Origin of the sequence: Plantactinospora sp. B6F1, from assembly GCF_040120695.1 — a bacterium.
In the GTDB taxonomy this organism is placed as follows: domain Bacteria; phylum Actinomycetota; class Actinomycetes; order Mycobacteriales; family Micromonosporaceae; genus Plantactinospora.
Genome location: NZ_JBEEAC010000004.1, coordinates 1 through 57129 on the forward strand (window position 1 = coordinate 1; position 57129 = coordinate 57129).

The window sequence follows — 57129 nt, forward strand, 5'->3', positions numbered from 1 at the left end:
ACGCCGGACCCGGGCTGCCGCGTTCATGCCACCACCAGCCGGATACCTCATCACCCCGACCTACCCAAACCATCGACGCGGATCACGCGGACACGTCGAGGGACGTCAGCCTTTCAACCTCTGTAGCGGACAGCCACCTCACGAGTCCTATCGCTATACAAAGCTCGGACCACCTCCCTTCCCGTGTACGGCCACGCTATCCAGCCGAGTCAGCACCGGCAAGGCTTTTTGACCACACCGCCGGGCCGGCTCGCCCGAGCGTTCTCGTGCCCGGCGGCAACTTCCAAGTGCGCTCAGTTCCGGTCGCCATTTTCTGGCGCCACGCAAACCGGACCATGACGGTCCGGGACGGTTGCCGGGTGATGGGCGGTCTAGTAGCGGCGCCGAGGTAGCCAGGTGAGAACCTGTCGGCTGACCATGGAGGGGTGCAGGTCGGGCAGGGCATCCATCGCGCGCACGAGGTGAGCACCGAGGTACACCACGAGGCCCATCCGGTCCCGGCCGAATCCGGCCACGAGCAACAAGCGGGCTGCAGAGCACGGCCACGGCAGCCGGCACGCCATGCACTGATACCTGGCATCGGGCTGGTGCTCACCGGGCGCGCGTGCCGCCACCGCACGTCGTCGGGCGACGTGCCGGTGCCAACGTTCCTGTGGCCCGATCACGGCTCAGACCCGGGTAGGGTGCCGCGACCGGTGCGCCTGTGCGGGTGGGAGGTTCCCGGCGCGGCCGTTGGCGAGACGGGGCACGGTGCCGGTAAACCGATCGTTGCGCGGAGAGTGGCGGGCCATTGGCGGAGGCCAACCGTCCGGATCGCGCGGCGCGGCCTTCGACTCGCGCTCGATCTTTGCTGAATCCTTGCCAGCACGAACGGCCGCCAGAAACTCTGCGCGGGTGACCGGCAGCACGGGCACCGGTTGATACGGGCGCGGCACCAGTTCGAACGACTCCGGGCAACGCCAGCGGAACCCGCACCGACAGTAGCGCCACAACCGGCGCCAGTCCCGGCGGTGCACCGGGCGTGGTCTGCGAAACAGTCTCACAGCATTTGCCTCCCGTCGGCGGAATAGGACGGGGACGCGCCATGGTTGCTCGTCCCGACGCCGTCCTCGTAAGCATCTGCGGCCGCGCCGAGCCCTTCGTAGATTAGTGCCAATAGTGTCAGTAAGGCAAGTAGTGCCATGGGTGCGGGTGGGGTCCGAATGGGTAGCCAGGACCATGGCGCCCGTGCCCATCCCGCACACGGCCCGAGAGATCGAGGGCGACCTAACCCGACGCATCGCCGCCGGGGAGTTCCCGCCGGGCTCGCGCCTGCCCACGTATGACGCCCTGGCAGAGGAGTACGGCTCAGCCCGCCGGACCGTCGCCCGCGCCGTGGACGCGCTCAAGGCGCGCGGCACCGTGGTGGGCGTACCCGGCTCTGGCGTCTACGTGGCCGAGTAGCCCCCGACCCGCCGCCTCCCTGGCCCCGGCACCGGGGATCGTTGGTCGCCGCTCAGTCGCCAGCCCGCGGCGGACGGGCGCGGCTGGCCGATGGCGTCTCGGCAGTAGAGTGCGGCAATGTCACGGACAGACACAGCAACCCGAGTGATCGCCGCTCCGCCTGATCGTGTCTACGACGCCCTTGTCGATCCGGACGTACTTGCTGTGTGGCTGCCGCCTGACGGAATGAGCGGCAGGTTCGAGCGATTCGAGCCTCGACCCGGCGGGTCGTATCGAATGATCCTGACCTACGCGGACGCTTCGGCGGCACCGGGCAAGGCGACGGCGGACTCCGACATCGTTGAAGCCACGTTCGTCGAACTCGTCCCCGGCGTGCGGGTCGTGCAGGAGGTGAACTTCGTCTCCGACGATCCGTCCTACGCCGGCACCATGACCATGACGTGGGAGGTTGCCGCAGCCGATCACGGAACGGAGGTTACGTTCCGGGCCGACGGCGTTCCTCCCGGCATCTCCGCCCAGGATCACGCGGCGGGCCTCGCTTCCTCGCTGGCCAATCTCGCCGCCTACCTGGAGTCTTGACGTCCCGGTCGTGGGTGGCGCCGCTGGAGGTCGGGCTTGGTTGATCAGCGCGACCGGTACGCGTCAGCTCGGTGCTCGATGGCGGTCACCGTCACGACCTGGTTGTCCTCGTCGATCTCGTACAGCACCCGGTAGGTGCCGCGTCGAGCGGACCATGTTCCGGCGTACGGTGGCAAGAGCGGTTGCTTGCCCACCCGATGCGGCTTCTCGCAGAGGCTGGTGGTGACGAACTCGTAGATGGCGGTGGCGATCTTCTCGGGTATGCGTCCGGCCAGGGCACGTGCCGCCGGACCGGTGACTCGCAGTTCGTAGCGGGTGGACGCGGGTGGGCTCACCGGGGTCGTCGCGACCGCTTGGCCAGCAGCGCCGCAAGCTCATCGGCATCAAGCACATCGCCCGCTTCAATGGCGGACCGGGAATCCGCGAGTTGTCGCATGGCCTCCGGACTGGAGAGCACATCGAGGCTCTCCTCCAGGGCTGCCAGATCATCTGCGGAGATGAGCACGGCGGCGGCGTGGCCGTGCCGAGTGATCTCAATCCGCTCGTGTGTCCTGGTCACCTCATCGATGAGTTCGGAGAGGCGATTCCGGGCCTCAGTGAACGGAAGCACAGTCATGCTCGAAGTATAGCCACATACTGGCGCGAAGTCTGTACAGAACGAGATCGGTTCTTCGGTCCTGGCGGACGGTGTTCTACTGGCCGCCTGGTCCGCCGCGCTGTTGGCGCTGGCACGGATCTGCCGACCCGTGCCAGCGCTGTGCCGGGGTCAGGCAGTCTTGGCCACGCCTACCGGGCAGGTCAGCCCGTTCGGGCCGTGGTTGCAGTAGCCGTTCGGGTTCTTGGTCGGCGCCAGGTACTGCTGGTGGTAGTCCTCGGCGTAGTAGTAGTCGCCCAACTCGGCGATCTCCGTGGTGATCTCGCCGCGCCCGGCCTCCGCCACGATGGGCGCGAACGCGTCCCGGGAGGAGCGGGCGGCAGCCGACTGCTCGTCGGTGGTGGTGTAGATCGTCGACCGGTACTGCGTGCCGACGTCGTTGCCCTGCCGCATCCCCTGGGTCGGGTCGTGGTTCTCCCAGAAGACCTTGAGCAGGTCCTCGTAGCCGATCTTCGAGGGGTCGTAGACCACCTGGACCACCTCGGCGTGCCCGGTCCGGCCCGAGCAGACCTCCTCGTACGTCGGATTCTGGGTGTAACCGCCCGCGTAGCCCGCCGAGGTGGAAATCACCCCGGGCAGCGTCCAGAACAGCCGCTCGGCTCCCCAGAAACAGCCCATCCCGAAGACGGCGACCTGGGCACCTGCTGGCCACGGCCCCCGCAGTGGGGTACCGAGCACCTCGTGCCGGTCGGAAACCGGCATCGCGATCGGCCGGCCGGGCAGGGCCTGGTCGGGGGTGGGCAGCTCGGCATTGATACGCCGTAGGAACACGATGGGACTCCTTTCGTACCTCTGCCGGGTGTAACAAGGCACCCACCCGGATCCTTACCCGCTCCGCTCCGCCCCACCCCGCTCAGCTTCCCCGATCCGTGCCGGGGTCCCCGGCAGTCGGTGGGAGGGCGGCGGTGATGCGGGTGGCGTACCAGGCGGCCTCCTCGTCCGAGGCGTACTTCGTGCGGGGCCAGAAGAAGCCACGCAGCCCGTCGCCCTTGGTCCGGGGTACGACGTGGGTGTGCAGGTGCGGCACGGACTGGGACACCCGGTTGTTCATCGCCACGAACGTCCCACCCGCGCCGAGCCCGGTCTCGACGGCCAGCGCCAGCCGCTGCACCAGCCGGAAGTAGCCCGGCAGCGCGGGTTCCGGCAACTCGCCCAGCGTCTCCACGTGTTCCCGGGGGACCACCAGGAGATGCCCCTTGAACACCGGCCGCACGTCGAGGAAGGCCACCCCGTCGGGGCGGTCGGCGACCCGGAACGCCGCCGCGCCCGCCACGATCCCGCAGAACACGCACCCTGCCACCAGGGCAGGCTAGCCTTCTGCAGATGAGTCACGGCTTCGAGACACTCGCCATCCACGCCGGCCAGGAGCCGGAGCCCCGCACCGGTGCCGTGGTGCCGCCGATATACCAGACCAGCACCTACGCCCAGGACGCCGTCGGCGCGCCCCGACTCGGCTACGAGTACAGCAGGTCGGGAAACCCGACCCGGGACGCATTGCAGGAGTGCCTGGCCGCGCTGGAGGGCGGTCCGGTCGGGCTGGCCTTCGCCAGCGGGCTGGCCGCCGAGGACGCCCTGCTGCGCACCGTCTGTCGCCCCGGTGACCACGTGGTGATCCCGGACGACGCGTACGGCGGCACGTTCCGGCTCTTCGCCCGGGTCGCCGAACGCTGGGGGCTGACCTGGACGGCGGCCCGGATCTCCGACGTCGACGCCGTACGGGCGGCGGTCCGCCCCGGCCAGACGAAGGTGATCTGGGTGGAGACCCCCACCAACCCGCTGCTCGGGATCGCCGACATCGCCGGGCTGGCCGGGCTGGCCGGCGACGTCGACGCGCTGCTCGTGGTCGACAACACGTTCGCCTCGCCCTACCTGCAACAGCCGATCGCGCTCGGCGCCGACGTGGTGGTGCACTCGACGACCAAGTACGTCGGCGGGCACTCCGACGTGGTCGGTGGCGCCCTCGTCGCGGCCAGCGCCGCGCTCGGCGAGGAACTGCGCTACCACCAGAACGCGATGGGCGCGGTGAACGGGCCCTTCGACGCCTGGCTGACCCTGCGCGGGGTCAAGACCCTCGGGGTACGGATGGACCGGCACTGCGACAACGCCGAGCGGATCGCCGACTACCTGAGCGGGCACCGGGCGGTGGCCCAGGTGCTCTACCCGGGCCTGCCGGAACACCCCGGGCACGAGATCGCGGCGAAGCAGATGCGCCGGTTCGGCGGCATGATCTCCTTCCGGGCGGCCGGCGGCGAGGAGCATGCCGTACGGATCTGTGACCGGGCGAAACTCTTCGTGCTCGCCGAGTCACTGGGCGGGGTCGAGTCGCTGATCGAACATCCGGGTCGGATGACACACGCAAGTGCCGCCGGCTCGCCGCTTGAAGTTCCCGCCGATCTCGTGCGACTGTCTGTCGGCATCGAGACCGCCGACGACCTACTCGCAGACCTGGAGCAGGCGCTCGGCTGACCGCCGTCCGGCCGCCCGGACAGCGGTGCGGACAAGCCGATGGGGAGTTGGCCGTGCAGGACATCACGCCGAACTGGGTGGGCGCGACCGCGAAACAGATCGCCCGGGCCGTCCGCCGAGGTGACGCCTCCGCCACCCAGGTGGTGGCGGATCACCTCGACCACATCGACCGGGCGGACCGGGACCTGTCCGCGTTCCGGGTGATCCGGGCCGGCGAGGCGATCGTCGAGGCGGAGAAGGTCGACGAGCAGGACGACCTGGCGAACCTGCCGCTGGCCGGGGTACCGGTGGCGGTCAAGGAGAACACCGCCGTCGCGGGGCTGCCGACCTGGAACGGGTCGGCGGCCGCCCGTACCCCGGTTGCCGAGTCCGACCACGAGGTGGTCCGGCGGCTGCGCGGCGCCGGTGCGGTGATCGTCGGGGTGACCCGGATGCCCGAGCTGGGACTCTTCGGCACCACCGACGACGAGACGGCGGTGACCCGCAACCCGTGGGCGCCCGACCGTACCCCGGGCGGCTCCTCCGGCGGCGCGGCGGCGGCGGTCGCCTCCGGGATGGTGCCGATCGCGCACGGCAACGACGGCCTCGGCTCGATCCGCATCCCGGCCGCCTGCTGCGGGCTGGTCGGGCTCAAGCCGGGCCGGGGCGTGGTGCCGTGCCAGCTCGGTGCCACCGACTGGTTCGGCCTCGCCGAGCACGGCATCCTGGCCACCACCGTGGCGGACGCCGCGGTGGGCTTCTCGGTGCTCGCCGGGCGGCGCCCGGACAAGCTGGTACCGCCGGAGCGGCTGCGGGTCGCCGTGTCGCTCCGCTCACCGGTGGCCGGGGTACGCCCGGACCAGCCCAACCGGGACGCGGTGGGCGCCGCCGCCAAGCTGCTGGCGGTGGCCGGACACGACACGGTCTCGGTCGACCCGGTCTACCCCACCTCGCTCGGGCTGCGCGGCATCGCCACCTGGCTGGCGGCGGCGGCCGGCGAGGTCGAGGCGGCCGGCCTGGACCCGGGCACCCTGCAACGACGCAGCCGCCGGCACGCCGCGCTCGGCGGCTGGGCCCAGCGGCGCGGCCTGGTACGCGAGCAGGACCGCACCCGGTGGCGGGAGCGCAGCGTCGCCTTCTTCGGCGATCACTCCGTCGACCTGCTGCTCACCCCGGCCCTGGCCAGCGTGCCGCCGCCGGCCGTCGGCTGGGCCACCCGCTCGTGGCGGTCCAACCTGCTGACCTGCATCCGCTACGCCCCGTACGCCGCGCCCTGGAACATCGCCGGGCTGCCATCGCTGGTCGTACCGGTCGGGCTGCGCCCGGACGGGCTGCCGGTCGGGGTGCAACTGGTCGGCCCGCCCGGCTCGGAGCTGCTGCTGCTCGGTGTGGCCGGGCAGTTCGAGATGTCCGGCCCGTGGCGGCGGCACGCGCCCGACTGGCCCCGGGTGCCGACCCCGGCCGGCTGAGCATCTACTCAGGAGGCCGGTCATCGGGCCCGGGCGCCACATCGACCACGGCTGCACAGTCGGCGGGGTAGTCTCCCGGTCGCGGTCGCCCTGCTGCGTCGATGACCGCCGCACCCACGTCCGACCACCCGCGACCCGGGTGCGGGGATCGCGATCCGGGCGGCGCCGGAGGAGGGCGACAGGGTGAGTTCCGGCACGACCGGGCTGCCGATGCTGGGGCCGCGTCGACCGGATGCGACGATCTGGGGCATGACGGAGCTGGTCGGACTCGCCGAGGTCACCGCCGCCCGCGAACTGCTTGCCGGGGTCACCCGGGTCACCCCGCTGGAGCCGTCCCGACCGCTTTCCGAAGCACTGGGCGGACCGGTCTGGCTCAAGGGCGAGCACGTGCAGCGGGCCGGGTCGTACAAGGTCCGGGGCGCGTACGTGCGGATCGCCCGGCTCTCGGCGGCGGACCGCGACCGGGGAGTGGTGGCGGCCAGCGCCGGCAACCACGCCCAGGGGGTGGCGCTCGCCGCCGGGCTGCTCGGCGCCGCCGCGACGGTTTTCATGCCGGTGGGCGCGCCGCTGCCGAAGGTGGCGGCCACCAAGAGGTACGGCGCCCGGGTGGAGTTCGTCGGCAACACCGTCGACGAGTCGCTCGTCGCGGCGGAGGACTTCGCGAACCGCACCGGAGCGGTCTTCATCCACCCGTTCGACCACCGGGACGTGATCGCCGGGCAGGGCACGGTGGCGCTGGAGATCCTGGAGCAGTGCCCGGAGGTGCGGACCCTCGTCGCCGGGGTCGGCGGCGGGGGACTGGTCTCCGGGGTCGCGGTGGCGGCCAAGGCGCTCCGTCCGGATATCCGGGTGATCGGGGTGCAGGCCGCCGGTGCCGCCGCCTTTCCTGCCTCGCTGAAGGCCGGCGAGCCGGTACGCCTGCCCGCCTTCGCCACCATCGCCGACGGCATCGCGGTGGGCCGGCCCGGTGAGGTCACCTTCGCCCACGTCAGCAAGCTGGTGGACGAAATCGTGACGGTCTCGGACGAGGACATCTCCCGGGCCCTGCTGATGCTGCTGGAGCGGGGCAAGCAGGTGGTGGAGCCGGCCGGGGCGGCCGGGGTGGCGGCGCTGATGTCCGGTGCGATCGCCGCCGTGGAGCCGCCGGTGGTGGCGGTGCTCTCCGGCGGCAACATCGACCCGCTGCTGATGCTGCGGGTGATCGAGCACGGGCTCGCCTCGGCGGGTCGGTTCCTGCGGATCACCGTGCGCTGCGCGGACCGGCCCGGCCAACTGGCCTCGCTGCTGGGCCTGATCGCCGAGCACCGGGGCAACGTGGTCGACGTGGTGCACCAGCGGCAGAACCCGCACCTGCGGCTCGGCGAGGTCGAGGTGGCGCTCTCGGTGGAGACCCGGGGCGCCGAGCATTCCGACCGGCTGATCAGCGCGCTGCGCGGCTGTGGCTACCAGGTCGACGTCGCCCAGCCGGGCTGAGCCGGCTGGGTCGGACGTCGATTTGCCGGTCGCTCCCTGCGAGAGGGTGGCCGGTCGCTCCCACCGGCGGTTGGCCGGTCGCTCCGCCGGTCAGCCGCCGTACGCCTCGAACCGGACCACGGTCACCTTGATCTCCGCGCCGCTGGGCGCCGTGTAGGTGACGGTCTGGCCGGGCCGGGCGCCGAGGATGGACTGGCCGAGCGCCGACTCCGGGCTGTACACGGTCAGGTCGGTGGTCGCGGCGATCTCCCGGGAACCGAGCAGGAAGGTCTCGGTGTCGTCGGCGTCGTCGTCGAAGTGGATCGTGACGACGCAGCCCGGTGCCACCACGTCCGTGGCCGGCGCCTCGCCCACCTGGGCGGTACGGAGCAGTTCCTGCAGTTGTCGGATCCGGGCCTCCTGCTTGCCCTGTTCTTCTCGGGCGGCGTGATAACCGCCGTTCTCCCTGAGGTCACCCTCTTCACGCCGGGCGTTGATCTCCGCGGCGATCGCCGGACGGCCGGCGATCAGCTCGTTGAGCTCCGCCTGCAGCCGGTCATAGGCCTCCTGCGACAGCCACGCGGCTGCCTCGCGGTCGGTCTTGGACACAGACGATCTCCTCGGGTAGTCGTGGACAGGGACGAATTACCAAGTTACCAGTGCGCTATGCACCGGACGCCAGGTCATTTGTCGGCGTACCTGCTGGCCGGATGCTCAGTGAACCTTTTCAACCTGAACCGCGCGGCGCTCATGCACCGCGTCCGACCTTGCAGTCCGGCGGACCGCAAGGGGAGGTTGGAAAAGGTTCAGGCGGCCGGGCGGCAGCGGAGTACCTCGCCGAGGATCGGCCGGGCCGTGGTGGCCAGTCGGTGCCGAATGGTCAGGTGCCGCTGCCCGGGCTCGGCGGTCACCCGTACCTCCTCGCGGGCGACCTCGGCACCGTCCCTGGAGCGGGCCCGGAGCACGCAGGTCGCCGAGCCGCCCTCCGGCACTGTAACCCGGAACTCGAGCATCAGTTGACTGTCGGTGATCTCGGTGTAGGTGATCACCTGGGCGTCGTAGTTCGGGTCCCCGTACTGCCGGTAGAGGCGGTAGGAGACCGCGCCCAGCACCGCCAGCAGGACGACCGCCAGCAGCGCCGAGACCCAGGGCCGGCGGCGCCGGAGCGCGCGGCGGCGGCCGTACCGGCCGGGTGGGAACACCGGGGCGTTCGGTACGGGTGTGGCGGGCGTCTCGGGCACCGGCGGGCATCTCCTGGCACGGTTGTCGGGGGCATCGGCAAGAATGGGTAGGCCCATCCTCTCAGTCGACGACCGGGCCGGGTCTGGCAGGTCGTCCACGACCCACCGGATCCAGCGGTTCTCGGATCCAGCGGTTCTCGGATCGCGGCGGTCCTCGGATCGCGGCGGCGGCGGAGGGGTGGGCGCTTGGAGGGGGAAACGGGGGGCCGAGCCCGGCCCGGGCATCACGAGGGAGCACCTGAGTTGGCAGAACAGCTACGTCTGATGGCCGTGCACGCCCATCCCGACGACGAGTCGAGCAAGGGCGCGGCGACCATGGCGAAATACGTCGCCGAAGGCGTGCAGGTCCTTGTCGTCACCTGCACGGGCGGCGAGCGGGGCAGTGTGCTCAACCCGAAGCTGGACCGGCCGGACGTCTGGGCCAACATCGCCGAGATCCGCCGGGCCGAGATGGACGCGGCCCGGGCGATCCTCGGCGTCGAGCAGGCGTGGCTCGGCTTCGTCGACTCGGGGCTGCCGGAGGGCGATCCACTGCCCCCGCTGCCCGAGGGCTGCTTCGCGCTCCAGGACGTCGAGGTCGCGGCGGCGCCGCTGGTGAAGCTGATGCGCGAGTTCCGCCCGCACGTCGTCACCACCTACGACGAGGAGGGCGGCTACCCGCACCCCGACCACATCATGTGCCACCGGGTCAGCGTGGCGGCGTTCGACGCGGCCGGCGACCCGGAGCGCTTTCCGGAGCTGGGCGAGCCGTGGCAGCCGCTGAAGCTCTACTACGACATCGGTTTCTCGAAGGCCAAGATCATGGCGCTGCACGAGGCGATGCTCGCCCACGGCGCGGAGTCGCCGTACGCGCAGTGGTTGGAGCGCTGGGAGGACCGGCCGGACAAGGGCCCGAGGATCACCACCCGGGTCGAGTGCGCCGACTACTTCCCGGTCCGCGACGACGCGCTGCGCGCCCACGCCACCCAGGTCGACCCGGACGGCTTCTGGTTCCATGTGCCGATGGAGCTGCAGCAGCAGGCCTGGCCGACGGAGGACTTCGAGCTGGTCCGCTCGGTGGTCGACAGCCCGCTGCCGGAGTCGGATCTCTTCGCCGGGGTACGGGAGACCGCGCAGGTCCGGTGAGTCGGGTAGGCGTACCGTTAGGGGGTAGGCCGCCACATCGGAGGATTTCCAGTCATGCTTACCGCTGCGCAGGTGCTCGCGGAGAACAACTTCGGTGACACCCGGACCGGCGGCCTGGCCGGACCGATGGGTCTTTTCCTGATCACCGTGCTCGCCATTGCCACGGTCCTGCTCATCCGCAACATGAACGCCCGGTTGCGCCGGCTGCCCGACCGCTTTCCTCAGCAACGAGACGCCGAGCCGCCGGCCGCCGAGTCGTCGGCGGTCGAGTCGTCGGCGGACGAGCCGGGCGCGGCGAGCACGTCCGCCGACGCCTCGGCGGCCGAGGAATCTGGTGGAAGCGCTCCCAAAGCCCCCCAGCAGGACCGGAACAGTCAGTCCGCGCCATGATTCACGCTAATCCGGCCAGGCGCCCCCTGTTGCGCTCAATCGGATTGGCTTAGCCTTCCGCCGGGGGACCAAAAGTCCCCGCACCGTGCGCGGGAGGGGGCGCCGATGAGAACCAGACCCGACGCCCAGCGCCGGTTGTGGCACGGCCACGTCGCCAGGCGGTCGCCGACGAACGGCGGCGATCCGTGACCTCCGGCCGTCGGTCCGGGCGCCTCCTCGCTCTGGTCGGCATCGCGTCGGCACCCCGTCGACTGCGGGTGCTCACCTTCATCGCCCTGCCCGTTGCGATGATCATCGCCGCGGCAGGTCTGCTCATCCCCACCGACCTGTCCACCGACGACCCGCTGCCGGCGCTGGCCCGGTTCGGCATCGCCACCGGTGTGATGGCGCTCGCGCAGCTCTTCAGGCTGCGATTCCGGGTCGGGTCGGGTCGGGTCAGCGTCACCTGGGGCGAGGCGTCGTTCATCATAGGGCTCTCCCTGGTGCCGCCCGGCTGGCTGCCGGCCGCCGCCCTGCTCGGTGCGGTGCTGGGTTGGACGCTGCTGGCGATCTTCGTGGACCGGCGCTCCGCGCTGGACGTCGTACGCACCGCCGCCGCACTGGGCCTCTCCGTCGCGTGGGCCGTCACGGTCACGCTGGCCGTCGCCGGAGCCCTCGGCACGCCGGTGCCGGGCGTGCTGGGGACGATCCTCGTCACCGACCTGGCGCCGCCGCTGATCGCCGCCCTCGCCGTCGGCGCGCTCGCCTATCTGCTGGCCGCCGCCGGCCTGGTCGGGCTCACCCTGTCGCTGCGGCACGGCGAACGGCTCTGGCCGGCGCTGCTCCGCGCCCTCCAGGGCAAGCTGCTGATGTTCGTCGGCAACGTCTTCGTCGGGCTGGCCGTGGTGGCGGTGGTCGGGTACGACCCGCGCTGGCTGCTCTTCCTGCCGCCGGTGCTCTGGCTGCTCCAGCAGACGTACAGTCAGCGGCTCCGGGCCGACGACGAACGCCGCGCCTGGCGGGCCCTTGCCGAGGCCACCGGCGCGCTCAACCAGCTCGACGAGCACGGTGTCGCGACGGCCGGGGTGGCCGGTCCGCTGGCCCTGTTCGGTGCCGAGTGGGTCGAGGTGGACGTGCGGCGCGGCGACGGCCGCTGGCGGCGTTACCGCGGCGAGCCGGGCCGGCCGGTGTGGCACCGCGACCTGACCGCGGCCGAGCGGGCCCATCCCGGCGAACCGGGCGGGCCGTCGGGGCCGCCCAACGACGCGAAAGGCCGGTTGCCGCTGGCCAGCCGGTTTGGCCTGGACCTGGTGGCCAGCCAGGTCGGCGGCGACCTGTCGGCCGGCAGGGCCGCCGGTCGGGCCGGCACCGGGCAGGGCCCGCCGGTCACCGGGCGGACCGAGCAGGAACTGGTCCGACCGCTGGTGGTCGGCGCCTGCCCGGTCGGTGAGCTGCGGGTCCGGTTGCCCCGCTCCGCCCCGCCCGGCCAGCGGGAGCAGGACGCACTGTCGGCCTTCGGCGACGCGCTGGCGGCGGCGCTGCACGACGCGGCGACGCACCGCCAGCTGCGGCTGGTGACGGCCCAGTCGTCGTACGAGGCGGTGCACGACGCGCTGACCAACCTGATCAACCGGGCGGCGCTGCTCAGCAAGGGCGACGTCGCCCTGCACCAGCTCGCCCACGACCATCCGGTGGCCCTGCTGCTGCTGGACATCAACCACTTCAAAGAGGTCAACGACACGCTCGGGCACGCGGCCGGCGACGAGCTGCTCCAGGTGACGGCGGACCGGCTGGACGCGCTGGTCCGCCCCGGTGAGCTGCTCGGCCGGCTCGGCGGGGACGAGTTCGCGCTGCTGATCCCGTCCCCGGCGGTACTGGCCGAGCCGGCCACCGACCGGTCGCCGATGCCGAACGTGCTGCGCCGGGCCCGCGAGATCGTCGAACTGCTCGCCAACCCGATCGAGGTTGCCGGGGTACGGATGTCGGTCGAGGTCTCCGTCGGGGTGGTGGTGGCCGGCGCGGGTACGGCCGACATGACCGAGCTGCTGCGTCGGGCCGACATCGCGATGTACCAGGCGAAGCAGGGCGGCGGCAGCGTCGCGTCGTACGACAGCGGCCGGGACGCGGCCAGCACCGACAAGCTCGCCCTGCTGGCCGAGCTGCGGGAGGCGCTGGACGTCGACGACCAGCTCGAACTCGCACTCCAGCCGGCGGTCGACCTCTGCACCGGACGGCCGACCGGGGTGGAGGCGCTGATCCGGTGGCGGCACCCGAGGCGGGGCCGGCTCACCCCGGCGGACTTCGTCCGGACCATCGAGGGCAGCGAACTGCTCGGCGCGTTCACCCGATATGTCGTGGACAAGGCGCTCAGCGTCGCCGCGGACTGGGCCAGGCACGGTCTCGACGTACCGATCTCGATCAACCTGTCGGCGCGCAGCCTGCTCGACCCGCGGCTGCCGGCCGAGGTGGCCGAGTCGCTGCGCCGGCACCAGGTGCCGGCACGCCGGCTCGTGTTGGAGATCACCGAGACGGTGGTGATGAGCGAGCTGGAGGTCATCGACGAGGTGCTCTCCGCGCTGCGCGCGATGGGCGTGCAGCTGGCCGTCGACGACTTCGGCACCGGGTTCTCCTCGCTGACCTTCCTGACCCGGATCTCGGTGGACGAACTCAAGGTCGACCGGTCGTTCGTGATGAAGATGGCGGAGTCGCCGGAGGCGGCGGCGATCGTCCGGACCACCGTGGACCTCGGCCGCGAGTTGGGGCTGCGGGTGGTGGCCGAGGGGGTGGAGACCGCCGACCAGCGGGCCGCCCTCGCCGAGCTGGGCTGTACGGCCGCCCAGGGCTACCACTTCTTTCGGCCGATGCCGTCGGACAAGATCGTCGCGGTACTGCGGTCGCTGCTCGACTCCGCACAGGCGCGAATCCTGCCGCTGCGCGCCGACGGCGCCTCCTAGCCGGGCCACGGCGGTCGACGGCGGCGTCCGGCGACCAACAGCGGGGCCACGGCGGTCGACGGCGGCGTCCGGCGTCCAACAGCGGACCGCAGCCGTCGATGGGGACTCCGGAGGAGCTTGCCGGCCTGTGCCGGACGCCGAGCGCCGTGCAGGCGCAGCGGATATGGTCGTCGGGTGAATCGACTGGCCGGCGCGACCAGCCCCTACCTACTCCAGCACAAGGACAACCCGGTCGACTGGTGGCCGTGGACCGCCGAGGCGTTCGCCGAGGCGCGCCGCCGGGACGTACCGGTGCTGATCTCGGTCGGCTACGCGGCCTGCCACTGGTGTCACGTGATGGCGCACGAGTCGTTCGAGGACGAGACCGTCGGCAAGCTGGTGAACGACAACTTCGTCGCGATCAAGGTGGACCGGGAGGAGCGCCCGGACGTCGACGCGGTCTACATGACCGCCACCCAGGCGATGACCGGGCAGGGCGGCTGGCCGATGACCGTCTTCGCCACCCCGGACGGCACCCCCTTCTTCTGCGGTACGTACTACCCGAAGGCCAACTTCGTCCGGCTGCTCCAGTCGGTGACACAGGCCTGGACCGACCAGCGCGAGGCGGTGCTCGGCCAGGGCGCGGCCGTGGTCGAGGCGCTGGCCGGCGCCCAGGCCGTCGGCGGGCCGCGCGCCCCGCTCACCGCCGAGACGCTGGACGCCGCGGCCGAGCAGCTCGCCCGGGAGTACGACGAGACCAACGGCGGCTTCGGCGGCGCGCCCAAGTTCCCGCCGCAGATGAACCTGCTCTTCCTGCTCCGCCACCACCAGCGCACCGGCGCGACCCGCGATCTGGAGATCGTCCGGCACACCTGCGAGGCGATGGCCCGGGGTGGCATCTACGACCAGCTCGCCGGCGGCTTCGCCCGGTATTCGGTGGACGGGCACTGGACGGTGCCGCACTTCGAGAAGATGCTCTACGACAACGCGCTGCTGCTGCGGGTCTACACCCAGCTCTGGCGGCTGACCGGGGACCCGCTCGCCGGCCGGATCGCCACCGAGACGGTCGCCTTCCTGCTCGACGACCTGAACACCCCGGCCGGCGGGCTGGCCTCGGCGCTGGACGCCGACACCGAGGGCGTGGAGGGTGCCACCTACGCCTGGACCCCTGCGCAGCTCGTCGAGGCGCTCGGCGACGAGGACGGCCGGTGGGCCGCCGACATCTTCGCGGTCACCGAGGCCGGCTCGTTCGAGCACGGCACCTCGGTGCTCCGGCTGGCCCGGGACATCGACGACGCCGAGCCGAAGATCCAGGAACACTGGCAGCGGGTCCGGACCGCCCTCCGGGAGGTACGCGACCGCCGGCCCCAGCCGGCCCGGGACGACAAGGTCGTGGCGGCCTGGAACGGGCTCGCCGTCACCGCCCTGGTCGAGTACGCCACCCTCACCGCCGACCCGGTCGCCGGGGCGGCGGCGGTGCGGATCGCCGAGGTGCTGGCGGAGCGGCACATCGTCGACGGGCGGCTGCGCCGGGTCTCCCGGGACGGTCGGGTCGGCGAGCCGGCCGGGGTGCTGGAGGACTACGGCTGCGTCGCCGAGGCGTTCTGCGCGGTGCACCAGTTCACCGGGGAGGGACGCTGGCTGGAGCTGGCCGGGCTGCTGCTGGACGTCGCGCTGCAGCGGTTCGGCACCGGGCAGGGCGGCTTCTACGACACCGCCGACGACGCCGAGCAGCTGGTCAGCCGGCCGGCCGACCCGACCGACAACGCCACCCCGTCCGGACTGTCGGCGGTGGCGGCGGCGCTGGTGGCGTACTCGGCGCTGGGCGGGCAGGTGCGCTACCGGGAGGCGGCGGTGGCCGCGCTGGAGACCGTCGCGCCGATCGTCGGCCGGCACGCCCGGTTCACCGGGTACGCGGCCACGGTCGGCGAGGCGCTGCTCTCCGGCCCGTACGAGATCGCGGTGGTCACCGCCGAGCCGGCCGGCGACCCGCTGCTGGCGCTGGCGCACCGGCACGCCCCGCCCGGCGCGGTGGTGGTGGCCGGCGAACCGGACCGTCCCGGCGTACCGCTGCTGGCCGACCGGCCCATGATCGACGGCGTTCCGACCGCCTACGTCTGCCGGGGCTTCGTCTGCGACCGCCCGGTCACCACCGGGGACGCCCTGCTGGCGCAGCTCGGCGTCAGCGGCGGTTAGGCTTGCGCCCGCTATGGATTCCCGCACGGGTCTGCCCGTTGTCGGCATGGTGGGCGGCGGCCAACTGGCCCGGATGACCCACCAGGCCGCGATCGCCCTCGGCCAGTCGCTGCGCGTGCTGGCGCACACTCCCGAGGACGGAGCCGCGCTGGTCGCCGCCGACGTCCGGTACGGCCAGCACACCGACCTCGCCGCGCTGCGCGACTTCGCCGACGGCTGTGACGTGGTCACCTTCGACCACGAGCACGTGCCGACCGGGCACGTCCGGGCGCTCGCCGAGGCCGGGGTGGCCGTCTACCCGCCCGCCGACGCGCTGCTGCACGCCCAGGACAAGCGGGTCATGCGGGAGCGGCTGACCGAGCTGGACGCCCCGGTGCCGCGCTGGCGGCCGGTCACCGAGCCGGGCGACCTGGTCGACTTCGGCGCCGAGCTGGGCTGGCCGGTGATCCTCAAGGCGTCCCGGGGCGGATACGACGGTCGGGGCGTCTGGGTCGTCGCCGACCCGACCGAGGCCGCCGAGCTGGTCGGCACGCTGCGGGCCGCCGGCACCGAGCTGATCGCCGAGGAGCGGGTCGCGCTGCGCCGGGAGCTGGCGGTGCAGGTCGCCCGCTCGCCGTTCGGCCAGGTGGCGGCGTACCCGGTGGTGGAGACCGTGCAGCGGGACGGCATCTGTGTGCAGGTGCTGGCGCCGGCGCCCCGGTTGCCGGAGGAGGTGGCGCTGCGGGCCCAGCAGCTCGCGATCGACCTGGCCACCGCGCTCGGCGTGGTCGGCCTGCTCGCGGTCGAGCTGTTCGAGGTGACCGGCCCGGACGGCGAGCCGGCGCTGGTCGTCAACGAGTTGGCGATGCGGCCGCACAACTCCGGACACTGGACGATCGAGGGTTCCCGGACCTCCCAGTTCGAGCAGCACCTTCGGGCGGTGCTCGACTACCCGATGGGGGACACCGCGCTGACCGCTCCGGTGGTGGTGATGGCGAACGTGCTCGGCGGCCCGGACGGCGGCATCTCGATCGACGAGCGGCTGCACCACCTCTTCGCCGAGGATCCGGGCGCCAAGGTGCACCTCTACGGCAAACAGGTCCGGCCCGGCCGCAAGATCGGGCACGTCACGGTGCTCGGTGACGATCTTGAGAAGGTACGCGCCCGGGCCGTCCGGGCCGCCTGGTGGCTACGGGAGGGGCACGAGTGAGCGAGCGGGGCGCCGACGGCGGCGTGACCGGGTCGGCGCCGCCGGTCGGTTTGATCATGGGCAGCGACTCGGACTGGCCGGTGATGGGTGCGGCGGCCGAGGCGCTGGCCGAGTTCGGTGTCGGTTACGAGGTCGGGGTCGTGTCGGCGCACCGCACCCCGGTCAAAATGATCGAGTACGCCCAGGCCGCCGCCGGCCGGGGCATCCGGGTCATCATCGCGGGTGCGGGCGGGGCCGCCGCGCTGCCCGGCATGGTGGCCTCGGCCACCCCGCTGCCGGTGGTCGGGGTGCCGGTGCCGCTCAAGCACCTCGACGGGCTGGACTCGCTGCTCTCCATCGTCCAGATGCCGGCCGGTGTTCCGGTGGCGACGGTGTCGATCGGCAACGGCCGCAACGCCGGCCTGCTGGCCGTACGCATCCTGGCCGCCTCGGACGGGGCACTCCGGGACCGGATGCTGGCGTACCAGGCCGAACTGGCGGCGCTGGTCGCCCAGAAGGAAGCCACGCTGCGGGCCAGCCTCGGCGCATAGCCGACGGGGGTCGCACCCCGCGCACGGGTGGTCAGCGCATGCCGCGGACCGCTCGGAGGCGCTCCTGGGTGCGGCGCCGGTTCTCGTTGTTGGCCCCGAACGCCAGCAGCAACAGACCGACCGGGATCAGCACCAACCACGGTCCGAAGTCGAACAGGGCGCGCAGCGCGGCCAGCGCGGTGACCACCGCCCCGATGATCACCGGAGCCTGCTGCCGCCGGTTGGATCCCCAGATCAGCGTCGCCACCCCGCCGAGCAGCAGCAACACCTGCCGGAGAGCGCTGTCGTTGTCGAACAGCACGATCACCAGGGTCGGCAGGAACGCCGCGACCAGCGCCGGCCCGTACGCGAGCCAGCTGCTCAGGTCGGCGCGGTGCCGCAGCTCCAGCAGGCCGACCAGGAGGGCCAGGGCGGCGAACGGCAGGGTGTACGCCTCCGGCAGCGCGACGTCGGCGAGCGCCATCAGCAGCCACCAGGCGACGATCTCGCAGCCGACGGCCGACCAGAAGAGCACGCGCCGCTCGACGGTACGGCGGTACGGCCGAACGGCGGCCATCCCGAGTACGGCGCCCCAGGCGGCGAGCAGCGCGGCGATGTGCCGGGGCGAGTCGTAGGCGAGCGCGGCGGCGATGAGCGCGGCGGCGTACCCGGCCCACTCCACAGTGGTCGCCTCGCGTATCGCCTCCGGGCGGCGCAGCCGGGGTAGCATCGCCGCGACCAGCAGCAGCACCGCACCCACCGCGAGTACCCCGAAGGCGGACCAGGCCGGATCGAGCCCGAGCACCAGGCCCGCGGTGAAGACGAAGGTCTGGGCCATCACCGAGGCGAAGAGCCAGCCGAGGATGCGGGCGTTCTGGGTCCGGCCGCCCAGCGCGGCCACGGCACCGACGCCCACCGCCGCGCTCAGGGTGAACAGGGTCAGGTTCCGGGTGGCGAGCGCGCCGGCCAGTCCGGCCCCACCGGCGGCGAGTCCGATGCCGAAGACCAGGATCCGGGTCAGCCGCAGCGAGCGGGCGACCTCGGCGTCCGGCGGGGGCGGGGTCAGGGCCAGGCCGAGCATCGCGAGGGTGAAGACCGCGAGCGCGGCCAGCGTGCCGTTCGGCCAGGCCAGGCCGAGCGAGATCGGGGTGATCAGCAGAGTGATCGCGGCACCGGGCAGCACCACCGGCACCGCCCGGGCCGGCCGGCCGCCGCTGAACCCGGTGGCGGCCAGCCCGGCGGCGATGGTCAGCAGCAGGGCCGCCAGCACGTTGCCGGGGTCCACGGCATCGGGCTGCGGATCGGTGAGCCCGACCGGCGGACCGTTCCAGATCCGGCCGAGCGTCTGGTACGGCTCGACCAGCGCCACCACCAGGGCGGGAGCCAGCGCCGCCACGGCCAGCGCGGTCGGCAGTGCGGCCGCGATCATCGCCCCGACCGCGGGACTGACCGACCAGCGACCGCCCCGGGGCGGCTCGGGCAGCCGGCGGAGCGCGCCACCGAGCATCACCGACCAGCGCCGGATCGGTTCCCGGAGCGGAGTCGGGGCCGGGGTGACCGCCCGGATCAGCTCGGCGAGCACCCCGAGGAGGACGGCCGCGGCGGCGTAGACGCCCCAGGGCAGGTTGGTGAGCAGCGCCGCCACCGAGGTCGCGGTCGCCCCGCCGACGATGCCCATCGTGGCGTACGGCAGGTACTGCGGTACCTGCCGGCGGATCACTCCGACCACCGCGACCCCGAGGCTCGCCCCGGCGAGGGTGGCCAGCACCACCACCTCGGCGGGTGAGCGCAGCGCGGCGGCGAGCGAGGCGAGTGCGCCGCTGAGCGCGAACAGCGCCCCACCGGTGGCGAGCCCGCCGATCTGGGCCGTCTGCGGCGGCATCGACCAGGCCTCGGCCTCCTCCGCCGGTCCGGAGAGGGTGCCGACGACCCGGGCGAGGGTGGCGACGACCGCGCCGATCAGCGCGACGATGCCGAGCGCGGCCGCGGTGGTCCACGGTCTGACCAGGCTCGCCCCGACCGCGTGCAGGGCGACCGCCCCGGCGACGGTGGCCCGGGACAGCCCGGCCCGGGGATCGGCGGCGACGACGGAACTCACCCCGTAGACGGTGGCGACGGCCCCGCCGACCACGATCGGGGACCACCAGGGCAGCCCGAACGCCGCCGGGATGCCGATGGTGGCGAGTCCGACGCAGGCCGCGGCGACGTCGTACGCCCAGGGCCGGGGCAGGGCGATCGCGGCGGCACCGGCCAGCAGGAGCAGCGCGACCGGGGCCTGAGCGCCGGTGCCGGTCTCGCTGACGTGCCACTGCGCGAGGTCGGCGGCCCAGAGCCGGCCGGGGGTGGACAGCACCTGGAGGCCGCCGCTCAGCGCACTCCAGCCGGCGAGCAGCGCGACCAGGCCACCGGTCAGCGCGATCCCGAGGATCGGCCCGCGCCGCCACTCGACCGGCATCGCCCGGATCCCGGCGGCCACCACCAGGATGAGGAAGGCGGCGGCGGCGAGTTCGGCGCCGTCGGTGAGGATGCCGGCGATCCGGGCGAGGGTGCCCACCAGGGCCGCGGTGACCGCCGCGGCGGCGATGTCCGAGCCGTCCAGCAGTCGGTCGGCCCGCCGGCCCGAGTCGATCGAGGGGGCCAGCACCAGCAGGATCGCGCTGACCAGCAGCAGCCCGCCGACCAGGGCGTCCGGCAGGGTGGCGCCGGGGGCGCCGAAGGCCGCCGCGGTGACCGCCAGCGCCCCGAGACCGGTGCCGACGGCCAGTGGCACGCTGATCTGCCGCTGAGCCACCTGGGTGACCGCCGCGTAGCAGAGCACCGCGCAGACGGCCAGGAAGCTGGCGGCCAGCACCGGTTGGCTGGCCTCCCGTACCGACAGGACGGTCGGGGTGGGGTCGACGGGTACCGCCGAGGCGACGAAGGCCGCCACCGCACCGGGGAACGCGAATGCCGCCCCGCCGGCCGCCCAGTCGCCGAGCAGGCCGGACCACCGGCCCAGCGGTGCCGTACGGGCGAGCGGGGCGAGTGCGACCAGCGCCCCGCCGACGGCGAGCGCGAAGAGGACGGCGGCGGTCAGTCCGGGCCGGACCACCGAGGCGGCCGCCCCGGCGAGGCCGACCACGGCGGCGGCGACGGCGTGGGTCAGCGCCGCCCGTCGGGTTTCGGCGGTCAGCCCGACCAGTCCGATGCCGATGGCGACCAGCACCGGCGGCCACGGGGCGGCGACCCAGCCGAACCCGAGCGAGGCGGGCGTGGCGAGTGCGGTCAACGCCGCGCCGACCACGGCGAACTCGCGGCGTACCTCGGGCGGCGAGGAGAGCACGGCGGCGATGGTGAGCAGCAGCGCGGTGACGGCGAGCTGCCAGGAGGTGTCGCCGACCTCGGCGGCGAGCTTTCCGGGGTATCCGGCGAGGTCGGCCTCCCAGACCGGCAGGGCGGCCCGGATCGGGGCGAGGGCGGCCCGCAGAGCGCCGCCGGCCACCACGATGCCGATGACGATCAGGGCGGCGGCGGAGGCCAGCTGCGGCCCGCGCCGGGCCGCCTCGGGGACCGCGCGTACGCCGAGTCCGGTCAGCGCGATCACGGCGGCGATCACCACCAGTGCCCGCCCCGGCAGGGCCACCGCGGCGACCCGGCCGGCGGCACCGATCACGGCCAGGGTGAGGATCCCGGCGGCGATATCCGGCAGGGGCGGCCGGCGCAGCGTCAGCGCGCCGACCATGCCGACCCCGGCGGCGAGCAGCAGCGCCAGGCCGGCCCGGGCGGCGGCCGGTACGGTGTCGGCGTTCACCAGCGCGAGGACCGCGCAGACCACGGCGACGGCGAAGGCCAGGCCGTGCAGTGTCCAGACCAGTTCCCGCACCCACGGGGTGTGGACCGCCGACGCCCGTACGCCGGGGGTGCGGACCCGCTTCGCCGACCCGCCCAGGGCCGGATCGGCCTGGACGACCGCGTCCGCCTCCTCGGGGAAGGTCTCCGGCCGCTCCGGGCCGGTCCCGTCGGAAGGGTCCCGGCCGGGATCTGTCGGGTCGCCGCCCACCCGGTCCGGCCGGCCGGCGGGGCGGCCCCTCGGTGCGGCGGGCGGGGCGTCCACCGGCAGCTCGGGCCCGAACCGGAACCGGGCCGGCCAGCCGGTCAGCCGCCCGTCGTCGCCGAAGAGCCGGCCGAGATAGAGGTTCCCGATCGCCACCGCCGCCAGCACCACGGCCCAGCCCGCCGGCCCGGTGACCCAGGCGTACGCGAGCAGCGGCAGGATCGGCTGCACGGCGAGTACGGCGGCGTAGCGGGGGGCGTTCAGGCCGGTCGCCACGGTGTAGCCGGCCGCGACGGCGGCGGTGACCAGGAAGGTCAGCCCGGCGAAGAGGGATCCGGGCAGGCCGCTGTCGCCGAACCGGTCGACGGTCCAGAGCGAGTACCCGGTCAGCGGCACCAGCAGCAGTCCGACCGCCGCGATGGTCTCGGCGGTGGCGCTGAGCCCGCGCCGGGCCACCTGGGGCGGTGCGGCCAGCATCAGCGCGGTGGCCAGCACCAGGATCGCCACCCGGCTGAAGTCGTCCATCGAGCTGAGCGCGACCGCGGCGAAGACCACCGCCGCGATGCCGAGCAGCAGGGCGCCGAGTCCGAGCAGGATGTTCTGCACCTCCCGGCTGGAGGCCTCGGGTCGGGCCTTCCCGCCGTCGTCCCAGGTCGGCCCCGCGTCGGGCGGTGGGGGCGGCGGCGGTGGAGGCGGTGCCATCCGGTCGGTGCCGCCGCCCTTCGGCTGCCGGGGTACCCGGGGTGGTGGTCCGCCCGGGGAGGTGCCGGGCGCGGCGGTCGGTGGGCGCCGGTCGGCCTTGCGCCGGAGCACCCGGCGCGGCTTGGTGTTCTGCTTGCGACGCTGGTCCGCCGCGTGCGACAGGATGTCCCGCTGGAAGAGCGCCGCCTGCATCTGCGAGGCGATCGTCTTCTGCTCCTTGGCTATCGCCGCCTCGCGGATCTTCATCTCGGCGATCGAGCGCTCGATCCGGGCCAGGTCGTCGGCCCACCGGAGCTGTTCGGTCCCGCAGTGCGGGCAGTGCGGCGCCGGCTCGATCTCCCGGCCGCACGAGGAGCACTGGTACGTCGTACTCACGGCACCCCCTCCAGCCGGCGCGCGGGCCGCGTCACGGGCTTCCACCGAAGCATGCCTGCGCGGGGCTTTCGTTGAACAGCCCCCGATCGCGTGCGAGACCCGGCTGAGGAGATCCTAAAAGGCCGGCCGCGGACCTCGGTGGGTCCACGGCCGGCAAGTCGGCGTCGAATTCACGATTGTCGCCGTCCGGTCGGTGCGCTATCGACGGTGCGGCGGTGGTGTGGAGGCGCTACGGCCGGCCCATGCCCCGGTACTCCCAGCCGGCCTGGGTCCAGAGTCCGGAGTCGAGGCAGTTGCGACCGTCCACGACCCGCCGTCCGCCGGCGAGTTCGCCGAGCGCCACCGGGTCGGCGTTGCGGAAGTCGGCCCACTCGGTGAGTACGCAGACCAGGTCGGCCCCGCGCACGGCGTCGTTCATGCTGGCCTCGTAGGTCAGGTCGGGCCGCTCCCGGCGGGCGTTCTCCATCCCCTCCGGGTCGTAGACGTGCACGTCGGCGCCGGCCTTGTGCAGTGCGGCGGCGACGGCGAGCGACGGGGCGTCCCGGACGTCGTCGGAGTTCGGTTTGAAGGTGGCGCCGAGCACCGCGATCCGGGTGCCGGAGAGGTCGGGCCCGGCCGGCCCGTACCGGCGGTCGAGCAGCTCGGCGGCGAGCTGGATCACCCGGCTGCGGCGGCGCAGGTTGATCAGGTCGACCTCGTGCAGGAAGCGCAGCGCCTCGCCGGCCCCCAGCTCCTGGGCCCGGGCCTGGAACGCCCGGATGTCCTTGGGCAGGCAGCCGCCGCCGAAGCCGACACCGGCCTGGAGGAACCGGTTGCCGATCCGGGGGTCGTAGCCGATCGCCCGGGCGAGCTGGGTGACGTCGCCGCCGGCCACCTCGCAGACCTCGGCCATCGCGTTGATGAAGGAGATCTTGGTGGCCAGGAAGGCGTTCGCGGCGACCTTGACCAGTTCGGCGGTGGCGAAGTCGGTCACCACCAGCGGAACCTCCCGGTCCTCGGTGGCGGCCAGGTCGAAGACGCCCTTGTGCGCGGAGTAGAGCATGCCGTTGGCCCACTCGCTCTTGACGCCGACCACGATCCGGTTGGGCCGGAGCACGTCCTCGACGGCGAAGCCCTCCTGGAGGAACTCGGGGCTCCAGGCGACCTCGACCCCGAGGTCGGCCTCGGCGTGCTTGCCGACGAGCTGCTCGATCCACTCGGCGGTGCCGACCGGGACGGTGGACTTGCCGACGATCAGGGCCTTGCGGGTCAGATGCTGGGAGAGCCCGGTGACGGCGGCCTCGACGTACGACAGGTCGGCGCCCATGCCGTCGGCCCGCTGCGGGGTGCCGACGCAGATGAAGTGCACGTCGCCGAAGGCGGCGGTCTCGGCGATGTCGGTCGAGAACCGGAGCCGGCCGGCGGCCAGGTTGCGCTTGAGCAACTCGTCCAGGCCGGGCTCGTGGAACGGCACCTCGCCGCCGGCCAGCTTGGCGATCTTCTCGGCGTCGACGTCGAAGCCGATCACCTCGTAGCCGAGTTCGGCGAAACAGATGGCGTACGTCGCGCCCAGATAGCCGGTGCCGAGGAAGGTCAGACGCGGACGGGCGGCGCCGGACGGCGGGGTCACCGCCGGAATCGCCGGCATGGGCTGGGTGCTCGGGTACGGGATCGTCACGCCTGTGTTCTCCGCTCGCAGTGGCGGCGCTTCATTGCGTCGCGGTGGGAGGTCGGCGCCGGAGGAGAGCGCCGATGTCGGACATTGTGGGTCTTGTTCACCTGGTGTCGAGGATGCGTGGTCGGCGAGTCGCCGTCGCGCCGGGACGACAAGCGCTGAGCCTACGCGGATTGCCCATCCCGGTGCACCTTCGGTCGGTATCTTCACAGCCTGCCTGCCGGTCCGGTGCACCGCCGCCCGGGTGCCCACGCTGCCCCTTCTCAGAGCTATTCCCCTGATTTCTGCTGGTAGGCGTGTTTGGTGCGGCTGGGCGAATATCATCCCCAGAAGATCTTGACCGTCGGAAATGCCTGCTCATCGGCCCCGAGCCTCCAGCGTGCGCGGGACCCAGCCGAGGAAGCGGACGGCGAGTTCGGCGGAATCCCGGTTCGGCAGGTCGTGCCGCGCCCGGTGCAGCGCAGTGGCCAAGTAGGTGAAGAGCCCGAGCGGGTTGTCGCGGTACGCGAGCAGCAGCGCGAGCCGGGCCGACTGGCACGGCCAGGGTGCGCCGCAGGTGCGGCACCGGAACGCCGGACGGGTCGGCGTGTGCGCCCGGAACCGGGCATGGGGTCGCCAGATCGGGTCGCCACCCGCCGGGGCGGTCATACTCGTTGGCTCCGACGACTGCGGTCCGGCCGCCCCAGCACCGACTGCCCGGTGCGGCGGTTGGTCATCGATCGACTCGACGCGTTTCCGAGGGCGCGGCCGTTCGTCGGGCGGACGCGACCGGGGTGGGGGACCGGATCGGGCACCGGCGGCGGCATCCGGTACCGACTCGGCTCCGGATGTGGCGGCGGGGCGCCGGTGCCGGCGGACCGCGAGCCGGGCTGGCACCGTGGGCCGGGCCAGCGGCGTCCGCAGGCGCAGAAATACCACAGGAAGTACCACGCACGGCGATGCCGTACTCCTGATCGGTGGCGGCGAGACATTGATCTTTCCTTCCCTCGGGAATGGATGCGGGAAGCGACCGATTGCCGTCAGGCGCCTCCCGCGCAGTTCCGCCCGGCGCCTTTCTGCTGCGAGCGGTTCCGCTGAATCCACCCTGGACTGTGCGGCCCCGGCCCGGAAAGATGCGGGAGGGGTAACTCTCAGTAGTAAGGATTCGACCGAGCGAAGTAAGGACGCGTAGAAATGAGCAACCGACATGACTAGCTCGCTGGCCCGGATAGTGCGGCACTTCCGATCGGCCAAGGGTCTGACGCAGGATCAGGCGGCCAGTGCGATCAAGGTCTCCGGATCGTTGATCGCCGCCTTCGAAACCGATCGCCGCATCCCCAAGCCGGACACCGCACGGCGCCTGGACGGACTCTTCGGCACGGGTGACCTTGTCGAGAGGCTCGCGTCGGACGCCCGCAAGGGCTACGCCCCGGACTGGTTCCGCTCGTTTGATGAGTACGAACGCGAAGCGCTGGCGTTGCGTAAATATGAACCGCTCTACATTCCTGGGCTGCTGCAAACCGAGGCGTACGCCCGGGCGGTGCTGGCGGCCGGCCTACTCGACGCGGAGAAGGCCGAGGAGTTGCTGACCGTCAGGTTTGAGCGGCAGGACGCCATCCTAAATGGACCCCGCCCACCGTTGACGACCTTCGTGATGGACGAGGCAGCACTGCTGCGCGGTGATCCGGGCATTATGAAGGAACAACTTCGACACCTGCTTGACCTGGGGGCGCGCCCTCGGGTCTCGCTGCACGTCGTGCCGCTCGCCGCCGGACTGTATGTCGGGCAGAGCGGTCCATTCACCCTGGCATCGTTGGAAGACGGCACGGACGTGGGATTCATGGAGGACCAGTTGGCCGGCAGGGTGATCACCGATCCCGAGCAGGTGGCCGCGCTGACTCGGGTCTGGGACGGGGTACGCTCGGTGGCACTTCCCCGGAACCTGACCCACGATGCGATCTCGAAGCTGGTGAACGGATATGACCGCTAGCAATGTCGAATGGCGGAAGTCGTCGCGTTCGAACTCCAACGGCGGCGACTGCGTGGAGGTCGCGGGTGAGCTGGCGCCGGGTGTGGTCGGGGTGCGGGACAGCAAGGATCGGGAGGGGCCGGTGCTGACCTTCGGGTCCTCGGCCTGGCGGGCCTTCGTCCGGGGCGTCGCCGCGCGCTGACGATCGGCCTGCCGGTATGACCGGACCGCCGGACGACGACTACACCGCGACATTGCCCCGCAATGGATGGGCGCGGGACTGCTCTTCACCGATCCGGCCGGTCGGGTGCTGTTGGTCGAGCCGACCTGCCGGGGAGGGCTGTCGGGGCCCGGTTACTGGCGGGTATCGTTCGGATATCCGGGGCGCGGGGCCGCCGGGGACGAGTGCCGGGGAGGGCCGCGGTGACCAGTGAGCCGTCGTTCGACGCATACCTGCTGCCAGAGGAGCACGAGGCGGTCCGGGAAGCCGTCCGGGAGGTCTGCGACGCCAAGGTCGCGCCGAACGCGGCCGAGGCGGACGAGACCGGCGAGTTCCCGAAGGCGTCGTACGAGGCGCTGCGGGCCGCCGACTTCCACGCCCCGCACATCCCCGAGGAGTACGGCGGGGCCGGTGCCGACGCGCTGGCCACCGCGATCGTGATCGAGGAGGTGGCCCGGGCCTGTGCCGCCTCCTCGTTGATCCCGGCCGTGAACAAGCTCGGCACCATGCCGCTGTTGCTGGCCGCCTCCGAGGCACTGAAGCGGCGCTACCTGCCGCCGGTGGCCCGGGGCGAGGCGATGTTCTCGTACTGCCTCTCCGAGCCGGAGGCGGGCAGCGACGCCGCCTCGATGACCACCCGGGCGGTCCGGGACGGCGACCACTACGTGCTCAACGGCGTCAAGCGGTGGATCACCAACGCAGGGGTGTCGGAGTACTACACCGTCTTCGCGGTGACCGATCCGGCGGCCCGCTCGCGGGGCATCTCCGCCTTCGTCGTGGAGAAGTCGGATCCCGGGGTCAGCTTCGGGGCGCCGGAGAAGAAGCTCGGCATCAAGGGTTCGCCGACCCGCGAGGTCTACCTCGACAACGTACGGATCCCGGCGGACCGCATGATCGGCGAACCGGGTACCGGGTTCGGCACCGCGATGCGCACCCTGGACCACACCCGGGTCACCATCGCCGCCCAGGCGCTCGGGATCGCCCAGGGCGCGCTGGACTACGCCAAGGGGTACGTGCGGGAGCGCAAGCAGTTCGGCAAGGCGGTCGCCGAGTTCCAGGGCGTCCAGTTCATGCTCGCCGACATGGGGATGAAGCTGGAGGCGGCCCGGCAGTTGACCTACGCCGCGGCCGGGAAGTCGGAGCGCGGCGACGCCGACCTGACCTACTTCGGTGCCGCCGCGAAGTGCTTCGCCTCGGACGCCGCGATGGAGATCACCACTGACGCGGTGCAGCTGCTCGGCGGGTACGGCTACACCCGGGACTACCCGGTCGAGCGGATGATGCGGGACGCCAAGATCACCCAGATCTACGAGGGCACCAACCAGGTCCAGCGGATCGTGATGGCCCGGCAGCTCCTCAAGGACTGACCCGCGGGTGCCGGCGCGGGCGGCGGGCACGCCGGGGCCGCGCAACGCTGACCGGCGTGGATGGCCTGCGGATAGGATGGCCGGGTGAGTGCGGAGGCGTTCGGCAGGGCCCTGCCCGCCGTCGTCACGCTCGACGACCTGGCGGCCATGAACGCTGCTGACCAGCACGGCCATCGGTATGAGCTGAGCCCCGAGGGAGCCCTGTCGATCATGCCGCCGCCCGATTCCGAGCATGCCGCGATCGCTAGCCGTCTCCTCGTCTGGCTCGCCATGGCGGGCTGGCCGGCGGAGCAGGTGCTACAGGCCACCGGCATCCGGATCCCCGGTCCCGACGGCGACGGCGGCCGGATTCCGGACCTTACGGTCTGGGCCCGGCCGCAGTCACGGAGTGTCTGGCTGAACCTCGCCGACCTGGTTCTCGTGATCGAGATCGTGGCACCCGGTTCGGCGGTTATGGACGAGGTCGTGAAGCGCCGCGAGTACGCGCAGGCGGGAATCCGGCGGTACTGGATGGTCGAGCGGGACGCGGCGCAGACGGTCACGCTGCACGTCCTCGGCCCGGATCGGGCGTACGAGGTGGCGGCGAAGATGCCGCTGGACTGGCTGTTGCAGACCGACCCGGCCGACCACCAGATCGGCGGCTGATCCGTCGGCCGGCTTCGTCAGCGGTTGCCGAGGCGGCGGGTCACCCCGTCCGCATCGTCGTCGTCCGGGCCGCCGGTGAACTGTGTGGTCTCGTCCGGGCCCGCGCTGACCTGGGTGGGTTCGTCCGACCGCCCGCTGAACTGGGTGGTCTCGTCGCCGGCCGGCTGGCCGGACCGGGGTGCCGGGGCCGGCGGCGTCAGCGGGCTGAAGACGGGCGGCGCCGGCGGTGCCGAGGGCGTCTGCTGGGTCGGCCCGGCGGGACCGTAGTTCGGCGGGACGGCGGGGCCGAGGTTCGGCGGCGCGGACTGGGCGTAGCTCGGGGTGACCGAGGGACCGTAGTTCGGCGGGTACCCGGGCGGACCGGGTGGGAACTGACCCGGCGGGAACTGACCCGGCGGGAACTGCCCACCGGGCGGCGTCGCGGGGGTCGACGGGAACTGCTGGCCGGGCGGCATCGCGGCGGCCGACGGGAACTGCTGGCCGGGCGGTGCTGGATAGGGCGGGAAGCCGGGCTGGCCGCTGGAGCCGCCGGGGAGGCGGGCCGCCACCCGGGGCGAACGCCAGCGCTGCGGCACGAAGGCGGTGGCGCCGAGCAGCACGGCGATCAGCGTGGCGAAGGCCCCGGCCGGTGCGGTGAGCGCGTATCTGACGCCGAGGAAGGATCGGGGCAGCAGGTCGATCATCGACCCGTAGTCGATCAGGGACCACAGCGCCATGATCATGAAGAACAGGCCGGCGACCGCCGTGCCGATCGGGGACCACCGGGGTAGCAAGAGCGCGGCGAGCAGTCCGGCGACGACCGCGATTACGACGAACCCGAGGATCGTGTCCCCGGTCTCCAACCGGGCCATTCCACTGCTGAACCGGACCAACCCGACCCCGGACAGCACCCAGATGACCGGCGCACTGAGCAGCCCGAATACCAGCGATCCAAGGTGTCGCACCGCAACCTCCTCAGCCAGCCCCTGCCTCACGGCACCGTACTCGCACCGGGCAACCCAGGCTCGCGTGTCGGGCCGGGGCGGGTCGACCGAACGACCCGCCCCGGCGCAGTCAGCTTGTCGGGCTACCGGCCGCGTCGTCGCGCTTCGCCGTGGTCCGGGGCGGTGCCGACCACGGCGAGCCGCCGTCCCGACGCGGCAGCGGCGGCAGCGGTTCGGTGTCCGGCTCCGGGTAACCCAGGTTCGGCGGCTTGACGTCGCTGTCCGGCGGATTGTTCAGCAGGGACCAGTCGGTCGGGGTCGGCTCCTCCACATGGGATGAGGTCGGCGCGGGACTGACGGCGGCGGCCGGGCAGGGCCAGCGACGCCAGCGCTGGATGCTGAAGGTGGCCATCAGCAGCAGCACTCCGATCAGGAACGTCGTCCCGTTCTCCAGCACCTGCACCAACGGCAGCGGGTCGTTGAAGACCTCCCAGCTCGCCGGCACCGCGTCCCGCACGGTGAAGGGGTCGACGAACAGCCCGACGTACGGGGCTACCAGCAGCAGGCCGGCGGCGAGTGGACCGGCCGGGGAGAGCCGCAGCGTGCCGAGCAGCCCGAGCAGGATGCCCGCGACTCCGAGGTAGACGGCCCCCTGGATCAGGTTGGCCGTGTTGAAGGTACCGACTTCCACCCAGCGGGTAACGGTGCGGGCGGACCCGTCCTGACCGAGCGCGATCATCGCCCAGGTCAGTGGCGCCGCCACCACTCCGGCGAGGAAGCTCCAGAGATGTCGCATCCGCGCACCGTACCGCCTCGGAGGCCGTCGAGCAGCCTGCCCGGGCGCGTCCGACATCGATCTTGCTGACTGTCACCGTGAGGTGACCGGGGTGACCCGGGTAACCGGCGTCACCATCGGAGGTGGTGGTACGGCCGGTCGCCGTACCGTTGCCGCATGACCGAGCAGTCCTCGTCGCCGCCGGCCGGCAAGCCGACCTCGTACTCCCGGGTGACGCTGAGCCGGATCATGACGGCGGTCGACGTCAACCTCTACGGCACGGTGCACGGCGGCGTGCTGATGAAGTTCGTCGACGACGTGGCCGGGGCGTCGGCGGCCCGGCACTCGGGCGGTACGGCGGTGACCGCCGCGATCGACGAGATCGTCTTCGCCGAGCCGGTCCGGGTCGGTGACCTGGTGCACGCACACGCCCAGGTCAACTGGACCGGGCAGACCTCGATGGAGGTGGGGGTCCGGGTGGTCGCGGAGCGCTGGGACAGCGCCGACGACGCCGCGCTCGTGGTGGCCACCGCCTATCTGGTCTTCGTCGGGGTGGACGTGGCCGGCAACCCCCGCCCGGTCCGTCCGGTGTTGCCCGAGACGCCCGAGGACGAACGCCGGTTCCGCGAGGCGGAGATCCGCCGGGCGCACCGGCTGGCCAAGCGCAAGGCGATCCAGGCGCACCGGGGCGCCGCCGATCCCTCCGTCGCCGGCTGAACGATCCGGCACGCACCTGGGGGCGGCACACATGAGCCGGGATCGGGACATGTGGGCCGGGCACGCGTACCGGTGCCGGCTTCCGGGCGGAGAATGGCGGGTCGGGGTACGGCAGTATGGCGACCGGGCCCGGCACACCGGCGTGCGGGGCCGTAGGGAGGAGCAGGACCATGGTTGGCGAGGTGCTCTGGACGCCGCCACCGCCCGGCGACGACCGGTCCCGGATCGGCGACTACCTGCGCTGGCTGCGCCGGCACCGGGGCCTGGACTTCGACGACTACGCCGCGCTGTGGCGCTGGTCGGTCACCGACCTCGACGGCTTCTGGCGTTCGATCTGGGACTATTTCGAGGTCCGGGCGTACACCGAGCCGACCGCGACGCTGCGCGACGTCGGCATGCCCGGCACCCGCTGGTTTCCCGGGGCCACCCTCAACTACGCCGAGCACGTACTCCGGATGCCCGGGATGGCCGACGACGAGCCGGCGGTGATCGCGCACAGCCAGACCCGCGCCCCGGTCACGCTGACCGTCGCCGAACTGCGCGAGCAGGTACGCCGGGTCCGGGCCGGACTGGTCCGGCTGGGGATCGGCCCCGGCGACCGGGTGGCGGCGTACGCCCCCAACATTCCCGAGACGTTCGTGCTGATGCTCGCCACCGCCAGCATCGGGGCCGTCTTCTCCTCCTGCGCCCCGGAGTTCGGCACCCGTAGCGTGCTCGACCGCTGGCGGCAGATCGCCCCGACCGTGCTGGTGGCGGTCGACGGCTACCGGTACGGCGACCGGCCCGTCGACCGCCGCGCCGAGTTGGCGACGATCCGGGCCGAGCTGCCGTCGGTCGTACACACGGTGGTGCTGCCCTATCTGGAGCCGGAGGCCGCGCCGCCGGACGCCGCGCTGAGCTGGGCGGATCTGGCGGCCGGGACCGACGAGCCGCTGACCTTCACGGCGGTCCCCTTCGACCACCCGCTCTACGTGCTCTACTCCTCCGGCACCACCGGGCTGCCGAAGCCGATCGTGCACGGGCACGGCGGCATCCTGCTGGAACACCTGAAGATGCTGGCGCTGCACCACGACCTCGGCCCCGGCGACCGGTTCTTCTGGTTCACCACCACCGGCTGGATGATGTGGAACTTCCTGGTCTCAGGGCCGGCGGTGGGGGCGGCGATCGTGCTCTTCGACGGCAACCCGGCGGTCCGGGCCGAGCCGGGCCGCCCGGCCGAGCCCGACCTGGGCACGCTCTGGCGGCTGGCCGCCGAGACCGGCACCACCTACTTCGGCACCTCGGCGCCGTTCCTGCTGGCCTGTCGCAAGGCCGGGCTGCACCCGGCCGGGCTGGCGGACCTCTCCGCCGTGCGCGGGGTCGGTTCGACCGGTGCGCCGCTGCCGGCCGAGGGCTTCCGCTGGGTGTACGACGAGGTCGGCGCCGACCTGCGGCTCGACTCGATCTCCGGCGGCACCGACGTCTGCACCGGGTTCGTCGGCGGCGTCCCACTGCTGCCGGTACGCGCCGGTGAGATCACCTGTCGCTGCCTCGGCGCCCGGGTGGAGGCCCGTTCGGCCGACGGTTCCCCGGTGCTCGACCAGCTCGGCGAGTTGGTGATCACCGCACCGATGCCGAGCATGCCGGTCGGGTTCTGGAACGACCCGGACGGCCGCCGATACCGGGAGGCGTACTTCGACGTCTATCCCGGGGTGTGGCGGCACGGGGACTGGATCACCGTGACCGAGCGGGGCAGTTGTGTGATCACCGGCCGCTCCGACGCCACCCTCAACCGGGGCGGCGTACGCCTGGGCACCGCCGAGTTCTATTCCGTGGTGGAGGGGCTGCCGGAGGTGACGGACTCGCTGGTGGTGCACCTGGAGGACGACGAGGGCGGCGCGGGCGAGCTGCTGCTCTTCGTCGTACTCGCCGAGGGGTCGGAGCTGGGCCCGGAGCTGATCGCGCGGATCAACCGGGAGCTGCGCACCGGGCTCTCACCCCGGCACGTACCGGACGAGATCCACCAGGTCGGCGCGGTGCCGAGGACGCTCTCGGCGAAGAAGCTGGAGGTACCGGTGAAGAAGATCCTCACCGGCGCGGCGGTGGACTCGGCCGCCGCCACCGGCGCGCTGGCCAACCCGGAGTCGCTGGTCGCCTTCGAGCGGCTCGCCCGACAGCGGACCGTCCGGCCCGGGACGGTGTGACGTCGGTTACATCAACCGAACCGTTACCTTCTCCGCCGTCGCCCGGTCGGCCAGCCGGTCCGGGTCGAGGTTTCCGCAGAGCACCGTACTGGCCCCGGCGGCCAGCGGAGCGAGCAGCCAGTCCACCGGGTCCGGGTGCCGGGCCGCGTCGACCAGCACCCGGTCGCCGGCCCCGATCCCCAGCTCGGCGGCGCGCTGGGCCGCCAGGTCGGCCAGTACCGGGTCCTGCGGTCCGGCCGCCGGGTACGGCGTGAAGTGGTCGCCGTGCCCGCGTACCTCCAGCACGTAGTCGGCCCAGCCGGTCGGCAGGTCGCGTACCGGGGCGGCGAGCGGGGCGAGCGCGAGGACGTAGCGGTCACCCGCCGGCCAGGCCGTCGCCTCGCCGACCCGGTCGACGGCGGCGAAGAGCACGTCGACCGGCCGCGGATCCGACTCGCCGGGCCGGGCGCCGGCGACGGCGGACCCGACCGACCAGCACCCGAGCAGCACGGCGGCGGTCTGCCAGTGTGGCGGCAGCAGCACCCCGACGGGATCGGCCGGAGCCACCCCGGCCGAGTCGACCAGCAGGTTGGCCGTCTTCGCCACCCAGTTGGCCAGGGTCGCCCCGGAAAGTTCGGTCCGGTCCCCGGACGCGTCGTCGTACCAGGTCAGCAGCGGTCGGGTCGGGTCGGCGGCGATGGCGGCGGCGAACAGCCCGGAAATGTTCTCGGTCATCGCCCGCGACGATACCGACCCGGCGGGCCGGTCACGGCGGGCTCCGGCCCGGGCCGCGGTGCTGGTCCGACCGTCGGGCTCGCACCCACGGTGACGGTCTCGTCGTGAGCTCGTCCGGGTCGCCCGTCGGGTAGTTGTCTGAGTCATCGGAAAGACAGTTGCCCGACGGGTCGCAGTCGACGCGCCGGGGGCGGCGCGGCGTAGGCTTGGCGAAGTGTTGTTCCCTACATCACATTTCAGTCGAGGAGTTGCCCAGTGACCGCCGGTCGCCCGCCCCGCGTGCTCATTGACGCCACCAGCGTCCCCGCTGACCGGGGCGGCGTTGGCAGATACGTCGACGGCCTGCTCGGCGCCCTGGGCAAGGTGATCGGGCCGAACCTGGAACTCGCCGTGGTCGGACTGCGCACCGACGTCGAGCGATACTCTCGGATGCTGCCGGCGGCCGAGGTGATCCCGGCACCGGCGGCGGTGGCGCACCGGCCCGCCCGGCTGGCGTGGGAGCAGACCGGCCTTCCGCTGCTGGCCCAGCAGGTCGGCGCGCACGTGCTGCACGCGCCGTTCTACACCTGTCCGCTCCGGGCCGGCTGTCCGGTGACGGTCACCGTGCACGACGCGACCTTCTTCACCGAGCCGGAGCACTACGACAAGTCGCGCCGAACCTTCTTCCGCAGCGCGATAAAGACCTCGCTGCGCCGGGCCGATCGGGTGATCGTGCCGAGCAAGGCGACCCGGGACGAGCTGATTCGGCTGCTGGACGCCGATCCGACCCGGATCGACGTGGCCTACCACGGGGTCGACCAGGCGGCGTTCCACGCGCCGAGCGACGAGGAGAAGGCCCGGGTGCGTGCCCGGCTCGGCCTGGGTGGGCACAGCTACGTGGCGTTCCTCGGCTCGAAGGAGCCGCGCAAGAACGTGCCGAACCTGATCCGGGGCTGGGTGCTGGCGGTCAAGGACCGGCCGGAGCCGCCCGCCCTGGTGATCGCCGGTGGTCAGGGCCACGACGACGACATCGACCAGGCCGTCGCCGACGTGCCGGCGCACCTGCGGCTGCTCCGCCCCGGCTACCTGCGCTACGCCGACCTGCCGGGCTTCCTCGGCGGTGCGCTGGTCGCCGCCTACCCGTCGTACGGCGAGGGCTTCGGGCTGCCGATCCTGGAGGCGATGGCCTGCGCCGCTCCGGTGCTCACCACCCCGCGTCTGTCGCTGCCGGAGGTGGGCGGCGACGCGGTCGCCTACACCAGCGAGGATCCGCAGCAGATCGCGACCGACCTCGGCGCGCTGCTGGACGACGAGGCGCGGCGGCTCTCGCTGGCCAAGGCGGGCTTCGACCGGGCCAAGGAGTTCACCTGGGAGTCCAGCGCCGAGGTGCACCTGGCGGCCTGGGGCCGAGCCCGCACATGACGGTCCGTGGTGTGCCGGCGGGCGGTGTCGACGCGGCCGTCGTGCCCGGATCCGCCGTGACGGTCAGCGATGTGACGGTGAGTGACGTGGTGGTCTCGGGCGGAATTCGGGTGTTATCAGACGGTGTGTGCGTCCCGCCCCGGACCTCTCGGGCATGATGTGGCGATGTTCTACGCCGTGATTCCGGCCGGCGGCAGTGGCACCCGTCTGTGGCCACTCTCGCGTGCCGGCCGCCCCAAGTTCCTCCTTCCGCTGACCGGCTCGGATGAGTCGCTGCTCCAGGCGACCGTACGCCGGGTGCGCCCACTCGCCGGCCCGGAGAACACCTACGTGGTCACCGGTGCCGCCCACGCGGTCGCGGTGGCCCGGCAACTGTCCGACGTACCGGAGGAGAACGTCCTGGTCGAACCCTCCCGCCGGGACTCGTGCGCGGCGATCGGGCTGGCGGCGGCGATCATCGCGCGTCGGGATCCGGACGCGGTGATGGGCGCCTTCTCCGCCGACCACGTGGTCGGCGACCAGACCCGCTTCCTGGAGGTGCTCGGCGCCGCGATCGCGACCGCGCAGGACGGGCTGATGGTCGCGGTCGGCATCACGCCGACCCACCCCGAGACCGGCTACGGATATCTGGAGTCGGGCGAGCCGATCGGCGATGGTCCGGCCCGGCAGGTCGTCCGGTTCAAGGAGAAACCGGAGTACGACCTCGCGGTCAAGTACGTCGAGTCCGGCCGCTTCTACTGGAACGCCTCGATGTTCGTCTGGCGGGTCGACGTCTTCCTCGGCGAGCTGGCCCGGCAGCGGCCGGAGCTGCACGCCGGGCTGACCGAGATCGCCGCGGCCTGGGGCACCCCGGAGGAGGCGGCGGTGCTGGACCGGGTCTGGCCGGGGCTGTCCAAGATCTCGGTGGACTTCGCCGTGATGGAGGGGGCGGCGGAGCGTGGCCTGGTCGCCACCGTGCCGGCCGACTTCCGCTGGAACGACGTCGGCGACTTCCACACCCTGGGCGAGGCGCTGACCGGCGACGACGACAGCAACGTGGTGCTCCGGGAGTGTCCCGACGGCACGCCCCCGGCCGGCCGGGTCGTGCTCCGGGACACCGAACGCACGGTGGTGGTGACCCAGTCCGACCGGCTGGTGGTGACCCTCGGAGTCCGGGACACCGTGGTGGTCGACATGCCGGACGCGCTCTTCGTCTGCGACCGGTCGAGGGCCCAGGAGGTCAAGGAGATCGTCGCCGCGCTGGAGGCGGAGGAGGCGCACCCGTACCTTTGACATCCTCTCCGCCTTGAAGGGCGGAGATTCCCTCCACGCTGCGTGTGGAACACGCGGCGTCCGGGTGGGTTACCGCTTCCCTGCGCTTCGCCGGGACGAGTCCCGGTCTTACGTGCGCTCCACGGTCGTTGAGGTCCGCTTGTCCAGCGGCCCTGATGTTCTTGGCGGCGTTGACGTCCCGGTCGTGGTGGCTGCCGCACGAGCAGTCCCACGCTCGAACGTCGAGTACCATCTTCTCGTTGATCCGTCCGCAGTCGGAGCACATCCGGGTGGACGGGAAGAACCGGTCGACCCGGGCGAAGGTGCGCCCGTACCTCGCGGCCTTGTACTCCAGCATGGTGGTGAAGCCGGCCCATCCGGCGTCGTGCACGGATTTGGCGAGTCTGGTCCGGCCGAGTCCGGCAACGGAAAGGTCCTCGACGTACACCGCTTGGTTCTCGCGGATGATCGCCGTGGACAGCTTGTGCTGCCAGTCCCGCCGGGTGTCGGCCACTCGGGCGTGCGCCTTGGCGACCTTGACGACGGCCTTCTTGCGGTTCTGGCTGCCGCGCTGCTTGCGCGAGAGGGCCTGTTGCAGCCGTTTGAGCTTGCGGGCGGCGCGACGCAGGAACTGTGGGGCGGCGACCTTCGTGCCGTCGCAGAGCACAGCGAAGTGGGTCAGTCCCAAGTCGATGCCGACCTCGGAGGCGACCGGCGGCAACGCCTCGTCGGTCGCCTGGACGACGAACGAGGCGAAGTACCGCCCGGCGGTGTCCTTGATGATCGCGACGGACGAAGGGTCGCACGGCAGAGTCCGCGACCAGCGCACGTGCAGATCGCCGATCTTCGGCAACCGCAGGCGGCCGTTGTCGAGAATTTTGAATCGGGCGTTCCTGGTGAAGCGGATCGCCTGCCGGTTGTCCTTGCGGGACCGGAACCGGGGCGGGGCGGCCTTGCGGCCCTTGCGCTTGCCAGACAGCGAGTCGAAGAAGTTGCGGTACGCGGTGTTCAGGTCCGCGAGTGCCTGCTGCAACACCACCGCCGACACCTCGGCAAGCCAGGCCCGCTCTGGCGTCAGCTTCGCCTCGGTGATCAGACAGCGCGACAACTCCCCGTCGGAGATGTACTTCTCGCCCGCCTCCCACGCGGACCGGCGAAGGCGCAATCCGTCGTTGAACACCACCCGCGCGCACCCGAACGCCCTGGCCAGCTCGATCTGCTGACCAGGCGTTGGGTACACGCGGAACTGGTAACGAAGCTGCACAAATCATCACCGTAACACGTTGGTTCATGGCTGAGCTTCAAAGCATCCGCACCGGCAGACACCGTATTTTCGCGATGCATGTCCACTTGGTTTTCGTGACGAAGTTCCGACACAAGGTGTTCAACGACCGGCACCTGACCCGAACGAAACACATCATGCGGGACGTATGCGCCGACTCCGAGGCAGAACTCGTCGAGTTCAACGGCGAGAACAACCACGTACACCTGCTGGTCAACTTTCCGCCCAAGGTGGCCGTGGCCCGGCCGGTCAACTCACTCAAGGGCGTGTCCTCGCGGCGGCTGCGGCAGGAGTTCCCCGACCTCGCGCCCCACTACTACCGGACCAACAAACTCTGGTCCGGCTCCTACTTCCCAGGGACCATCGGCAGCGCACCGCGCAGCGCCGTGAAGCAGTACATCAAGCAGCAGAACCAGCCAGGTCAAGACCCTACTCGGGCCTGGCGGCCCTCCCAGCACGGGCCCTCACCCCGGCCTGAAGGCCGGAGCACCGGCCCGCATCCCTGTAGCGCTCACCGGGTCGGGGCGACCTCCACGGCGGCGTCGGGCACCGGGTGCGGACGGCTCCGCCGGTAGGCCGCGAGCGCCGGTGCCACCAGTTGGGCGGTGGCGCCGGCCAGCGGCTCGGGAAGCGCGTCCGGCGCGAACCAGCCGAGTTCCACCGACTCGGCGCTGACCCGTTCGACCGCGCCGGCCGGGGCGACCGCGGCGAAGCGTACGTCGTGGTGCAGCGAGTCGCCCTGGCAGGAGACCTGGTGGATGTCGAGGTCGATCGGGGTCGGGTCGAGCCGGAGTCCGGAGATGCCGGACTCCTCGGTCGCCTCCCGCAGCGCCGCCCCGGCCAGTGTCCGGTCGACCGGCTCGCAGTGCCCGCCGAGCTGCACCCAGCGGCGGAACCGGCCGTGCAGGCAGAGCAGCACCCGGCTGCCGGTGGCGTCCAGCACCAGGGCGCTGGCGGTGACGTGGCCGGCCCGGTACGCCCGGGTCAGCGCCGCCGGGCCGCCCTCGTCGAGCAGTCGCAGGGTCCGGTCCAGGGCGTCGGCCGCCTCGGCGGTGGGCGGCTGCCAGCGGGTGAGCAGGGCCAACGTGTCGGCGTAGAGGGCATCGGGCACAGCGCCACCCTAGTGCGAGGCTCGTACCATGATCGGTATGACCTGCCTTTCGCGTACCGTCGAACTGGCGGTCGCCGGCAACGAGGCGAGCGATCTGCTACCGGTACGCGCGCCCGAGGTGCTCGCCGCGTACGCCGCCCGGCGGGGGTTCTGGACCGTACTCGACGAGGGGCCGGTCGAAAACTGCCTGGCCCTGCTGCTGGAGCGGTACGACGGCGGTTGGCTTACCGCGCACGTGCCGATGGACGCCGGTGCCGAGAACGGCCGCACCGAGGACGGCGAGGCGCTGGCCAGGCACGACGGCTGGATCTACGTCTTCGGCTCGCACTTCGGTTCCAAGCGGGGGCCGTTGCGCCCCCGTCGCGCCTTCGTGGCCCGGTTCCGGGAGGCCGAGGCCGCCACTGTGCTGCCCCGGCTGCACGTGGTACGCAACCAGTTCCGGCTGCACCGGGCGGTGAACGACGCGCTGCTGGCCGCCGGGATCGGCGTACTGCCGGCGGGTGAGCAGGTGCGGCACCTCTTCATCGCGGCGACCCGGGCCCGCGGCACCGCCCGGGCGAAAGGCTGGGTCGACCGGCTCACCGACGACGACCTGCCGGTCAACGTGGAGGCGGCGGCCTTCACCCCGGTCGGCACCGTGCTGCTCCGGTCGATCCGGCCGGATCCACGGTGGTCGGTGAACCGGTGGCGGACCTCGCTCCGCTGCACAACGTGGAAGGGCTGTCCGAACTGGACGGTGCGTACTACTACGTGACCGACGAGGACCACCGGATCGCGCTGCTGATCGCGTCGGGACGGGAGGGCTGAGTCCGTCGACAGGGGCGGCGTGGAAGCGACAGCCCGGACGGACCCCTCCGCGGACGCCCGTCCGCGAACCCTCGTGGCGACCGTCCGGGTGCCGCGTTCCTCTCCTGCCCCCGGTGTACCGCGGGGCCACCCGGCGTCCAGGACGCCGGTGACCCCGGTATCGGCCTAGTGAGCATGCCCGCCGGCTTCGCCGACCGTCGAGGTATTTCAGCCCATGCTGAAAGACGCTGATGGATGGCCCCCGGTAGAGTGCGACTGGTTGCCGGGCCACCCCATCCGGCGATCCGGGGAGTGCGTGCCATGCTGCGAATCCTCTTCTCCGGCGAGGACATCGCCCGGACCCGGGTCGCCCCGGCCGCCGACCAGGTCTGGGAGTTGGTCCTCAGCCTGCACCTGTTGCAGGGGCGGAGCCGGGTTCCGATGATGGCGGGCTGGCGGCGGGGTGTCTTCGCCAGGCTTCGCCGGGACACCGTACCGGGGCAGTTGCGGCTGCTGCTCGCCCTCAACCCGCCCCGCGGCTACTTCCCCGACTTCCTGACCCCCTACCACAGCACGTACGGCCTGGCGGCAGGGCTGGACGCCGTACGCTCCACTCCGGTCGACTCGCTGGAGCGCGACCTGACCGTACTGGCCGGGGAGAGCCCGCTGCCGCTGCCCAGTACGGCCAGCGCCCTGGCCCGGGGTGACATCGAGGTGCTGGAGCACCTTACCGACTCGATGCGGCTCTACCAGGCGACCGCGATCGAGCCGTACTGGGAGCGGATCCAGGCGGCCGTGGAGGCTGACCGGGCGCGGCGGGCCCGGGCCCTGCTCGACGGCGGGACCGAGGGGCTGCTGGCCAGCCTCCGCCCGGCGATGCGCTGGGACGCGGGGGTACTGGAGGTGCCGGAGTATCCGGCCGACCGGGAACTGCACCTCGACGGGCGTGGCCTGCTGTTGGTGCCGTCGTTCTTCTGCGCCCGCGTCCCGGTGACCCTGCTCGACCCCGAGCTGCCGCCGGTGCTGGTCTATCCCGTGGACCGGTTGGGCGGGCTGACGCCGGCACCGGGCGAGGGCGCCGGGCCGGTGCCGGCGACCGCTGCGGAGGAGAGCCGAACGGCGCTGGCTGCGCTGATCGGCAGGACCCGGGCCCGGGTACTGGAGGTGGTCGGTGACGGCTGCTCGACCGGCGAGGTGGCCCGCCGGCTGAACATCTCGGCGGCGGCCGCGAGCCAGCACACCACGGTGTTGCGCAACGCCGGACTGCTGGTGAGCCACCGGGACCGCAACACCGTGCTGCACAGCCTGACCCCACTGGGCCGGGCGATCCTGACCGGCTGACCTGGCTGCCGGTAGGACTGGAGCCCGGTCTGGCCGTATCGCGGATGACTCCGGTCGGGGTGCTCAGCGCCCGGTCCCGGGGCCGCCCGACGCGGCGCTGACCAGCAGGGCCGCTCCGATCTCACCGGCGGGCGCCGGCAGTACGGCGGAGCCGAGGCCCTCGGCGGCGAGCGCGGCCCGCAGCCGGTGCAGGTCGGCGCCGAACCGGATCAGCACCGCGGGATCGCCGCCGGCCGGGCCGGGTGGCGGCCCGTCAATCCCGGGTGGCGTACCGTCGAGCAGGATGCTGCCGTCGTGGGCGGCGCCCGCCTCGCCGAGCCGGTCGCGTAGCCGCCGTTCGTCGGTGACCGGCGTCCAGACCGTGCCGGACGCGACGGATCCGGCCACCGCGCGCAGCGCCCGGTCGACTGCCGTCCGGTCGACTGCCGTCCGGTCCAGGCCGGTGTCGGCACCGCCTGACGGCGCCGGCACGACGGCCCGGACCACGGCCGGGACGACGGCCGGGACCGGTCCGTCGGCCGTCGACTCGGCCATGGTGGCGGCGGCGCGCAGCCCATCGGCCCGCGCCTCGGCGGTACCGAGCGCGAACAGGTCGTGCTCGGCGTCCCGGACCAGGGCCGCCGCGCCGAGCCCGTCGTCCGGGTCGGCGGCGCCGAGATAGCCGCGGATCACCGCGACCGGCACCTGGTCACACTTCCCCTTGACCAGCTCACCCGCGCCGGCCAACTCGTCGACCACGGCCATCTGGGTGATGTTGAGCTTGTTGCCGTACGGGTCGACCTCGCCCCGGTGGTCGCGGATCGCCGGCATCCCGGCGACCCCGAGCGCGACGTCGGTGAGGCCGTTGCGCCACGGCCGGCCCATGGTGTCCGAGATGATCACCGCCACGTCGGCGCCGTGCCGCTGGCGGATCGCGGCCCGCAGCGCCCGGGCGGAGGCGTCCGGATCCTTCGGCAGCAGCACCAGCCGGGAGCGGTCCACGTTGGATGCGTCGATCCCGGCGGAGGCCATCACGAAGCCATGATGGGTCTGGACGATCCGGGTGGTGCCACGCCGGGCCACCGGGCGGGCGGTCTCGCCGGCCAGCACCTCCGCCCGGGCCGCCTCCCGCTCCGGCCCGTCGACCGGTACGTCGACCAGCCGGCCCTCCGCCTTGGAAACGATCTTGCTGGTAACCACCAGCACGTCGCCGTCGCGTAGCCAGGGCGCGGCCGTCGCGATCAGATCCGACAGGTCGTCGCCCTCGGTGACGTCGCCGATGCCGAGCACCGGCAGCACCTCAAGTCTCATCCCAGCTCCACGGCGGTCCGGGCCATGGTCGCGGTCGTCGCCTCGTCGGTCATCCAGAGCGGAGCCGCCCGCACGGTCACCCCCTCGATCTCGGTACCGGCGTCGGTCTCGTCCACCAGCCAGGCATCCAGGATGCCACCGGCCGACCGGGCCCCGTAGAGCCCACCCACCCCGGCCGCGGTGCAGGGCACCCCGAGCACCGCCAGGCAGCGGTCGGCCATCCCGCGTACCGGAGCGCCGCCGATGATCGGCGACACCCCGACCACCGGCGCGGAACCGGCGACCAACGCGTCCCGCAGTTCGGGTACGGCGAGCACCGGTGCGATGCTCACCACCGGGTTGCTCGGGGCGAGCAGTACCACGTCGGCTCCGGCCAGCGCGTCGAGCACCCCGACCGCCGGCTTGGCCGCCTCCGCGCCGACGAAGACGAACCGGGAGGTGGGCAGCTCGCCACGGTGGCGTACCCACCACTCCTGGAAGTGGATCGCCCGCTGGGCGTCCGGGGTCTCTCCGTCCGGGTCGCGCACCACCACGTGGGTCTCCAGACGGTCGTCGGTGGCGGGCAGCAGTCGTACCCCGGGCTGCCAGCGGGCGCAGAGCGCCTCGGTGACCGCCGAGAGGGGATAGCCGGCGTTCAGCATGGTGGTCCGGACCAGGTGGGTCGCCACGTCCCGGTCACCGAGGCCGAACCAGGTCGGCTCCGCGCCGTACGCGGCGAGTTCCTCGCGGATGGTCCAGGTCTCGCCGGCCCGGCCCCAACCCCGTTCGCGGTCCGCGCCGCCGCCGAGGGTGTACATGACGCTGTCCAGGTCGGGGCAGATCCTCAGGCCGTGCAGGACGACGTCGTCGCCGACGTTGACCACCGCGGTCACCTCGGCGCCGATCTCACGGGCGTACGCGCGGACGCCGGTGAGGAATCGGGCACCGCCGATGCCCCCGGTCAACACCACGATGCGCATGGCTTCCATCCTCACCCATCGACCGGGGACAGGCGGTAAGCGGGCCGGCCGACTAGGCTCAGGCGACGAGTTCGCCACCGCCTGAGGGGGAGAGTTGACCAGCCAGCCCGGACCCGCGCCGAGCGACGCGCCGCAGGCCAGTTCAGTAACCAAACCGCTGCGCGAGCTGATCGCGTTGGTACTCCTCGGGGCGAACGCCTTCTTCCTGTTCAGTGGCCTGATCGAGCTGTTCTTCGGCGGCTGGGAGGGCTCCGACTTCGGCGACCGCTCGCTGAGTTCCTTCTACGCGTTCGTGGGCCTGGAGCAGGTGGCGCTGCCGGTGCTCGCGGTGCTGCTCGCCACCCACGTCCAGCCGGTGGTCGGGCAGGCTCGGACGATCACCCTGGTGGCACTCGTCGAGTACGCCTTCTCCGTGCTGTTCGGTGGGCTCACCCTGCTCGCCGGGATCTTCGGGCTGCTCGCCGAGACCCAGTTCCGGCAGGCGTTCACCCGGACGCTGGTCTTCGTCGGCGCGTACCTGATCCTGCTGGTGGCGGCCTTCCTGGTCTTCCGGGTGTGGCGGGCGCTCTTCCACGTGTCGAAGCCGAAGCCGCAGCCCGGTCTCTACGGCCAGCCCCAGCCGTACGGCCAGCCCGGCGGTTACCCCCAGCCCGGCACGTACGGCCAGCCCGGCAGCCACGGCCAGCCGGGTGCTCCCTACCAGGGGTACCCGCCGGCCGGTCCGGCCGAGCCGCACGTCTACGGCCAGCCGACCGGCTACGGCCAGCCGACGGGTTACGGCCAGTCGACGGGCTACGGCCAGCCGACCGGCTACCAGCCCGGGTACGCCCCGCCGGTGCCGTCCTCCGCCCCGCCGTCCTCGGCCCCACCCTCCTCGACGCCACCGTTCTCGGCCCCGCCGTCCTCGGCCCCGCCCGTGCAGTCGTCGGCCCCGCCCGCGACCTCCGTGCCGCCGGCGCCGCGCGCCGAGTCGCCCACCCCCTCGGTCGGTGCGGTCCCGTCGGTCGGCGACACCCCGTCCGGTAGCACGGGGGAGCCGGACGAGGAGGAGAGCGGGCGGACCCAGGTGATACCGCAGCGGCCGGCGGTCGCCGACCGTACCCAGCGGATCAACCCGGCCAGTCAGCAGCCGTCGGCGGGCGCCCAGCCACCGCCGGCCGACCGGGACGACGATCCGACCCAGCCACACTGAGACCGACCGCGGCGGTTGCCGTCCCGGCCGCGCTGGCCCCGGCCGGGACGGCAGCAGAGTTGCCTGGTGACGCCGTGGGCGGCGGTCTGTGACAGTTGCCACGCCGGTTCCGCCGTCGGCGCGGGTCCCGGCGGGCGCGGCCCCACCGGCGATGCGCCTAGGCTGCACGAGTGGCTGATGGGACTGACCAACCGACGGTCGCGAGTCTGCGCCGGGCGCTGCGCCGGGTGGGCGACGGCCGGGCCCTCGACCAGGACGAGGCGACCGCGCTGCTCGCCGCGCGTGGCGAGTACCTCGACGAACTGCTCGCGACCGCCGGTCGGATCCGGGACGCCGGACTCGCCGACGCCGGCCGGCCCGGCGTCGTCACCTTCTCCAAGAAGGTTTTCGTCCCGCTGACCCGGCTCTGCCGGGACCGCTGCCACTACTGCACTTTCGCCACCGTGCCGCACCGGCTGCCCGCCGCCTACCTGGAGCGGGACGAGGTGCTGGCGATCGCGGCGGCCGGGGCCGCGCAGGGCTGCAAGGAGGCCCTGTTCACCCTCGGCGACCGGCCCGAGGAGCGCTGGCCGCAGGCCCGGCAGTGGCTCACCGAGCGGGGCTTCGACTCGACCCTGGACTACCTGCGGGCCTGTGCGATCGCGGTACTGGAGGAGACCGGCCTGCTACCGCACCTCAACCCTGGTGTGCTCTCCTGGGCCGAGCTGCAACGGCTCAAGCCGGTGGCGCCGAGCATGGGGATGATGCTGGAGACCACCGCCACCCGGCTCTGGTCCTCCCCGGGCGGGCCACACTACGGTTCGCCGGACAAGGAGCCGGCGGTCCGGCTGCGGGTGCTGGCCGACGCCGGCCGGGTCGCCGTCCCGTTCACCACCGGCATCCTGATCGGGATCGGCGAGACACCCGCCGAGCGGGTGGACTCGCTCTTCGCGATTCGGCGCAGTGCCCGGGAGTACGGTCACATCCAGGAAGTGATCGTGCAGAACTTCCGGGCCAAGCCGGACACCGCGATGCGCGGAGTGCCCGACGCCGAGCTGCACGAGCTGGCCGCCACCGTGGCGGTGGCCCGGATCCTGCTCGGGCCGGGCGTCCGGATCCAGGCGCCGCCGAACCTGATCGAGGGGGAGTACGACCTACTGCTGCGGGCCGGCATCGACGACTGGGGCGGTGTGTCGCCGGTGACCCCGGACCATGTCAACCCGGAGCGCCCCTGGCCGCTCCTGGACGAACTGGCGGCGCGTACCGCCGCCGCCGGGTTCACCCTGCGGGAGCGGTTGACCGTCTACCCCGAGTACGTGAGGCGGGCCGACCCGTGGCTTGATCCCCGGCTCGCCGCGCACGTCGCCGCGCTCGCCGACCCGGCGACCGGGCTGGCGGTCGAGTCGGCCCGGCCGGTCGGCCGCGCCTGGCAGGAGCCGGACGACGCCTTCGTACCGGGCGGCCGTACCGACCTGCACTCCACGATCGACACCACCGGCCGGAGCGCCGACCGGCGCGGCGACTTCGACTCCGTCTACGGCGACTGGGCGGCGGTGCAGGCCCAGGTGCCGACTCCCGCGTCCGGCGCGCCCGTTGGCCGCACCGCGTCCGCCGCCGAGGCGGCCACGGCGGCCGATCCCGAACTGCGGGCCGGGCTGCGGCTGGCCGCCGCCGATCCGGCCGCGCTGCTGGAGCCCCGACACGAGGCGGCGGCGCTGGCCCTGTTCGCCGCCGACGGGGCGGCCCTGGACGAGCTGTGCCGGATCGCCGACGACGTACGCCGGGACGCCGTCGGCGACGACGTGACGTACGTGGTGAACCGCAACATCAACTTCTCCAACGTCTGCTACGTGGGCTGCCGGTTCTGCGCGTTCGCCCAGCGGGAGCGGGACGCCGACGCGTACCGGCTCTCGGTGGATCAGGTCGCCGACCGGGCCGAGCAGGCGTGGACGACCGGCGCCACCGAGGTCTGCATGCAGGGCGGCATCGACCCGAAGCTGCCGGTCACCGCGTACGCCGATCTGGTGCGGGCGATCAAGGCCCGGGTGCCGGGCATGCACGTGCACGCGTACTCGCCGATGGAGATCGTCACCGGGGCGGCCAAGGCCGGGGTGTCGGTGCGGGAGTGGCTGACCGAGTTGCGCGACGCGGGGCTGGACACCATCCCGGGCACCGCCGCGGAGATCCTCGACGACGAGGTGCGCTGGGTGCTCACCAAGGGCAAACTGCCGGCCGCCACCTGGGTCGAGGTGGTCGGCACCGCACACGAGCTGGGCATCCGATCCAGCTCCACGATGATGTACGGCCACGTCGACCACCCCCGGCAGTGGCTGGGCCACTTCCGGGTACTGGCCGGGCTGCAGGACCGGACCGGCGGGTTCACCGAGTTCGTGGCGCTGCCGTTCGTGCACACCAACGCGCCGATCTACCTCGCCGGCATCGCCCGGCCCGGTCCCACCTGGCGGGAGAATCGCGTGGTGCACGCGATGGCCCGGCTGCTGCTGCACGGCCGGATCGGCAACATCCAGTGCTCCTGGGTCAAGCTGGGTGACTCCGGCAGCGCCGAACTGCTCCGGAGCGGCTGCAACGATCTCGGCGGCACGCTGATGGAGGAGACGATCTCCCGGATGGCCGGTTCCGACCACGGCTCGGCGCGTACCGTGGCCCAGCTGACGCGGATCGCGGCCGCCGCCGGCCGGCGGGCCCGGCCCCGGACGACCGTCTACGGGTACGCCGGCTGACCCCCCGCCCGGCCGTCCACTCCGGTGCCTTCGACAGGGCGCGCCGGGCGCGCCACGCCGGATATCCGACGCAACTCGCCGTGCGGGCGTTACCCGCACCGGGTCTGAATCGATAGGGCAGGTGTTGCGAGACCCGATGACTTCACGGTCGTCCGGGCACGCGGTAGGGGTGACTCCACCTAGCAGGTTCGGCTTGACGACGCACGCATAACACACGTGTAATTTCAGTGGGGTCGTTCGTACGGAGCGCATCAAATCGCTACCGGACGGACAAACACGCCTTCCGCGTGGGGGGTTGCGCCGGCTGCCGCGCCGGTGCGCGATAAGGAGGCAACTGGATGGACGGCCGACTCGAGGTGGCCGACCTGCTCGGGAATGCTCCGGAGTGGCAAGAGCGGGCGCTCTGCTCACAGACCGATCCGGAGGCGTTCTTTCCCGAAAAGGGCGGCTCGACCCGCGAGGCGAAGCGGATCTGCTCCCGGTGTGAGGTCAAGGCCGAGTGTCTGGAATACGCACTCGGGCACGACGAACGGTTCGGCATCTGGGGCGGGTTGTCGGAACGCGAACGGCGCAAGTTGAAGCGTCGCGTCGCCTGAGCGGCCGAGCCCGGGTGGTGGGGGCCGCCCGGGTCAGGCCAGCTCGTCGGGGTCGACGCCGAGCAGGTTCGCGACCTGCTCGATGATCACGTCGTGTACCAGGTCGGCGAGATCCTCGCGGTCGATCGCGCGGAACTCCAGCGGACGGCGGTAGAGCACGATCCGGGGCGGCACCTCCTGCCGCCCGGGGCGCCCGGGCAGCAGCCGGGCCAGCGGCACCTCGCCATCCTCGAGTACGTCCGAGTCGTAGACGTTCAGGTCCGGCGGTACGTCCTCGACCGCGAACTCGACACCGGCCAGCTCCTTGGCGAATCGCCGCTCCAGGGTCTCCACGGTGTCCAGGACCAGGTCGTCGAAGATCTCCGACTTGGTCCGGGCCAGCGGGACGGTGGCCGGAACGAGCCGACCGCGCAGCCCACGCCCGTGCCGGTCCCGGCGCGACCGGCGCCCGGATCCCGGCCGGCGGTTCTCCGGACTGGTCATTCGCACCCCGCTTCACTCGTCGTGGACGCCCGCCCACGACGACAGGGTAGACCTGGTCCGATCAAGATCGGCTCGGGGATTCGGTCGTGTCGGACGGGGCCGTCCGGGATGTGATCACCACTACCGGCGTGTCGCAGGCCCAAGCGTGGTGGCGGAGCCGGTAAGGGAGATACCGTGCCGCCGTGAGGTCACCACGGCGTTGCTCCCGCAACGGCTGCCCCCGACAGGCCGTAGCCACGCTGACCTATGTCTACAACGAGTCGACGGCCGTGGTGGGCCCGCTGGCGGCCTTCGCCGAGCCGCACACCTACGACCTGTGCGAGCCGCACGCCCGGAGCCTGACCGCACCTCGCGGCTGGGACGTGGTCCGGCACGAGGGCGAGTTCGAGCCGCCGCCGCCGACCACCGACGATCTGGTGGCGCTCGCCGAGGCGGTACGCGAGGCGGCTCGCCCGGCACCACCCCGCGCGGACGAGATCGAGGGTGATCAGCAGCCCGGCCAGCAGACCGGACGGCGCGGCCACCTCCGGGTCATCCCGCCCAGCTACTAACCCCGGATTCCCCCTGGCCGCCCCCGCCACCACCTCACGCGGCCCCACCCGCCCCCGACGTCCCGGCGCCCCACCCGCCCCCGACGTCCCGGCGCGCCAAGATTCTTGACGACCTGTGGTCAGCTCCACGCCATAGTTCGTCAAGAATCTTGAGCCACCCCGATCCGACCTATCGAAAGGCCGCCCGGCGGACGTTCCCTGGCACACCGGACTGGCCGGGCCGTTCGTGCTGGCCCGGCTCGACGACGACTCGAGTTGGCGGACAACCTGCCCGGCCGGCCGGGTGCTGGTGCGGGACAGCAAGGACCGCGACGGTGCCAGGCTCAGCCTCGGCCCGGCTGCGTGGCGCGCGTTCGTCGGGCTGGCCAAGCGCGGCTGACGCGTCGTACCCGCATTCGAAGACCCCGAGCGGCGCGGAGCCGCCGGAAACGCCCCTGTGCCCGGCCGGCGCGGGGCGATGCCGTGCCCGACGGTGAGCGGCCGAGCGGCATCCCGAGCGGGCGGCCGTGCGGTCGCATGTCAGGATCTTCACCTGATCGGATCTCCCGCGACGCCTCCGGCCAGCGGGCCGACCCACCGCACCCGTCACTGTCGGGACGACCGGAGGAGCCGCCCCATGCTCGACCGCCCGCGCCCACCACACCCGCTGCCCGGGCTGGCCGGACGGAGGCTGCTACCCCGGCGGGCGGTGCTGCGCGGCGTGGCCGGCTCGGCGGCGCTGCTGGCGTCGACCACGCTGGCCGGCTGCGGCACTCCTGGCGCCCGGCAGACCGAGTCGAGCTGCGTCAGCGAGGACCTCTCCGGCACCGAGAAGACGCTGGTCTTCTCCAACTGGCCACAGTATCTGGACGTGGCGGAGGGCGACGAGACGAGGCGGCCGACCCTGGAGGCGTTCGAGCGGCGCTCCGGCATCCAGGTCAGGTACACCGAGGACATCAACGACAACAACGAGTTCTTCGGCAAGATCCGTAACCAGCTCGCGGCCTGCGAGCCGATCGGCCGGGACATCATCGTACTCAGCGACTGGATGGCGGCCCGGGTCATCAACCTCGGCTGGGTGCAGCGGCTCGACGCCGCCCGGCTGCCGAACATCGGCCGCAACCTGCTGACCTCGCTGCGGAACCGCCCCTACGACCCCGACAACGTGCTCGCCATCCCGTGGCAGTCCGGGCTGGCCGGGCTGGCCTACAACGGCCGGGTCACCGGCGAGCTGCGTACCGTCGACGAGCTGCTGAACCGGCCGGACCTGAAGGGCCGGGTGACCGCGCTGGCAGAGATGCGGGACACCATGGGGCTGCTGCTCTGCGCCGGTGGGCACGACCCGGCCAACTTCACCCCGGCCCAGTTCGACGAGGCGCTGGAGAAGCTGCGCCGGGCGGTACGCGACGGCCAGATCCGCCGGTTCACCGGCAACGACTACGCCGCCGAACTGGCCCGGGGTGACATCGCGGCCTGCGTCGCCTGGTCCGGCGACGTCATCCAGCTCGCCGCCTCCGACGCCCGGATCCGGTTCGTCGCCCCGGACTCCGGGGTGATGCTCTACTCCGACAACATGCTGGTGCCGAACCGGGCGACCCACCGGGCCAACGCCGAGGCGCTGATGGACTACTACTACGAGCCGGCGGTGGCGGCCCGGCTCGCCGCGTACGTCAACTACATCTGTCCGGTGCAGGGCGCGCAGGCCGAGATGGAGAAGATCGATCCCGAGCTGGCGACGAACCCGCTGATCTTCCCGGATGCGGCGCTGCTTGCCCGGTCGAGGGTCTTCATGGCCCTGGACGAGGCCCGGGAACGCGAGTACGAGTCGAAGTTTGCGCAGGTCATCGGGGGTTGACGCGGATGGTCGCCGAGGAGCCGTCCGGAGCGCTGCGGCTGGTGGAGCTCAGCAAGCGGTTCGGCGACGTGACCGCGGTGGACCGGCTCGACCTGACCGTGCCGGCCGGCTCGTACTTCGCCCTGCTCGGGCCCTCCGGCTGCGGCAAGACCACCACGCTGCGGATGGTGGCCGGGCTGACCGAGCCGACCGGTGGCCGGATCCTGCTCGACGACGAGGACATCACCCGGCTGCGGCCGTACCGGCGGCCGGTGAACACCGTGTTCCAGAGTTACGCCCTCTTCCCACACCTGGACGTCTTCGCCAATGTCGCGTTCGGACTGCGGCGACGGCGGGTACCGGACGTCGCCGGGCAGGTGCGCCGGATGCTGTCGCTGGTGCAGCTGGACGGGTACGAGCGGCACCGGCCGCACCAGCTCTCCGGTGGGCAGCAGCAGCGGGTGGCGCTGGCCCGTGCCCTGGTCAACCGGCCCCGGGTACTGCTGCTGGACGAGCCGCTCGGTGCGCTCGACCTGTCGTTGCGCCGCCGGATGCAGGGCGAGCTGAGGCGGTTGCGGGCGGAACTCGGCGGCACCTTCGTGCACGTCACGCACGACCAGGAGGAGGCGATGACCCTCGCCGACACGGTGGCGGTGTGCGATGCCGGCCGGATCGAGCAACTCGGCCCGCCGACCGAGCTGTACGAGTTCCCCGCCACCGCCTTCGTGGCCACCTTCCTCGGTCGGTCCAACCTGCTCGCCGGCACCGTACGCGGGCGCAGCGGTGACGACCTGCTGGTCGAGGCGTACGGGCGGCGCTTCTCGGTGCCGTCGGCGCGGGCCAGGGTCGACTCCGGCGCGGTGCTGCTCGGGGTACGGCCGGAGAAGGTGCGCCTGGCCGGCACGGCGGAGCAGGTGCCGGCCGGGCACCAGTGGCTGGACGGCACCGTCGGCGACGTCGGCTACCTCGGGGTCAGCACCGACTACTCGGTGCGGACCGGTGCCGGGGTCGAGCTGTCGGTCTTCGCCGCCGCCGACGGGGAGTCGAGCCGGATCCCGACCGGTGCCCCGGTGGTCGCACACTGGCATCCCCGGCACGCCTTCCTGCTCGACGGCGGCACCTCGGCCTCCGGCGCCGGCACGTCCGACCGTCCGTCACCGGCACCGTCACCGGCACCGTCACCGGCACCGTCACCGGCACCGGCACCGTCAGCGGCAACGTCACCGGCACCGGCATCGGTACCGGCGAGGCGCGAGTGAGGCGGCGCGGCCGGGCGATGCCGTACCTCCTGGTGCTGCCCGGGCTGCTCTGGCTGGTGCTCTTCTTCCTCGCCCCGGCGGTTCAGCTCGCGGCGACCAGCCTCTACGACCCGGCCGGCTCACTGAGCACCGGGTACGCGATGACCTGGTCGTGGCGCAACTATCCGGATGCGCTGGCGGCGTACGGCGGACAGCTCGGCCGCTCGTTCGGGTACGCCGGCCTGGCTACCCTGCTGGCGCTGCTGCTCGGCTACCCACTCGCCTACGTGATCGCGCTGCGCGCCGGTCGCTGGCAGCACCTGCTGCTGGTCTGCGTGGTGGCCCCGATGTTCACCAGCTTCCTGGTCCGGATCCTGGCCTGGAAGACCATCCTCGCCGACGGCGGTGCCGTGGTCGGTCTGCTGCGCGGGGCGCACCTGCTCGCCCCGGACGGCCGGCTGCTCGCCACCCCGGTCGCGGTGGTCACCAGCCTGACCTACTGCTACCTGCCATTCATGGTGCTGCCGCTCTACGCCAGCCTCCAGCGGCTCGATCGCCGGCTGCTGGAGGCGGCCGGCGACCTCTTCGCCCGGCCGGCCCAGGTGTTCCGGCGGGTCACCCTGCCGCTGTCGATGCCCGGGGTGGTGGCCGGCACGCTGCTCACCTTCATCCCGGCCGCCGGCGACTTCATCAGCGCCGAACTGCTCGGCACCCCCAACGAATACATGATCGGCAACGTGATCGACGCGGCCTTCCTGGTCCGGCTGGACTATCCGCAGGGCGCCGCCCTGTCGGTGCTGCTGATGGCGGCGATCCTGGTGCTGGTGGTCGGCTACCTGCGCCGGGCCGGGCGCGCGGAGCTGGGGTAGCGGTGGGCGGGAGGTTCGGCCGGTTCGTCGCCGACCACTGGGTGCTGGCCGTCGCCGCACTGGTGCTCGGCTATCTGCTGCTGCCGGTCGCCGTGGTGGCCGGGCTGTCGTTCAACCGGCCGTCCAGCCGGCTGTCGTACGACTTCGCCGAGTTCACCCTCGACAACTGGCGGGACCCGTGCGCCGGCCCCGGGATGTGCGCGGCGGTGCTGCGCAGCGTACAGATCGGGTTCGTGGCCACGGCGGTCTCCACGGTACTCGGCACGCTGATGGCGTTCGCGCTGGTCCGGTACCGGTTCCGGGGGCGGACCGCGGTCAACGTACTGGTGCTGGCCCCGGTCGCCACCCCGGAGGTGGTGCTCGGCACCTCACTGCTCGCCCTGCTGGTCGCCGCCGGGATACCGCAGGGCTTCTGGACCGTGGCGATCGCGCACGTGATGTTCTGCGTCTCGTTCGTGGTGGTGACCGTCCGGGCTCGGCTGTCCGGAATGGACAGCAGCCTGGAGGAGGCGGCGATGGACCTGTACGCCGGCGAGTGGCAGGCGTTCCGCCGGGTCACCCTGCCGCTGGTGCTGCCCGGCATCCTGGCCGCCGCGCTGCTCGCCTTCTCGCTCTCCTTCGACGACTTCGTGGTCACCAACTTCAACTCCGGCACCACGGTCACCTTTCCGATGTACGTCTGGGGCACCAGCCAGCGCGGCATCCCGCCCCAGGTGAACGTGGTCGGTACCGCGATGTTCGCGGTCGCGCTGCTGATGCTGGCCCTGACCCGCCTCGGCCGGCGTGGGCCCCGCCACCCGGGTTGACCGTCGAGGACCCCGTCGGGTCGCCGCCCGCGCCGTCCTCGCCGACCCGGGACCGTGCCGGATATCGTCCACGCATGGTTGACCAGGTGCCGCACACGGTGGGGCAGGCGCTGCTCGGCACGGGCCGGGACGCGGACGTCTTCGCGCTCGACGAGGGGCGGGTGCTGCGCCGCTACCGGGACGGTCACGACGCGACCGGCGAGGCCGAGATCATGGGCTATCTGGCCGAGCGGGGATATCCGGTACCCCGGGTAGACCGCGCACTCGGCGCCGACCTGGTGATGGAGCGGGTCGACGGCCCGACCCTGAGTGCGGCCATGGCCGGTGGCGACCTCGACCCGCAGGCCGGGGCGGAGATCCTGGCCGACCTGCACCGGAGACTGCGCGACGTACCGGCCCGACCGGGTGGCGCGCCCGGCACCCGGATCGTGCATCTCGACCTGCACCCGGAGAACATCCTGCTCGGCCGCCGGGGACCGGTCGTCATCGACTGGCGCAACGCCCGGGACGACCAGCCCGACCTGGACGTCGCGATGAGCGCGCTGATCCTCGCCGAGGTGGTGGTCGGTGACATGTTCGGGTTGGGCAGCCTGGCCGGCGTGGGGCTGACCGCGTTCATCGCCCTCGCGCCCGGCGATCCGGTGCGGCTGCTCGAATCCGCGGTGGCGATGCGCCGGAGCAACCCCACGCTGAGCGCGGAGGAGAAGGGCAGGCTCGACGCGGCGGCGGCGCTGGTCCGGTTTGACCACGCCGGATCGGGTCGGGCCGGCTGACGCCTCCGCGGTCCTCGCTCGCGGTCGTGGAACTGCGGTTGCCGGACGCGGTGGTCAGCCGCGTGTCGGTGGGGGCCGTCGGTCGCGGCCGTCAGTTGGGACTGCGCGGCGCGAGCATCGCCGCGACCGGCGTCTTGGCGAACTCGGTGCCGCTGTCGTAGTCGGTGCTCCGGCTGACATCCGCCCAGGCGGTGGCCTCCTGGGAGCGGGACCGCGCCGACTCCTCGGCCAACCGCAGCGCGTCGGAGCCGAGCAGCAGCCGCAGCGGAGGTACGGCGAGCGTCACGAGGTCGGCGATCACCCGGGCGGCCCGTTCCGGGTCGCCGGCCTGCTGACCGTCCATGTCGCGGCGCAGCGCGTGCAGCCGCCCGACGGTCTGCTGGTAGTCCTCGCCCACCTCGGCCATCCGCATCGACGCGCCGCCCCAGTCGGTGCGGAAGGCGCCGGGCTCGATGATGGTGACCCGGATGCCGAATGGCTTCACCTCGTTGTACAGCACCTCGGAGAAGCCCTCGACGGCGAACTTGGCGGTCTGATACGCGCCCAGCCCCGGCGTGCCGCCGACCCGGCCGCCGATCGAGGAGAACTGGAGGAAGTGTCCCGCGCGACGGGCCCGCAGCACCGGTAGGGCCGCCCGGGTGACGTTGACGACGCCGAACAGGTTCGTCTCGACCTGCGCCCGGAAGTCCTCCTCGGGCATCTCCTCGATCGGCGCGCTGTTGGCGTAGCCGGCGATGTTGGCCACCACGTCCAGCCCGCCGAAGGTCTCCACCGCGGCCTGCACCGCCGCCCGTGCGGCGCCCGGGTCGGTGACGTCGAGGGCGTACGGCCGCACCTGGTCGCCGTACCGGCTGACGAAGTCGGCGAGCTGGTCGGGCTGCCGGGCGGTGGCGAGCAGGTTGTCGCCCCGGTCCAGCACCTCCTGGCTGAGCGCCCGGCCCAGGCCCCGGGAACTTCCGGTGATCAGCCACGTCTTGGCCATGGTGTCGCTTCCCTTCGGCAGGGGCGTCGCAGGCGACGTCCGGGGACGGCTCCCCGGGTTCGACTCTGCTACGCCCGCCGCCATGGGCGCCGGAAAGCGGCCCGTCGCCACCCGTCCGGCTGATCCGCCGGTCCGTTAGGCCAGCGGATCAGCACTCACCGCGTGCCGGGTGCGGGTCGGGGAGCCCGGGCTGCCAGCTCCAGGAGTTCGTCGACGCTCCACTGGTCGTAGACGTGTTCGCCGTGTCGGGAGGCCAACACCCGGCCGTCGGGGGCGATCAGGAAGTCGGCCGGCAGCCCGAACCGCCCGCCGTGCGGCACGGTCGCCGGGGGGCGTTCCCGGCGCCGGACGATCGCCCAGACGCTGCGCAGCACGGCCCGGAGGATCGGCAGCCAGGCGCGCGGGTCGAGTAGGGCGCGGCGGGCCGACTCGACGCCGAACTCCACGTAGAGCCGCTTGTCCGGGTCGGCGATCACCGCGAACGGAAGCTCCGCGACGTGTTCCCGCAGCTCGTCGGCGGGGGAGTGGAAAACGACCACCTCGCGCACGCCGGCCGCGTCGATCTCGCCGTGCCGGACGACGATCGAGCGCAGGTGCAGGTTGCAGACCGGACAGCCGGCGAACCGCCGGAACTGCAGGTGCACCAGACGGTCGGGATCGGGGACCGGGAGCGCCGCGCCGATGACCGGGGTGAGCTCGCGGACGGGGACGACGGAGCCGGGTCCGACCGGCCGGGGTGTGGGCATCGGGCGCTCCCCTCGTAGGCGTACAACGTACTCCTAAAATCGTAGGCGTATGTCGTACGCTGTCAAGTGCCATGCCGCGTCCCCGCTCGCTCACTCCCGACCAGCTCGCCTCGGCCGCCCTGGCCGTGCTCGATCGGGACGGTCTCGCCGGACTGACGATGCGAGCCGTGGCGACCCAGCTCCGGATGAGCACCATGGGCCTCTACCGGTACGTGACCGACCGCGCCGAGCTGGAGGCGCTCGTCGTCGAGCTGGTGTTCGGCACCGTCGACCCCACCCCGCCGACCGGCCAGGCCGACTGGCGGGACCGGATCCGGATCATGGTGCACCGGGTTCGGCGGGCGGTCGACGCTCATCCGGCGGTGGTGCCGCTGACCGTCGCGCACCGGCACACCTCGGTGAGCCTGCTGCGCTGGTCGGAGACGGTGCTGGGCATCCTGACCGAGGCCGGCCTGGACGGCGGGCGCCGGGTGATCGCCCTGCGCGGCCTGCTCAGTTACCTCGTTGGCGCGATCCAGCTCGAACACCTGGGTGCGCTCGCCGGACCCGGCACCGGGGTGATCGCCGGGCTGCCCCCCGACGAGTTCCCGCACCTCGGCGAGACCGCCCAGTACGCCCGGCGGATCGAACCCGCCGAGGAGTTCGACGGGGGGCTCGACATCGTGCTGCGCGGCCTGGCGGACCCGGTGGCGCCGGCGGACCCGGAGTGAGCCGCACCGGTCAGCCGGGACGAATCGCGCCGCCGGCCGGGGCGAACGGCCGGGTCAGGGTGGACCGCTGGGTCACGTGAAGGGGTCCGGTCAGGGTCAACCCGCCGGGTCAGGGTCAACCGGCCGGGTCAGGTAAGGGTCGCCCGGGCCATCGCGCCCGGCTCGGGGCCCGCCTCGGCGAGCACCCTGCCGTCCTGAGCCCAGATCCTCGACCGTCCGGCGGCGTCCGGGTAGCCGCCACCGGTGGAGCCGGCGAAGCTGGCGATCGCCACCCAGACCCGGTGCGCGGCGGCCACCCGGCGGGCCCGTTCGTCCTGCACACCCCAGTCCGCCGCCGAGTCCAGCACGCCCGCGACGTACCCGTCTAT

51 protein-coding genes and 2 pseudogenes (1 of these 53 only partly in view) are annotated in these 57129 nt (G+C 72.6%); 33 read left to right on the forward strand and 20 right to left on the reverse strand.

Annotation, left to right across the window (positions count from 1 at the left end):
- Positions 1 to 1218 precede the first annotated feature (1218 nt).
- Both ABNF97_RS07450 and ABNF97_RS07455 read left to right on the forward strand, forming a co-directional pair.
- Positions 1219 to 1443: a GntR family transcriptional regulator gene (locus tag ABNF97_RS07450; protein ID WP_130462126.1), complete on the forward strand. Its 225-nt coding sequence runs from the start codon at positions 1219 to 1221 to the stop codon at positions 1441 to 1443.
- 144 nt (positions 1444 to 1587) lie between these two features.
- A complete protein-coding gene (locus ABNF97_RS07455) occupies positions 1588 to 2022 on the forward strand; it encodes an SRPBCC family protein (RefSeq protein WP_349338062.1) in 435 nt (144 codons plus the stop codon).
- A 44-nt stretch (positions 2023 to 2066) separates the two neighbouring features.
- Here ABNF97_RS07455 and ABNF97_RS07460 read toward each other — a convergent pair whose 3' ends face one another.
- The 4 genes from ABNF97_RS07460 to ABNF97_RS07475 all read right to left on the reverse strand — a co-directional run bounded on the left by ABNF97_RS07460 (position 2067) and on the right by ABNF97_RS07475 (position 3977).
- Positions 2067 to 2357: a type II toxin-antitoxin system RelE family toxin gene (locus ABNF97_RS07460; protein WP_349338063.1), complete on the reverse strand. Its 291-nt coding sequence runs from the start codon at positions 2355 to 2357 to the stop codon at positions 2067 to 2069.
- On the reverse strand, positions 2354 to 2638 hold the full coding sequence (locus ABNF97_RS07465) for a type II toxin-antitoxin system prevent-host-death family antitoxin (RefSeq protein WP_130462128.1): 285 nt from the start codon (positions 2636 to 2638) through the stop codon (positions 2354 to 2356). The genes ABNF97_RS07460 and ABNF97_RS07465 overlap by 4 nt, the downstream gene beginning before the upstream one ends.
- A 150-nt stretch (positions 2639 to 2788) precedes the next feature.
- Entirely contained in the window at positions 2789 to 3448 is a 660-nt protein-coding gene (gene msrA / locus ABNF97_RS07470; RefSeq protein ID WP_349338064.1) for a peptide-methionine (S)-S-oxide reductase MsrA, read from the reverse strand.
- 82 nt (positions 3449 to 3530) lie between these two features.
- Positions 3531 to 3977: an HIT family protein gene (locus ABNF97_RS07475; protein WP_349338065.1), complete on the reverse strand. Its 447-nt coding sequence runs from the start codon at positions 3975 to 3977 to the stop codon at positions 3531 to 3533.
- 23 nt (positions 3978 to 4000) lie between these two features.
- Here ABNF97_RS07475 and ABNF97_RS07480 point away from each other — a divergent pair, with 23 nt between their 5' ends.
- The 3 genes from ABNF97_RS07480 (at position 4001) to ilvA (ending at position 8064) form a co-directional block, all read left to right on the forward strand.
- Positions 4001 to 5143, forward strand: coding sequence for a cystathionine gamma-synthase (locus tag ABNF97_RS07480; protein ID WP_349338066.1), 1143 nt, complete (start codon positions 4001 to 4003; stop codon positions 5141 to 5143).
- Between the two features lie 47 nt (positions 5144 to 5190).
- Positions 5191 to 6591 (forward strand): amidase, encoded by a 1401-nt coding sequence (locus tag ABNF97_RS07485; protein WP_349338067.1) that lies wholly within the window; start codon positions 5191 to 5193, stop codon positions 6589 to 6591.
- A gap of 249 nt (positions 6592 to 6840) precedes the next feature.
- Entirely contained in the window at positions 6841 to 8064 is a 1224-nt protein-coding gene (gene ilvA / locus ABNF97_RS07490) for a threonine ammonia-lyase (RefSeq protein ID WP_349338238.1), read from the forward strand.
- 90 nt (positions 8065 to 8154) lie between these two features.
- Here ilvA and greA read toward each other — a convergent pair whose 3' ends face one another.
- Both greA and ABNF97_RS07500 read right to left on the reverse strand, forming a co-directional pair.
- On the reverse strand, positions 8155 to 8652 hold the full coding sequence (gene greA / locus ABNF97_RS07495) for a transcription elongation factor GreA (RefSeq protein WP_130462135.1): 498 nt from the start codon (positions 8650 to 8652) through the stop codon (positions 8155 to 8157).
- Between the two features lie 197 nt (positions 8653 to 8849).
- The gene (locus ABNF97_RS07500; protein WP_349338068.1) at positions 8850 to 9284 is read right to left on the reverse strand and encodes a DUF4307 domain-containing protein; all 435 of its coding nucleotides are present in this window, start codon (positions 9282 to 9284) and stop codon (positions 8850 to 8852) included.
- Positions 9285 to 9527: 243 nt separating this feature from the next.
- On the opposite strand from ABNF97_RS07500, the gene mca reads away from it, so the two are divergent.
- The 6 genes from mca to purE all read left to right on the forward strand — a co-directional run bounded on the left by mca (position 9528) and on the right by purE (position 17626).
- On the forward strand, positions 9528 to 10409 hold the full coding sequence (gene mca / locus ABNF97_RS07505; RefSeq protein ID WP_130462137.1) for a mycothiol conjugate amidase Mca: 882 nt from the start codon (positions 9528 to 9530) through the stop codon (positions 10407 to 10409).
- Between the two features lie 54 nt (positions 10410 to 10463).
- Positions 10464 to 10799, forward strand: a complete 336-nt coding sequence (locus tag ABNF97_RS07510) for a hypothetical protein (protein ID WP_349338069.1) — start codon at positions 10464 to 10466, stop codon at positions 10797 to 10799.
- A 185-nt stretch (positions 10800 to 10984) separates the two neighbouring features.
- Positions 10985 to 13732 carry an EAL domain-containing protein gene (locus tag ABNF97_RS07515; protein WP_349338070.1) on the forward strand — a complete coding sequence of 916 codons (2748 nt, stop codon included), beginning with the start codon at positions 10985 to 10987 and terminating at the stop codon, positions 13730 to 13732.
- A 174-nt stretch (positions 13733 to 13906) separates the two neighbouring features.
- On the forward strand, positions 13907 to 15907 hold the full coding sequence (locus tag ABNF97_RS07520) for a DUF255 domain-containing protein (RefSeq protein ID WP_130462139.1): 2001 nt from the start codon (positions 13907 to 13909) through the stop codon (positions 15905 to 15907).
- Positions 15908 to 15920: 13 nt separating this feature from the next.
- Entirely contained in the window at positions 15921 to 17096 is a 1176-nt protein-coding gene (locus ABNF97_RS07525; RefSeq protein ID WP_130462140.1) for a 5-(carboxyamino)imidazole ribonucleotide synthase, read from the forward strand.
- Positions 17097 to 17152: 56 nt separating this feature from the next.
- Positions 17153 to 17626 carry a 5-(carboxyamino)imidazole ribonucleotide mutase gene (gene purE / locus ABNF97_RS07530; RefSeq protein ID WP_130465849.1) on the forward strand — a complete coding sequence of 158 codons (474 nt, stop codon included), beginning with the start codon at positions 17153 to 17155 and terminating at the stop codon, positions 17624 to 17626.
- A 31-nt stretch (positions 17627 to 17657) separates the two neighbouring features.
- Here purE and ABNF97_RS07535 read toward each other — a convergent pair whose 3' ends face one another.
- From ABNF97_RS07535 to ABNF97_RS07545, 3 genes are all read right to left on the reverse strand, one after another.
- Positions 17658 to 22715, reverse strand: a complete 5058-nt coding sequence (locus tag ABNF97_RS07535) for an SCO7613 C-terminal domain-containing membrane protein (RefSeq protein ID WP_349338071.1) — start codon at positions 22713 to 22715, stop codon at positions 17658 to 17660.
- A 229-nt stretch (positions 22716 to 22944) separates the two neighbouring features.
- Positions 22945 to 24372: a nucleotide sugar dehydrogenase gene (locus ABNF97_RS07540; protein WP_130462142.1), complete on the reverse strand. Its 1428-nt coding sequence runs from the start codon at positions 24370 to 24372 to the stop codon at positions 22945 to 22947.
- 354 nt (positions 24373 to 24726) lie between these two features.
- A complete protein-coding gene (locus ABNF97_RS07545; RefSeq protein WP_207230463.1) occupies positions 24727 to 25017 on the reverse strand; it encodes a flavin reductase in 291 nt (96 codons plus the stop codon).
- Positions 25018 to 25555: 538 nt separating this feature from the next.
- On the opposite strand from ABNF97_RS07545, the gene ABNF97_RS07550 reads away from it, so the two are divergent.
- From ABNF97_RS07550 to ABNF97_RS07565, 4 genes are all read left to right on the forward strand, one after another.
- A complete protein-coding gene (locus tag ABNF97_RS07550; protein WP_130462143.1) occupies positions 25556 to 26338 on the forward strand; it encodes a Scr1 family TA system antitoxin-like transcriptional regulator in 783 nt (260 codons plus the stop codon).
- Positions 26328 to 26519 carry a DUF397 domain-containing protein gene (locus tag ABNF97_RS07555; protein ID WP_349338072.1) on the forward strand — a complete coding sequence of 64 codons (192 nt, stop codon included), beginning with the start codon at positions 26328 to 26330 and terminating at the stop codon, positions 26517 to 26519. The genes ABNF97_RS07550 and ABNF97_RS07555 overlap by 11 nt, the downstream gene beginning before the upstream one ends.
- Before the next feature lie 221 nt (positions 26520 to 26740).
- Entirely contained in the window at positions 26741 to 27904 is a 1164-nt protein-coding gene (locus tag ABNF97_RS07560; protein WP_130462145.1) for an acyl-CoA dehydrogenase family protein, read from the forward strand.
- 84 nt (positions 27905 to 27988) lie between these two features.
- Positions 27989 to 28549: a Uma2 family endonuclease gene (locus ABNF97_RS07565; RefSeq protein ID WP_130462146.1), complete on the forward strand. Its 561-nt coding sequence runs from the start codon at positions 27989 to 27991 to the stop codon at positions 28547 to 28549.
- Between the two features lie 17 nt (positions 28550 to 28566).
- Here the strand turns inward: ABNF97_RS07565 and ABNF97_RS07570 are convergent, their stop codons facing one another.
- Together ABNF97_RS07570 and ABNF97_RS07575 are read right to left on the reverse strand one after the other, a co-directional pair.
- On the reverse strand, positions 28567 to 29493 hold the full coding sequence (locus tag ABNF97_RS07570) for a hypothetical protein (protein WP_349338073.1): 927 nt from the start codon (positions 29491 to 29493) through the stop codon (positions 28567 to 28569).
- A gap of 109 nt (positions 29494 to 29602) precedes the next feature.
- Positions 29603 to 30268 (reverse strand): hypothetical protein, encoded by a 666-nt coding sequence (locus tag ABNF97_RS07575; RefSeq protein ID WP_349338074.1) that lies wholly within the window; start codon positions 30266 to 30268, stop codon positions 29603 to 29605.
- A 156-nt stretch (positions 30269 to 30424) separates the two neighbouring features.
- On the opposite strand from ABNF97_RS07575, the gene ABNF97_RS07580 reads away from it, so the two are divergent.
- Together ABNF97_RS07580 and ABNF97_RS07585 are read left to right on the forward strand one after the other, a co-directional pair.
- The gene (locus ABNF97_RS07580; RefSeq protein ID WP_130462149.1) at positions 30425 to 30964 is read left to right on the forward strand and encodes a hotdog domain-containing protein; all 540 of its coding nucleotides are present in this window, start codon (positions 30425 to 30427) and stop codon (positions 30962 to 30964) included.
- 170 nt (positions 30965 to 31134) lie between these two features.
- The gene (locus tag ABNF97_RS07585) at positions 31135 to 33147 is read left to right on the forward strand and encodes an acetoacetate--CoA ligase (RefSeq protein ID WP_130462150.1); all 2013 of its coding nucleotides are present in this window, start codon (positions 31135 to 31137) and stop codon (positions 33145 to 33147) included.
- A gap of 6 nt (positions 33148 to 33153) precedes the next feature.
- Here the strand turns inward: ABNF97_RS07585 and ABNF97_RS07590 are convergent, their stop codons facing one another.
- Positions 33154 to 33861, reverse strand: coding sequence for a TIGR03089 family protein (locus ABNF97_RS07590; protein ID WP_349338075.1), 708 nt, complete (start codon positions 33859 to 33861; stop codon positions 33154 to 33156).
- 255 nt (positions 33862 to 34116) lie between these two features.
- Between ABNF97_RS07590 and ABNF97_RS07595 the strand changes: the two genes are divergently transcribed.
- Positions 34117 to 35262 carry a glycosyltransferase gene (locus tag ABNF97_RS07595; protein ID WP_130462152.1) on the forward strand — a complete coding sequence of 382 codons (1146 nt, stop codon included), beginning with the start codon at positions 34117 to 34119 and terminating at the stop codon, positions 35260 to 35262.
- Positions 35263 to 35427: 165 nt separating this feature from the next.
- The gene (locus ABNF97_RS07600) at positions 35428 to 36534 is read left to right on the forward strand and encodes a mannose-1-phosphate guanylyltransferase (protein WP_349338076.1); all 1107 of its coding nucleotides are present in this window, start codon (positions 35428 to 35430) and stop codon (positions 36532 to 36534) included.
- Here ABNF97_RS07600 and ABNF97_RS07605 read toward each other — a convergent pair.
- Positions 36482 to 37777, reverse strand: a complete 1296-nt coding sequence (locus ABNF97_RS07605) for an RNA-guided endonuclease InsQ/TnpB family protein (RefSeq protein ID WP_502930464.1) — start codon at positions 37775 to 37777, stop codon at positions 36482 to 36484. The two genes, ABNF97_RS07600 and ABNF97_RS07605, sit on opposite strands and share 53 nt — an antisense overlap.
- A gap of 26 nt (positions 37778 to 37803) precedes the next feature.
- On the opposite strand from ABNF97_RS07605, the pseudogene tnpA reads away from it, so the two are divergent.
- Positions 37804 to 38214: pseudogene (gene tnpA, locus ABNF97_RS07610) on the forward strand (IS200/IS605 family transposase); the annotation flags it as partial.
- Between the two features lie 92 nt (positions 38215 to 38306).
- Here tnpA and ABNF97_RS07615 read toward each other — a convergent pair.
- On the reverse strand, positions 38307 to 38906 hold the full coding sequence (locus tag ABNF97_RS07615; RefSeq protein WP_349338078.1) for an NUDIX hydrolase: 600 nt from the start codon (positions 38904 to 38906) through the stop codon (positions 38307 to 38309).
- Between the two features lie 37 nt (positions 38907 to 38943).
- On the opposite strand from ABNF97_RS07615, the pseudogene ABNF97_RS07620 reads away from it, so the two are divergent.
- Positions 38944 to 39552 (forward strand): annotated as a pseudogene (locus ABNF97_RS07620) (hypothetical protein); the annotation flags it as partial.
- A gap of 461 nt (positions 39553 to 40013) precedes the next feature.
- Positions 40014 to 41033 (forward strand): helix-turn-helix domain-containing protein, encoded by a 1020-nt coding sequence (locus ABNF97_RS07625; protein WP_130462156.1) that lies wholly within the window; start codon positions 40014 to 40016, stop codon positions 41031 to 41033.
- A gap of 63 nt (positions 41034 to 41096) precedes the next feature.
- On the opposite strand, the gene ABNF97_RS07630 is transcribed toward ABNF97_RS07625, so the two are convergent.
- Both ABNF97_RS07630 and cofD read right to left on the reverse strand, forming a co-directional pair.
- Positions 41097 to 42323 (reverse strand): coenzyme F420-0:L-glutamate ligase, encoded by a 1227-nt coding sequence (locus ABNF97_RS07630; protein ID WP_349338079.1) that lies wholly within the window; start codon positions 42321 to 42323, stop codon positions 41097 to 41099.
- Positions 42320 to 43282 carry a 2-phospho-L-lactate transferase gene (gene cofD / locus ABNF97_RS07635; protein ID WP_130462158.1) on the reverse strand — a complete coding sequence of 321 codons (963 nt, stop codon included), beginning with the start codon at positions 43280 to 43282 and terminating at the stop codon, positions 42320 to 42322. Before cofD ends, ABNF97_RS07630 begins: the two co-directional genes overlap by 4 nt.
- 94 nt (positions 43283 to 43376) lie before the next feature.
- Between cofD and ABNF97_RS07640 the strand changes: the two genes are divergently transcribed.
- The 3 genes from ABNF97_RS07640 (at position 43377) to ABNF97_RS07650 (ending at position 47790) form a co-directional block, all read left to right on the forward strand.
- Complete coding sequence (locus ABNF97_RS07640; RefSeq protein ID WP_349338080.1) at positions 43377 to 44474, forward strand: hypothetical protein; 1098 nt, start codon at positions 43377 to 43379, stop codon at positions 44472 to 44474.
- A gap of 170 nt (positions 44475 to 44644) precedes the next feature.
- Complete coding sequence (locus ABNF97_RS07645) at positions 44645 to 47194, forward strand: bifunctional FO biosynthesis protein CofGH (protein ID WP_349338081.1); 2550 nt, start codon at positions 44645 to 44647, stop codon at positions 47192 to 47194.
- A gap of 338 nt (positions 47195 to 47532) precedes the next feature.
- Positions 47533 to 47790 carry a WhiB family transcriptional regulator gene (locus tag ABNF97_RS07650; RefSeq protein WP_101367926.1) on the forward strand — a complete coding sequence of 86 codons (258 nt, stop codon included), beginning with the start codon at positions 47533 to 47535 and terminating at the stop codon, positions 47788 to 47790.
- Positions 47791 to 47823: 33 nt separating this feature from the next.
- Here ABNF97_RS07650 and ABNF97_RS07655 read toward each other — a convergent pair whose 3' ends face one another.
- Positions 47824 to 48273, reverse strand: a complete 450-nt coding sequence (locus ABNF97_RS07655; protein ID WP_130462161.1) for a metallopeptidase family protein — start codon at positions 48271 to 48273, stop codon at positions 47824 to 47826.
- 182 nt (positions 48274 to 48455) lie between these two features.
- Here ABNF97_RS07655 and ABNF97_RS07660 point away from each other — a divergent pair, with 182 nt between their 5' ends.
- The 7 genes from ABNF97_RS07660 to ABNF97_RS07690 all read left to right on the forward strand — a co-directional run bounded on the left by ABNF97_RS07660 (position 48456) and on the right by ABNF97_RS07690 (position 54323).
- Entirely contained in the window at positions 48456 to 48824 is a 369-nt protein-coding gene (locus ABNF97_RS07660) for a DUF3499 domain-containing protein (protein WP_349338082.1), read from the forward strand.
- A gap of 229 nt (positions 48825 to 49053) precedes the next feature.
- Positions 49054 to 49203 carry a DUF397 domain-containing protein gene (locus ABNF97_RS07665; protein WP_502930468.1) on the forward strand — a complete coding sequence of 50 codons (150 nt, stop codon included), beginning with the start codon at positions 49054 to 49056 and terminating at the stop codon, positions 49201 to 49203.
- Positions 49204 to 49440: 237 nt separating this feature from the next.
- Positions 49441 to 50658 (forward strand): polyamine ABC transporter substrate-binding protein, encoded by a 1218-nt coding sequence (locus ABNF97_RS07670; protein WP_349338084.1) that lies wholly within the window; start codon positions 49441 to 49443, stop codon positions 50656 to 50658.
- Positions 50659 to 50663: 5 nt separating this feature from the next.
- Entirely contained in the window at positions 50664 to 51896 is a 1233-nt protein-coding gene (locus ABNF97_RS07675) for an ATP-binding cassette domain-containing protein (protein WP_207230464.1), read from the forward strand.
- Positions 51893 to 52744 carry an ABC transporter permease gene (locus ABNF97_RS07680; protein WP_349338085.1) on the forward strand — a complete coding sequence of 284 codons (852 nt, stop codon included), beginning with the start codon at positions 51893 to 51895 and terminating at the stop codon, positions 52742 to 52744. Before ABNF97_RS07675 ends, ABNF97_RS07680 begins: the two co-directional genes overlap by 4 nt.
- A 2-nt stretch (positions 52745 to 52746) precedes the next feature.
- Positions 52747 to 53550, forward strand: a complete 804-nt coding sequence (locus tag ABNF97_RS07685) for an ABC transporter permease (protein ID WP_349338086.1) — start codon at positions 52747 to 52749, stop codon at positions 53548 to 53550.
- A gap of 74 nt (positions 53551 to 53624) precedes the next feature.
- Positions 53625 to 54323, forward strand: coding sequence for a phosphotransferase (locus ABNF97_RS07690; protein WP_349338087.1), 699 nt, complete (start codon positions 53625 to 53627; stop codon positions 54321 to 54323).
- A gap of 91 nt (positions 54324 to 54414) precedes the next feature.
- On the opposite strand, the gene ABNF97_RS07695 is transcribed toward ABNF97_RS07690, so the two are convergent.
- Together ABNF97_RS07695 and ABNF97_RS07700 are read right to left on the reverse strand one after the other, a co-directional pair.
- On the reverse strand, positions 54415 to 55305 hold the full coding sequence (locus tag ABNF97_RS07695) for an oxidoreductase (protein WP_130462166.1): 891 nt from the start codon (positions 55303 to 55305) through the stop codon (positions 54415 to 54417).
- A gap of 155 nt (positions 55306 to 55460) precedes the next feature.
- Positions 55461 to 56051, reverse strand: a complete 591-nt coding sequence (locus tag ABNF97_RS07700; RefSeq protein WP_130462167.1) for an AhpC/TSA family protein — start codon at positions 56049 to 56051, stop codon at positions 55461 to 55463.
- 71 nt (positions 56052 to 56122) lie between these two features.
- On the opposite strand from ABNF97_RS07700, the gene ABNF97_RS07705 reads away from it, so the two are divergent.
- Positions 56123 to 56761 carry a TetR/AcrR family transcriptional regulator gene (locus tag ABNF97_RS07705; protein WP_349338088.1) on the forward strand — a complete coding sequence of 213 codons (639 nt, stop codon included), beginning with the start codon at positions 56123 to 56125 and terminating at the stop codon, positions 56759 to 56761.
- A gap of 128 nt (positions 56762 to 56889) precedes the next feature.
- Here ABNF97_RS07705 and ABNF97_RS07710 read toward each other — a convergent pair whose 3' ends face one another.
- Positions 56890 to 57129 carry the 3' portion of a carbon-nitrogen hydrolase family protein gene (locus tag ABNF97_RS07710; protein ID WP_349338089.1) on the reverse strand. The gene runs 465 nt beyond the window's last position, so 240 of the gene's 705 nt are visible here — the last part of the coding sequence; its start codon lies off the right edge, out of view — the gene reads right to left on this strand; the stop codon is at positions 56890 to 56892.

Coding starts and splice junctions, on each gene's coding strand:
- ABNF97_RS07450 (WP_130462126.1), top strand. CDS start 1,219: ATGGCGCCCGTGCCCATCCCGCACACGGCCCGAGAGATCGAGGGCGAC.
- ABNF97_RS07465 (WP_130462128.1), bottom strand. CDS start 2,638: ATGACTGTGCTTCCGTTCACTGAGGCCCGGAATCGCCTCTCCGAACTC.
- ABNF97_RS07480 (WP_349338066.1), top strand. CDS start 4,001: ATGAGTCACGGCTTCGAGACACTCGCCATCCACGCCGGCCAGGAGCCG.
- ilvA (WP_349338238.1), top strand. CDS start 6,841: ATGACGGAGCTGGTCGGACTCGCCGAGGTCACCGCCGCCCGCGAACTG.
- ABNF97_RS07510 (WP_349338069.1), top strand. CDS start 10,464: ATGCTTACCGCTGCGCAGGTGCTCGCGGAGAACAACTTCGGTGACACC.
- ABNF97_RS07525 (WP_130462140.1), top strand. CDS start 15,921: ATGGATTCCCGCACGGGTCTGCCCGTTGTCGGCATGGTGGGCGGCGGC.
- purE (WP_130465849.1), top strand. CDS start 17,153: ATGGGCAGCGACTCGGACTGGCCGGTGATGGGTGCGGCGGCCGAGGCG.
- ABNF97_RS07545 (WP_207230463.1), bottom strand. CDS start 25,017: ATGACCGCCCCGGCGGGTGGCGACCCGATCTGGCGACCCCATGCCCGG.
- ABNF97_RS07550 (WP_130462143.1), top strand. CDS start 25,556: ATGACTAGCTCGCTGGCCCGGATAGTGCGGCACTTCCGATCGGCCAAG.
- ABNF97_RS07555 (WP_349338072.1), top strand. CDS start 26,328: ATGACCGCTAGCAATGTCGAATGGCGGAAGTCGTCGCGTTCGAACTCC.
- ABNF97_RS07575 (WP_349338074.1), bottom strand. CDS start 30,268: ATGCGACATCTCTGGAGCTTCCTCGCCGGAGTGGTGGCGGCGCCACTG.
- ABNF97_RS07580 (WP_130462149.1), top strand. CDS start 30,425: ATGACCGAGCAGTCCTCGTCGCCGCCGGCCGGCAAGCCGACCTCGTAC.
- ABNF97_RS07585 (WP_130462150.1), top strand. CDS start 31,135: ATGGTTGGCGAGGTGCTCTGGACGCCGCCACCGCCCGGCGACGACCGG.
- ABNF97_RS07590 (WP_349338075.1), bottom strand. CDS start 33,861: ATGACCGAGAACATTTCCGGGCTGTTCGCCGCCGCCATCGCCGCCGAC.
- ABNF97_RS07600 (WP_349338076.1), top strand. CDS start 35,428: ATGTTCTACGCCGTGATTCCGGCCGGCGGCAGTGGCACCCGTCTGTGG.
- ABNF97_RS07625 (WP_130462156.1), top strand. CDS start 40,014: ATGCTGCGAATCCTCTTCTCCGGCGAGGACATCGCCCGGACCCGGGTC.
- ABNF97_RS07630 (WP_349338079.1), bottom strand. CDS start 42,323: ATGAGACTTGAGGTGCTGCCGGTGCTCGGCATCGGCGACGTCACCGAG.
- cofD (WP_130462158.1), bottom strand. CDS start 43,282: ATGCGCATCGTGGTGTTGACCGGGGGCATCGGCGGTGCCCGATTCCTC.
- ABNF97_RS07650 (WP_101367926.1), top strand. CDS start 47,533: ATGGACGGCCGACTCGAGGTGGCCGACCTGCTCGGGAATGCTCCGGAG.
- ABNF97_RS07655 (WP_130462161.1), bottom strand. CDS start 48,273: ATGACCAGTCCGGAGAACCGCCGGCCGGGATCCGGGCGCCGGTCGCGC.
- ABNF97_RS07670 (WP_349338084.1), top strand. CDS start 49,441: ATGCTCGACCGCCCGCGCCCACCACACCCGCTGCCCGGGCTGGCCGGA.
- ABNF97_RS07675 (WP_207230464.1), top strand. CDS start 50,664: ATGGTCGCCGAGGAGCCGTCCGGAGCGCTGCGGCTGGTGGAGCTCAGC.
- ABNF97_RS07690 (WP_349338087.1), top strand. CDS start 53,625: ATGGTTGACCAGGTGCCGCACACGGTGGGGCAGGCGCTGCTCGGCACG.
- ABNF97_RS07695 (WP_130462166.1), bottom strand. CDS start 55,305: ATGGCCAAGACGTGGCTGATCACCGGAAGTTCCCGGGGCCTGGGCCGG.
- ABNF97_RS07700 (WP_130462167.1), bottom strand. CDS start 56,051: ATGCCCACACCCCGGCCGGTCGGACCCGGCTCCGTCGTCCCCGTCCGC.
- ABNF97_RS07705 (WP_349338088.1), top strand. CDS start 56,123: ATGCCGCGTCCCCGCTCGCTCACTCCCGACCAGCTCGCCTCGGCCGCC.